Genomic DNA, 57,671 nt, shown 5'->3' on the forward strand with positions numbered 1-57,671 from the left:
TCACCCAGGTGATCTTCAATCGCTTCGAATAGTGCACAGTTACCCACTTTTTCAACTTGCGCGTAACCAAACTCTTTCTTATCAGAGCCATGTACCTTACCGCCCAGCTGCATGGCCATGGTTTGCATGCCGTAACATACGCCAAGAACCGGCACACCCGCTTCGAATACGTAATCAGGCGCACGTGGGCTGCCCTGCTCTACCGTTGACTCTGGGCCACCAGATAGAATGATACCTTGTGGGTTGAATTCACGGATTTGCTCCTCCGTTACATCCCAAGCCCACAGCTCACAATAAACACCAATTTCACGCACACGACGGGCGATTAATTGCGTGTACTGTGAACCAAAGTCAAGGATCAATATACGGGAGTCATGGATATCTTTGCTCATTGCGATCTCATCTAAATTAAATGAAATTGGATTAGCGCATTGTTAATTCGCTAATCAGAAATTAGTAAGGGCTAGCACTTGCTAGCCCTGTTTTCGTCTATCTTGGCGATTAGCCCAGACGATAGTTCGGCGCTTCTTTGGTGATTTGCACATCGTGTACGTGCGACTCACCCATACCGGCTGCGGTAACGCGCACAAACTGCGGCTTAGTATTAAGCTCGGCAATGGTTGCTGAACCCGTTAAGCCCATGGCGCTGCGCAAACCGCCCATTTGCTGGTGAATAATGGTGGCGATTGGGCCCTTGTAAGCAACACGGCCTTCGATACCTTCAGGAACCAGCTTCTCGGCTTCTTTTGATGTTTGGAAGTAACGATCAGAAGAACCTTCTTTCTGGTTCATCGCACCCAAGCTACCCATACCACGGTATGACTTATAGTAACGACCTTGATAAAGTTCAACTTCGCCCGGTGATTCTTCGGTACCGGCAAGCATTGAGCCCACCATGACACATGATGCACCAGCAACAAGTGCTTTAGCGATATCACCAGAGAAACGGATACCACCGTCGGCGATAACCGGAATGTCACGACCTTTTAGGCCTTCAACCGCATCAGAAATCGCGGTGATTTGTGGAACACCACAACCGGTTACGATACGAGTAGTACAGATAGAACCTGGGCCGATACCGACTTTAACCGCATCAACACCGGCGTCAGCTAGGGCAATCGCACCTTCGGCGGTCGCTACGTTACCGGCAACGATTTGTAGTTCAGGGAAGGCTTCACGAGTGGCTTTCACGCGATCGATAACGCCTTGAGAGTGACCGTGTGAAGTATCGATAAGTAGTACGTCCACGCCCGCTTCAACCAGCGCTGCAATACGCTCGTCGGTACCGGCACCAACACCTACGGCTGCACCTACACGCAGACGACCTTGCTCGTCTTTACATGCATTTGGCTTGTCCATCGCTTTTTGGTAGTCCTTCACCGTGATCATGCCTTTTAGTTTAAAGGCGTCATCAACGACTAAGATCTTTTCGATGCGATTTTCGTGCATTAGACCAAGAATTTCTTCGCGGCTGGCGTTTTCTTTAACGGTAACCAACTTGTCTTTTTTGGTCATTACGCTTGAAACAGGCTGTTCTAGCTTGGTTTCAAAACGCATGTCACGGCTGGTAACGATACCTTCAAGGTTATTCTCGGCGTCGGTTACAGGGAAACCTGAGAAGCCTTTTTCTTCAGCTAGAGCAACGGCTTCGGCGATGGTTAAATCGGCTGGCACAGTGACAGGCTGAGAAACAATGCCCGCTTCGTAAGTTTTTACCTTACGAACATTCGCTGCTTGCTCAGCGATGGTCATGTTTTTGTGGATAAAGCCCAAACCGCCTTCTTGTGCTAGGGCGATGGCTAAACGCGCTTCGGTTACTGTATCCATAGATGCAGAAACAAGCGGAAGGTTCAGCGATATGCCGCGCGTAAGGCGTGTGGTAAGGTCCGCTGTGTGCGGTAAAACAGTAGAATGACCAGGTACTAATAGTACGTCGTCAAAGGTAAGAGCTTCTTTAGCGATCCTAAGCATTGGCAACTTCTCACGAATTGGTGATTGGGTGGAGTTGCGGCGGCATTTTATCAGCGATGTGCAGGCGAGTAAAATAAAATTTGCGCTTTATTTATGATAAACTGCTCCAAGTTTTTACAAGGCGTGTTATCACTATGTATTCACAATCAAATTCCGCCGCTAAGCAGAGCGTTTATACGGTATCACGACTTAACCGTGAGATCCGTACTATTTTGGAGCGTGGCTTTGCCTCGATTGTGCTCACCGGTGAAATTTCTAACTTTGTCGCCCCCGCCTCCGGACATTGGTACTTTTCTTTAAAAGACGACAAGTCGCAGGTACGCGCCGCCATGTGGCGCGGTAATAACCGTTACGCCAAGTTCCGCCCCAAAGACGGCGACCAGGTTCAGGTGCAGGCCCGGGTCTCCTTGTATGAACCCCGTGGCGACTACCAGGTTATCGTTGAGCATATGGAAGCCGCCGGTGAAGGCGCCTTAAAACAAGAGTTTGAGGCCTTGAAAATGCGCTTGGCAGCACAAGGCCTGTTTAACTCCGCCCATAAGAAGCCCCTGCCCGGTACCATAAATAAAGTCGGGGTGATCACCTCCTCGACCGGCGCCGCCATCAAGGACATCTTAACCGTATTAAAACGCCGGGCACCGCAGTTAGAAGTGGTGATTTATCCCTGTCAGGTGCAAGGCGACACCGCCCATCAGGGGATCATCGACAAACTGCAACTGGCCAACGCCCGCAACGAGGTGGATGTACTGATCGTCGGTCGCGGCGGCGGTAGTTTGGAAGACCTCTGGTGTTTTAATAACGAACACCTGGCTCATGCCATTTTTAACAGCCAATTGCCGGTGATCAGCGCCGTTGGCCATGAAATCGACACCACCATCAGCGACTTTGTTGCCGATATTCGCGCTGCCACGCCTTCGGCGGCGGCGGAGCTGGTAAGCCCCGATAGCATACAGCTCAAGCAATCCATACATCACCAAAAACAGCGCCTTTACAGTGCCTGGCGTCACCTGCTGCATGACCGCGCACAGCAACTGCAACGGCTGCAAAGCCGTCTGTCGCAACAACACCCGGCCAATCAATTGATGCAGCAGCAACAACGTTTAGATGAGCTGCAAATGCGCCTGCACCACGCCATGGAAGGGCGTTTAAGCCACCAGCGGGGACATTTAAACCAGCTGAATATGCGGATGCAGCGCACCAACCCGGGTACTCAGGTGGCAGCAGCGAAATACCAGTTGCAACAGTTATCTACGCGCTTGGTGGCGGTACAAAAAGAGCAGCTCTATCAGGCACAATCTCAGCTTGCGCAACTGGCGGCCAGACTCGATAGCATCAGCCCGCTGGCGGTATTAGCCCGAGGTTACAGCATAACTAAAAGTGAACAAGGCATTGTCAAATCGGTGACTCAGGTGCAACCACAGCAGCAATTAACAACCGTGGTTGCCGATGGGGAAATTATGACTCAGGTGGTTTGCGTTCAACCCAAAAGCTAAGGGAGCCATCGGAGCTCACTGCGCTGGTGCGTTGGAATTGGCGCCACCAGGGCTGCTTGTCAAGACGTGATTGCAGCTGGCGCCAGTCGGTGCGCGGGTCGAGTGTTACGCCCTCCAAGGCGGAGAACTCAATACGACACACGGTACTTTTACATTGCACCTTATCTAGGGCTACCTTGTCGGCAAAGCCTTCACTGAAAACAAAATCACTGGTTTGGGTCTCCGTCAGGTAGGCCCAACTTTCATCGCGGGCTTCCTGTTCAAACAGCTGCTGCAGTTGGGATTCCATTTCCTCGGGCCCTTTTAGGGCGCGCTGTAGCACTTTTATCTCTTGCTTTGCCTGGGCCAGTTGCTGTGCTAATTGCGCCGTTTCTTCCAAGCTCTGCCCCCCATTTTCAGGTTCAGTAATCTCGGCAAGGGTAGTCGGTGACTCGTCGAGGAGTGGTTCGGCCAGAAGTGGTTCGGCCAGAAGCTCCTGGTTACTGTCGGGGGTGTCGCTTTCAACCACGAAAGCGGGAGCGGCGGTGGGAGATAGCACTGCGCTCTGGGAAGGAGCGATCTTAGATGCGGTCGATATCATTGCTTGTTCGGTGTCGGCAAACAGCACATAACCGCTTCCCAACCCCACAAAAAAGGCCGCTGAGACGGCCATAACCAATTGATTTTTTGCCATACTTTTCCCTGCTGTTCAGTTTTAGAGCATGGCACTAGTATGGGATTTATTTTCCGGTTCGTCATCCAAAAAGTTCTGATTCATAGACTCGGCCGGACAAGCACAATCCGGACGGCCCACCACTTTAGCAGGCACGCCAACCGCGGTGGTGTGTGCGGGCACAGGGCTGAGCACCACGGAGCCGGCACCAATACGGGCGCCCTCGCCGACCTCAATATTACCCAGCACTTTGGCACCGGCACCAATTAACACGCCGGCACGGATTTTCGGGTGACGGTCGCCAGACTCATTACCCGTACCACCTAAGGTCACTGACTGCAAAATAGAGACATTGTCTTCAATCACTGCCGTTTCACCGACGACAATACCTGTGGCATGGTCGAACATGATGCCGTGACCGACCTTACAAGCCGGGTGAATATCAACGCCAAACACTTCCGAGCTGCGGCTTTGGATGAAGCGTGCCAGCTCTTTACGGCCTTGAAGCCATAGGCAATGAGCTAAACGGTGCGCCTGAATGGCATGGAAACCCTTGAGGTTTAAAATCACCATCAAATAGGTGTCCACCGCCGGGTCGCGGTCACGCACCGCTTTAATATCGTGAGCCACATGGGTCAACAAGGCATCGCATTCCACAAAGGCCTGATCAAATAGCTCGCGAATGGTAAAGGCTGAGACCACGGCGTCTGCCAGCTTGTTGGCAACAATAAAGCTGAGCGCCGAGCCCAAACAATCATGATTAAGCACGCAAGAATAAACGTGGGATGCCAACAAGGGCTCTTTGGTAACGACTTGATTCGCTTCTTCTCTTAGCTGCTGCCAAATCTCATGACGCATGGCGGTTTCCTAGTATTAACTAACGGCTTATTGCTATAAGTGTAACGGATCTGGCGGTAAACGCGCTATCCCCGAAATCGGCGCGCTGGTTATTAGATATAACTAAATTATTCATCCGCCTGTTTACGCGTCATAAATTATTTCCTCTTGAGGGGCACAGAGAAAGGCTTTGTCATGACGATACTGACTCGGCGAGACGGCAAACCAACGTTTAAAGGCATGATGAAAGGCACTGAGCTCGCTGTAACCGCACAGGTAGGCAATTTCACTGAGGCTTAACGTCGACTCCCGTAATAGCGCACAGCTTTTTTCCTGCCGCAGAGTATCGAGCACGGTGCGATAGCTGGTGCCTTCTGCGCTCAGACGCCGCTGCAGAGTCTTCTCGCTCATGCTTAGCCTCTGCGCCATGCTTTTACAGCTCAGTTCACCGCTAGCCAGCTGTTGCTCTAGTAAGAGTGTCAACACCTGGCTGATGGCCTTGTGCTTTTGAGCCATAACCCCTTGTTGCAGCTCTAAGCTTGCACCCTGGACATCGGCCTGAAATTGTATTTCATGGCTGGGCGCACCATATTCGACGGCACAGTTAAAGTACCGCTCAAGTTGTTCGCAGGGCTCCCGACGCTGCACACTTACACGATTCGGCCGCCACTGCTTGCCAGCCACGGTGCGGGCAATTTTGACGCAAAATGCCATCGCCGCTTCATAGCTCTGCGTGCCGATAGCACAGGTATTGGAGGCAAAATGAAAGCGCAGCAGCGCCTGTCCCGGTTGCTGCTCGATAAGCTGGGCATTGGTGGTATCGCCTATCAGCTTTTGATAACGCAAGATCAATTTAAAGGCACTCAGGACACTGCCTTGTTTTAGTAAGGTTAAACCTATGACAGGAATGGCCCTCACAGTCATGCTGCCACCAACGGCAATACCCAGGTTAATGTGCTCGCCTTTTTGTTCCATGGCCCTTTGCGCTTCACCCCACAAAATGCTGACATTACTTTGTGGATAACGGCTGTCCTTCACCGTTAGGGAATCAAGGGCGATATTAGCGTCATTGAACAAGGTGGTAATAGGCAAACCATGCCACTTAAAGGTTTCGGCCATAGCACTGACCCACCATGATGAAATTGTCCGCATTGCTTGACCTAAAAAATCAATTATTAGGCCCACAATAGCAAGCGCAGTGCGAATTTCCAGCATATTGTTAATAAGTGTGCTGATAAGGTGCAACACCCTTTGGCGGCTGACTATAACAATTATGATCAACTGGCACGCAGGTTATTAACTCAACAGGAGAACACCCATGGGCCATGTCTCAGATAAAGACGGCTTTAGCAGCTTTAAGGAGTTTTATCCTTATTACCTGCAGGAGCATAAAAACAAAGTATGCCGACGCTTACATGTGCTTGGCAGTACCTTGGTACTCACCGTCCTGGTTGCGGCTCTTATCAGCGGCCATTATATATGGTTGTGGTCAATGCCGCTTATCGGCTATGGCTTTGCCTGGGTTGGTCATTTCTTTTTTGAAAAAAACAAACCGGCCACCTTCACCTACCCGTTTTACAGCTTTCTCGGCGACTGGGTCATGTTTAAAGACATCATCACCCGTAAGGTTCCTTGGTAAAAGGCCCTGTTAATAAGGAGTAATAATGAAAGATCAGGTTTCACCCCAAGAATGGCAAGCGCGGGTTGAACTCGCCGCGGCTTATCGATTGATCGCCCACTTCGGCTGGGATGATTTAATTTTCACTCATATATCCATGCGTGTCCCGGGTACCCAGGATCAATTCCTAATTAATCCCTATGGCATGATGTTTCATGAGATCACCGCCTCATCGCTGATCCGCGTCGACCAACAGTGCAATAAGTTGCATCACAGCGACTACCCGGTGAACCCCGCAGGCTTTACCATTCACAGTTGCATCCATGAAGCCCGCGACGACGCCCATTGCATTATTCACACTCATACCGCCAATGGCGTAGCGGTGTCGGCATGCAAGCACGGGCTATTGCCCATCTCGCAACAGGCGGTGGTGGTGCACAGCGGCTTGAGCTATCACGACTATGAAGGCATCGCCCTTAACCCGGAGGAAAAAGCGCGCCTGGTTGCAGACTTGCAGGACAACAACTTTCTGATCCTACGTAACCATGGCCTGTTGACGACGGGGGCGACGGTGGCAGACGCCTTCTTATTTATGTATGCCCTGGAATCGGCCTGCGCCATACAGGCACGTACCAACCAAGATCCAGAGCAACTGATTCATGTGCCACAACCAATTATCGATGGCATTGAAGGGCAAACTCAGGCGGTCACTAAAGGCCTGGGCGGTGCCTTGGCCTGGCCGGCGTTATTACGCCTGCTTGATGCCAACAATCCCGGCTATGATAGCTAACCATTCGCCAGGCCTTCAATAATCGTTAATAAAAAAGCCCCATCATTTGGGGCTTCCTTTATTATGAGCTAGAGTCGCCATTAAACGTCGTCTCTGAGTTCCCGACGCAGGATTTTGCCCACGGTGGATTTAGGCAGCTCCTTTAAGATATGAATATGCTTGGGTACCTTGTAGTTGGTGAGCTGCTCTCGGCAAAATGCCTGCAACTCCCGCTCATCGACGTCTTGCTTTACGGTGATAAACGCATGCACCGCTTCGCCGGTGCGCTCATCGGCCTTACCGACCACGGCCGCCTCAAACACCGCTGGGTGACTCACCAGCACGTCCTCGACCTCGTTCGGATAGACATTAAAACCAGAGACGATGATCATGTCCTTAAGGCGATCAACCACCTTTATGGCACCACTCGCCAAACGAATGCCGACGTCACCGGTTTTAAAGTAGCCGTCGGCGGTTAACGCCTTGGCGCTGTCTTCGGGGCGATTCCAGTAGCCCTTCATAACCTGTGGGCCACGCACCACAATTTGTCCGCTTTCGCCGTCGGCAACCGCCTTGTCATTCTCGTCCCAAAGCGCCACCTCGGTGTCGCGCAGCGGTAAACCGACCGTGCCGATTTGCTCCTGCCCCGGTTGGTTTAGGGTAACCACGGGAGAGGTTTCCGATAAACCGTAGCCCTCGGATATACTGCAGCCCGTCACCTCGGCCCAAGCATTAGCGGCGGTGGTGGTCAAAGCGGCGCCACCGGACAAGGTTAAGCGCAAACTGGAAAAATCCAGTTCTGTAAACTCCCTGGTCGCACACAGACCCACAAACAAGGTGTTGATCCCGGCAAAACAGGTAAAACGAAACGGCTTAATGGCACGGACAAAGGCATCCAAATCGCGCGGATTGGGGATCAACACGGAGTGATTACCCGAGGCGGTATTGATCAAAATGCTCAGGGTAAAGGCATAGATATGATAAAGCGGCAAGGGACAGATAAAGATCTCGCTGGCATCATCATAGCGATCACCAAAGGCTTCCTTGGTTTGCAAGGAGTTGGCAATCAGATTTTTATGCGTTAACTGCGCTCCTTTGGACACCCCGGTGGTGCCGCCGGTGTACTGCAGCACCGCCACATCATCCAGCTGCGCAGTGGAGCGTGGGTAGTCTTGACCCTGCCCTTGTGCCAGCGCCTGATGCCAGGTCACACAGTGTTCGGCGACGGGGTCGCTGCTCTCAAGCAGTAGATCCGCCGCGCCGGTGCTAAGCACCAGATCTATTTGCGTCTCGGCCAAAATGGCATCCAGTTTGGGATACAAATCGCCCAGGATAACCAGGGCCTTGGCTCCGGAGTCATTAAACTGGTGCAGCATTTCCCTTGGCGTGTATAAGGGGTTGGTGTTGACCACCACTAAACCCAATTTAAAGGCAGCATAAACGACAATGGGGTATTGGTTGACATTAGGCAATTGAATGGCAATGCGATCCCCGGCTCGCAGCCCTTGACCATAAAAATAGCCAGCGAATTGCTCTGCCAGTGTATCTACCTGAGCAAAAGTGAGGGTTTTCCCCACGCTGGTAAAGGCGTCTTTATCACCATAAGTGTGGCAGGCGGACGAAATAAATTGGTCTAGGCTTTGATACTCATGTAATCGTGCAAGCATAGGTTTCCTCGCTTTTTATTCTTTTTATTTGTCGGAAAAATCATAGCTTGCTTTTGGCTTGATGTATCTAGGTACTATGCCTTGCTCTTTGGCCGCCGCCAACATGGCCTGCTCTATCCAGCCCGCATCCATAATGTTGACATAGTTACCGTCGGCATCGAAATTGATATTCGCACCCTGCACCACCATAAAGGTGTCGGTTACACCTTCATTACTTGCCGGCGTATGGAAGGTATGAATGGAACCACCGGGTTCAAACAGGTAACTACCGGCCACTTGCTTGTCGTCCGGGTATTCCAGATAGTGCCAGCAACCACTCATGGTATAGAGATGAACGATGCCGGTGTGAAAGTGCTTGGGTAACGTCACATTGGGTTCAAACTGTACCCGCAATACCCAAAGCCCGTTTTCTACATCCAACACCAAAGGATAGAGATGCACCCCAGGGAGCGCATTCTTAATGATTTGCTGCTCTTCGGTGTGCACACATAACAGGTGCTCGAGATGATTAACCATATCAGGTAAGGCCATAGTGTGTTCCTCTTACTTGTTGCAGTGCCTTAAAGGCTTATTATTATTGTGAGTTAGGGGCACCGATATGCCCAATTTTTAATCGTGATGAAAAGGGGTCAATGCGCCCTGGCGGCCCGGTTCAAGGATCACTTTAATGTGGTCGTTAGGCTTTAACAGGGTGTTAAAAGCCTCGGCAATGCCGTCCATACCGACCGTGGCCGTGCACATTTTTTCCCAGGCGATATCGCCACTGGCGAGCATTTGCAACGCGGTGGCAAATTCTTCAACCGAGTAGTAATACGAGAATTTAATATCCATTTCTTTGACCGTGGCATAACCAAAGTTCACTTGCGTCATAGCGGTGTGTACGCCGGTAATGACCAGGGTAGAATTAGCGGGTGCCCGCTCGATAAAGCCATTGAGCAGTTGATGAATGCCGACGCACTCAAAGATCACCACGCGACGGCCCTGAGCCAGGTCACTGGTAAACTTCACCTCATCATCCTGGCTTGGGTCTAGGGTATACAGGGCACCAAATTGCTCAGCCACTTCGCGTTTGCTGGCTTGAAGATCCGAGGCAACGATCTCTTTTACACCCAGGTGTTTCAACGCCGCAATGGTGGCCAAACCTATAGTGCCGCAGCCTGCGACTAGGGCCACACAATCACGGTCGATTTCGGCGCGGTTAACCGCGTGTACGCCCACCGCTAAGGGCTCGGTAATGGTCACTGCCAAAGAGCTTAGGTGCGCAGGCACTTCCAGAAGCAGCTCGGCATCAAGGATAAAATATTCTGAATAGGCGCCATTGAGACCCGGTGTCACCCCGACGCCAGCACCGCCTTGCGTGAGCAATATTGGCGCACAGGTTACCCGGGTACCCGGCGCAAAACGCGGTAATGTCTGTGGGCCATAGCTCACTACTTCCGCACAAAACTCATGCCCTAGCATGATTGGCGCGGAGCTCGGTAGGTCCTCTGGCAAGACGCCCATCTTTTTGTAAATCTCGAACACTTCTTCGCCGTGGCGAGCAATATGCAAATCTGAGCCGCAAATACCACAGGCCAGGCTTTTGACCAATACTTGCCCCGCTGCTGGCACGGGCATGTCCACGTCAATGTTACTAATTTGGCCATTTTGTACTGCCACTGCCGCCATCTTACTCATAGAAGTATCCTCATTTGACGTTAGATTGATTCACCCTCTATTACTCCCACCGAGATAGACAAGAGGTGACTTTAGATAGTAGTTACAAATCCAGGAGGATATCTTGACAAAATGCGACATGGTGATGACATAATAAGACATATAAATCACTTCATTGCCACGGTGACCCCATGCCCTATTATGCCCGCATCGGCTCTCTCACCGGCTACTCCGAGCTGGTAGAGCGGCTTGGTGCCGACCCCTGGGACTTACTGTCACAGGTATGCATCTTGCCGAGGCAGTTTACCGATCCGGACCTAATGATCCCCCACAAGCAAATTGCCGAGCTCCTAGAAATGACCGCCGCGCAATTGCAGCTTCCCTATTTCGGTGCCCAGCTAGGGCAACAGCAGGGCTTAGCAACGCTGGGGTTAATCGGCGCCTACATAGTGCAAAAGCCGACCCTGCTGCAAGCGTTGGAATGCGGCGCTAAGTGCGCCCAACGCCATGCTCAGGGGGTCAACCTAACCTTGGGCGCGCCGAGCGCGGACCAGTGCGAGCTGGCCGTTAGTCTCCAAATCAACCACCACCAGCAATACACACAAATCTGCATGTTGACGCTAAGCCTGATACTCAGCGTGTTGAGAGACATGCTTGGCGATGACTGGCAGCCCCATCATATTGGCTTTAAACAACACCTGCCCCTGGCCGCCAAACTGGCACTGGAGCAACTGCTCGGTTGCCCGGTACAAGGCAGTTGTCGTAAAGACAGCATTGTTTTCAATGCCGACACGTTAAGCCAGCCACCACTGCAGCAGGCCAACCTGCTCGCCGAGATCGTTGAGAGTCAATTTCAGGGTTTTCAGCTACAACAGCATGTCGACTATGTAGTGCTAACCCGTCACGCCATTAACATGCTGCTGCCCACAGGCGATTGCAGCAAGGAGAGCATAGCCAAGAGCCTGGATCTGCACCCGAAAAAGTTAGAGCGCCTGTTAAGTGAACAACACACCTCCTACCGGGATCTGCTGGAACAAGTACGCAAGGATGTGGCCCAACAGGTTCTGATAAGCCAACGCCCAAACCTCACTAACTTAGCGCTAAACCTAGGTTATTCGGAGTTTTCGGCGTTTAGCCGCAGTTTTAAGAGCTGGTTTGGTATGTCGCCGACGCACTATTTGCAAACAGTCAACAATAGTAAAAAATAAGCATCAAACACCTGCGTAATGCTAAAAATCAAGATCACATCAAAAAAAATTTAACCTCCTGTTTTTAATTGAAAAAAAATATATAAAAAAACGGAAAAACAGACAATATGACACACAAAAGGTACAAAATCGTACATTAAATGAATTGCAACAAAACCCCTCCCACCGGTAACTTTTTGGCAACAAGACGAGGTTGTCGGCAACACTTTCACCTGAAACCAGCTGCTCGATTGACCATGTGTATTACCAAAATAGGAACTAGTCATGACTCGACTATTCAACAAATCCCGCCTGGCAACGTTAATGATGCTAGCCATGGGAGGCACAGCCCAAGCAGCCACCGAGCTTTCCCCAGCAGAATTGCAATTTACCCTGATCACCGGCGAAAAGGTCAGCGCAATTGTAAAACCGGATGGTCAGCTAGGCGGTATTCGCCTGCACGATGAAAATGGTCAAGAGCAGTTAACCAGCGTATTTCGTAGAGGCGACAGCCAATATGTGCTGACCGCCAAATCACAAAACTTAGTTGATAACCACGGCGTCGACTTAGAGTTGTTTAACATTACCAAATTACATCAGTCCGGCTACGACGATGCCTCAACCGATAAACTACCAGTCATTGTCGAATACACAGACGGCACCCTTGCGGGCAGCGTTACACCAACCACTTTTGAGGGTGTCTCACTGACCGGTGAGCTGGAAATCATCGACAGCGCCGCCTTTGCCATCAGCAAAGACAAGGCTGCACAAGTTTGGCAAAGCTTCAGCGGCGACAGCCGCATTAAAGGCGTCTGGCTTGACGCCATGGTACATGCACATAAAACCTCACAAGGCAGCGCCACACTAACGCCAACCGTGCCACTAACTGGCGCCTATGGCCCTCTGGCGGCACAATACAATGGTGCCGGCGTGAAAGTAGCCGTACTCGATACGGGTTATGACACCAGCCATGCCGATCTTGTTGGCAAGGTAATCGCCGAGCGTGATTTTATTTGGCCTTTTAACAAGGTTGACGACTTCAACGGCCATGGTACCCACACCGCCAGCACTATTGCCGGCACCGGTGCCGAGTCAAATGGTCTGTGGGCGGGTGTTTCTCCCGGTGCGGACCTCATTGTTGGGAAGGTATTAAGCGACGCCGGTGGCGGCTCAACGTTCGGTATCCTTAATGGTATGATCTGGGCCGTGGAAGAAGGCGCGCAGGTCGTAAATATGTCCCTGGGTGGCAGCGGCACAAGCTGTACTGGCCCGCTTGTGGATATGGTTGAAGCCTTGAGCGACCAAGCCCTATTCGTTATTTCCGCCGGTAACAGTTTCTCTCGTGAAACCGTGGGCGTACCAGGTTGTGCGCCAAGTGCATTGACCGTAGGTGCCCTGGATCGTGAAAATAACACAGCGTCATTCTCATCTCGTGGTCCATCGCCGGATGGCCACTCGTCAAAACCTGATATTGCCTCTCAGGGTGTAGATGTTGTTGCTGCCGCCTCGGGTGGTACCGGTGCCACCGCCTACAAGGCGTTGTCGGGCACCTCAATGTCGGCTCCACACGTTGCCGGGGGTGCGGCCATCGTCATGCAGGCTCGCCCTGACTTATCACCACAAGAGGTAAAACAAATACTGACTTCTTCTGCCGTTGAATCCGCTGCTCATGTACTTGAGCAAGGCGCAGGTCCTATGGATATCAACCGTGCCGTTGCCCAGGCGGTGATCTCTGCACCAAACCAAGAGTTGGGTCTATTCCGCCATGGCGATGGTTCAAGCTATACAGAGACGCAAGTCACACTTGAGAACCTGTCAGCAGAAGACATCACCCTGAAACTAAGCCTGGATTTAATCGGTGAAGACGGTATCACTAAGCTGCCAGCCACCTTTGCCGGCCTGGGTGAAAAAGAAATCACCATCGCCGCCAATAAAACGGCGCAATTACCAGTGTGGGTTAACCCCGAAATTGCCCTGCGCGACGGTGCCTACGGCGCTATTACGGGTAAGATCATTGGTAAAACGGTAGGAACAGACGATGAGCAGGTCATTGTGCCTATCTCATTCTGGATTGACCAACCACAAGTGACCCTAGATCTAAATGTGACCGACCGTCGTGGTATGCCGGCTTCATCACCTTCTAAGGTCTATTTAATCAACGAAGAAGACGACTGGGGTCGCTATGTACAGCTTAACAATGGCCATGCCAGTGTGAGCGTACCAAGCGGTGACTACACTGTGGTTGCCCATATCATGACCTATGATAACGACAGCACCACTGCGGGTTTAGTTGAGTCAGCCACCATGATGGCGGATCTTGATGCCAAGCTGACCACAGATCGCCAGCTTCAGTTTGATGCCCGCGATGCCCGAGAAGTAACCTTTAAGGCCAGTAAACCATTAGCGACTCAAGGCTTCTCATTTGGCTTCACCTATGCCCTGGACGACAGTAAAAACGCCAAGCTGGCCGCTTATGATCTAGCCCCGGATTACGTCAACAATATGTACGCCTGGTCACAAGGCCATGACAGCCGCTTCCGCTCATTTGTTACCACCCGAGCAGTGGCACCAGAGACCGAGGTACGCACCCAAGGTGGCGTGGTATTGGACTATGTAAACCAGGGTGAGGCCTTGTCATTCCACGGTGAAGGCAGCGCCGAAGTGGTTGCCGTAGGCGAAGGCGACTACAGCACCGATTGGAGTCAATTTGACCTCGAAGGCAAAATTGCCCTTATCTCTCACCCATACTATGTGACCTCTTACATGGTTCGTAACGCCATGAATGCCGGCGCCATTGGTGTTATTCACTATCGTGGCGGAAGCCATGGTCGTTACAAGGGTAATATCAGCGGTACCCCGCGCGTACCTGTGATTAATATCAGCGCCGAGCAAGGTGAGCTATTAGCCGCAGAAGTGGAAGCGGGTAACAACCGCATCAGCTGGTCGGGTATTGCCGCCGAACGCACACCCTATGCCTATTCGATTAACCACATTACCGATGGTGCGATCGAGTCTGGTCAAATCGTGTTGCAAGAACAAAAGATGAGAAAGGTCACCGCCCAATATCACTCACAGAATGACGAGCGTCCAGCCTGGACAGATGTTATGGCCATGACCAATAGCACCGGCGAATTCTACTCAACCGGTAGCCCGCAAATGATCATGTTGCCAATTGAGCGTGAAGAGTATTACAGCGCCACAACTAAGAATGCCTGGACCAATATCGTTATGCCAAGCAGCCGTTTAGGCTCAAATGGCGGTTACTTTGATGGCCCTCGTGTAATGACAGAAGGTGAAGAGCAGACTAGCTGGTTTAAAGGTCCGCGTACCGGTGCCCTACTAACCAACGGCTCGGCAATGGTGGCCCGTCAGACCAACCTGCTTTACTTCCGCTTCGCCACCTTTGGTGATGGCGCAGGTCACGATGGTACCTCAGGTTTCAATGGCAGCTCTGCGGTTGGCGTCAAACTAGACGGTCAATCGGTTTTCCCGAACAACGGTATGCTTGAAGTACCACACAGCAATGCCGAAGTTGAACTGACTACCCAGTACTATGCCCGTGGCGTAGGTGAGCGCTCACCTGTTAAGGATAACCTAGGCTCATTCTTCCGCGGTGTTTACAGCTTCAATACTCACAGTGAGACCCAGGGTCGCCAGGCGGTATTGATGCCGACCTATGATATCCCAGTGGATATTGAAAACAGCGTGCCTGCGGGTGAAGCGTTTAATATCGCCTTGGGCGCCAAACTTGACTCGGCAGAAACAGTCTCGCTGAGCGAAGTAAGCGTGCAATACGCTTTTGGCGAGCACTGTTTACCGGAAGGTGTATCGGCCTACAGCTACGCCCTGTATCAACGCGCCTACCAGAAAGCGCATGGCAACAGGCAACCGTATCGATGGTGGATGGTCAGTGGACTGCAACCCTGCCAAACAATGGTGCCGCAGGCGAATTTGTTCACCTACGTGTGCAAATGACCGATGCGTCGGGTAGCACGGCGTCTCAAACCATGATGCGTGTATACATGCTTGATTAACCCCTTTGTTGGTTCACAACCACAAACCACCTTGTTCTTGTAGCAAGGTGGTTTTTTTGCTTTAAGGCGGTGCCTTCAACCCCGCTTTGAGTAGTGACTTAACTCTGAAAATACTTTATTGTGCGGACAAGCATTTTTTGACTCTACAAGCAGTTATATGAGCCAAACAGCAGTTACCTCGACCTTTTTTGCGATCACCCTGTTATTCACTCTGCCCGCCTGCCAAGGCGAAACGGTCAAAATGTCGAAAAGTGGCATTTGCCATACTCCCGAATCGGCCCATTACCAGCGCACGACAAATTTTAAGGCCTATGCCGATTTACCCAGTTGCCTCGATGCAGGCGGCCGCTTACCCAAAGGCTATGGGCAAAACAATATCGACCCCCAGGCCAGTGGTAAGTATAACCGCGATGACTGGGCCCATTGGTTGGATGAAGATAATGACTGCCAGGACACCCGCGCCGAGGTGTTAATTGCCCAATCACAGGCTCAGGTACGCTTTAACGATCAGCAACAATGTCGGGTTACATTCGGTGCCTGGACGGATCCCTATTCGGGTAAGCAGTTTACCAGTGACGATGACTTAGACATCGACCACATAGTGCCGCTCAAATTTGCCAGCGAGCACGGCGGTGCTCATTGGAGTCGCAGCGAAAAGGCACGCTTTGCTAACGACCTGGACAACCTGCTCGCCGTAGACGACAGCCTCAATCGCTCCAAAGGTGCCAAGGGCCCAACCGAATGGCTGCCACCTAAGCACGACTACCGCTGCGAATACCTCGCACGCTTCAATGCAGTGATGACCAAGTATCGCTTAAACTACACCGCGCAGGAGCAACGCACGCTAACGAAAATGCGCAGTGCGTGTAGCTAGTAGCGATAACCACAGCCTAAATTTAGGGCTCTTTAACACCTGCAACCTCCATCATTACAGGCATAAAGCCGCCCCAGCGGATAAGCCACCGGCCATTGTTGAAAAAATAGAGATAATCAAAGTCCCAGTTTCAAACTTAACCTATACTGTGAAAGTTAAACATTGACCAACGAATGCCTAGTTAATGTTTAACTTTTTAATTTGTTCATAACGCTAGCAGTAATGCGTTGATTTTGCTTCCCCACCCTTTTTAATAAAGGAATAGGATTATGAAAAAGTTCACCACTAAGCTGCTAGTTACCGCCAGTGCAATACCAGCGTTAATGTTTGCTTCTAGTGCTTCAGCCTGCGCCGGCGACGGCACACAGCTCCTTGGCAGTATGTGTGCATTCGCAGGAAACTTTGCACCGCGTGGATACAGTTTGGCCCATGGCCAGCTTTTATCGATCAGTCAATTTACCGCGCTATTCTCAATTGTAGGAACAACCTATGGCGGAGACGGACGTTCAACCTTTGGCCTGCCCGACACTCGCGGTCGTGCCCTTATTGGCTGGGGAAATGGACCCGGTCTGAGCAATTATCAGATAGGCGCTCGCGGAGGGGCCGAGTCGGTAACCCTTTCTGAAGCGCAATTGCCTTCTCACTCTCATGCAGCGAATACTATGGTGTCTGGCGATATAGACATTGATGGGGTAATAAGCCTTCATGCGTTTAGTGGTAAAACAGAAGCGAAAGGCCCGGCTGGTAACACTCTTGGCGAAGGGAAATACGCAACCGACGCGCCGGATGTCATGATGAACACAGATTCCATTTCTTTTAGTTTGGTGGCACAAAACAACCTGACGGCTTCAACAACGGTCACAAATACCGGGGGCAGCCAAGCTCATGAAAATCGTATGCCCTATATTGCAGTAACCTGGGTCATTGCGGTTCAGGGCATTTATCCATCGAGAAATTAACTGAATGTATAACACCTTTAATGGGGGCCGGTTACGACTTGTTTTACTCGTCTGTAGCCTGGCTTACCCATCTCTCACTTTTGCAGAAAATACAAAGGAATTGCTGACCAGGGGGTACAAAGCCCTCGCGGAAGAGGACTATTCTCAGTCGTTTGAAATATTCTCTCGGTTGGTGAAGCAAAACTCCCCAGAAGGGCACTTCACGTCGGCATTATTTTATAAACATGGCTGGGGAAGTGTAGAGCAAGACCAGGGTAAAGCATGCGAGTTATTTTTGTTTGCCGCTGAAAATGGCATACCCGTAGCCCAGCAGGAATATGGGTATTGTGTGCAGCAAAACATCGCCCTGGGTTCAAATGAAAAGCCCGGCGATTGGTTTAAGCAAGCGTATAATAATGGTGTCTACGAAGCCGCCTGTGATATGGGTCGTTTGTACCTGGGTACTCCCTGGCAAGAACGAAGCCTGCCTTTAGCAATACACTGGTGCCAGCAAGCAGCCGAGCGAAACGCGGTTAAGGCTCAGGTCACCTTGGCAGACATCTACCTCTCCAACTCAGAAGTCTTCAATTTAGAGAACGCCGAGTTTTGGTATACGCAAGCCATCAATAACGACTCAGGAGAAGCGGCTTATAAACTTGCAACCCTGTACCTTGAGGTTGTAGGTCAGCAACAAGGTGACGAGTCCACCGCCAATAAGGCCCTTTATTTAATGGAAATTGCCTCATCTCGTTACATCGCAAAAGCCTATGCACCCACCGCTAAGCTGTATTGGAAGAAGTTGCAAACAAGCGGCAAAGATAGCTCAGAACTCTTAGCTAAAAGCTATCTATGGGCCAAAGCGGCACATCAGGTTAACCCAACCGAGGATTCAACAGGTTTTCTGAGTGAAGTCGAAAACGAGTTACCGGGAAAGTGGAAAGGAAAACTAGATTTGCAGGTTGAAGAATTTCTCACAAATGCCAAGCAGTAGAGAACACCAGCTCGAGAGTCTGCAATTTTGGTCGCCGCCCCTATCACCTCCTTATTTTCATCTAACTAATCAGGGTCTACTTATTCTAAAACATAGGGAATTACTTGACCTGTGCCTGAGGCTCGGGTCTAAGCTTTATGTAGGAGTGCAAAACTGAAAAGCCAATAGGAAAGTCGCCAAGCCGGCAAAAAGGCTTGCAACCATGACTAACAAGTTAAGGTATTACACGCTGTTGACATCACTGAGCCCAGTTAAGTCTGTTAACGGTCTTATGCAGAGTAGAGATATCAAGGCACTAGCTTATATTAAGTAAGCACTAATCCTGGCTTTAACCTGGCGCGCATCAATGAAGAACAACAGCAAGGTTCTCACTCATATTAGGAGATAAATTATGAGCGATTTAGATCATAGAGTTGGCGTCAAAGAGCATAACTTAGTTGTTCGAAACCTGAAATTAAGAAATGGTTACCGAAGAGAACAGTGACGCATTAGTTTCTGAAATAGATAAGGTTTTTGGGATAGATGAAGTAAGTTACAACATAAAAAACGGTGAAATCCACCTTGCCTATGATGCTACTCATATTGATCTGGACGGTATTGAAGAAGTGATCAGAAAACATGGAGCTGATTTGCATGATGACTGGTGGACCCATACTAAAGAGAGCTATTACAAATTTGTCGACCAAAATGTTAAGGACAATGCCAAACATAAGCCTTGGAGTTGTCATCAAGTGCCTACAAAAGCAAACCGGAAACAAAAGTAAACTCACTGGCTAAGAGCTTGCTAACTAAAAAGACGTAAAGCAGGGGGAAGCGATGAAAATTAAAAAGTATACCCTTAAAGCATATGCAATGGGGATTGATACCCACCAAGAGCCTATAGTGTACATGCGCCAGGATTGCCTTATTTGTCACTCGGAAGGCTTTAGCTCAAACGCTCGCGTGCTTTTAGAGACAAACAATAAGGAATTAATTGCCACATTGAATGTTGTTCGAAATGAAAAGTTAGCACCAGATCAGATAGGCCTCTCTGATATTGCAATGGCTCAATTAGATACGTTTGCAGGCCAACACCTAACCATTTCTCATGCCCCGGTAGTTAGCTCTTTAGGCTTTGTAAGGAAAAAAATTCTTGGTTTAGAGTTAGATAAAAAAGAAATAACTAAAATTATTGAAGACATAAGTAAGCACAGATATACCGACATTGAAATTGCGAGCTTTTTAAGTGTCTGTGCAGGAAAAAGACTCAGTATCGATGAAATTGTTTATTTAACTCAGGCAATGGTGAGTTGCGGCAAGATACTGCAATGGGAAGAGCATGAAAAAGTTTTTGATAAACATTGCATAGGAGGACTTCCCGGAAATAGAACAACCCCCATCCTAGTGTCTATCGTCAGCGCCGCAGGATTAATCATTCCCAAAACTTCCTCCAGAGCAATCACCTCCCCCGCAGGCACAGCAGATACCATGCAAACCTTAACCGATGTCAGTTTAAGCATGCAGGATATTAAACGCGTAGTAGACAAAACGGGAGCCTGTTTAGTCTGGGGAGGAGCGGTCAATCTTAGTCCCGCAGACGATGTACTGATCCGCATAGAGCGATCATTAGATCTGGATGGTGAAGGCCAGTTGATTGCCTCTGTTTTGTCAAAAAAGATTTCCGCCGGTTCGACCCATGTACTAATAGATATACCCGTCGGTGAGACGGCCAAAGTCCGTTCCCAAGAAAATGCCGCACGGCTAGCCAGGCTGTTTACTCAGGTGGGTCAGGCTTGTGGCATTAATGTGCGGTGTCTTATAACGGACGGTTCAAAACCTGTTGGCCAAGGCATAGGCCCGAGCCAGGAAGCGAGCGACATTTTAGCCGTGTTAGGCTGTAAAAAGGATGCGCCTATGGATTTAAAAGAGCGCTCATTGATTTTAGCGGCAAATTTATTTGATTTAGACAATGGACAAGGCATAGAGGCTGGGTTGGAAAAGGCAAAATCAATCCTAGAAAGCGGTCAAGCATTGACTCAGTTTAATAAAATTCGAGCGGCACAGGGCCAAATCAAGGAACTTACCTCGGCTCGGTATAACCATCAAGAAGTTGCTAACAAGAGCGGCTTTGTGAGCCATATCGATAACCGCAAACTTGCCCGGTTGGCTAAATTGGCAGGGGCACCATTTTCCTTGAATGCCGGTTTAAGACTGCATGTAAATGCAGGGAGCAAGGTGGTAAAAGGCGAGCCTTTGTTTACTATTTTTAGTAACAGCACCGGAGAGTTAAGTTATGCGCTTGATTTCTATCAGAACAACTCTGACATCTTTAATATTCAGGAATAAAAGATGAAAAGTGTAATGAGTCAATCAATGATCTTTTCTTTAAATTCTGAGCCCTTAGTTGCAAGCCTAAGCAAGCAATTAGATTGGTCGATTGGCTTATATAATTCACGTGATTTTCCCGATGGGGAGTCTTACCTTCGCATCCAAAGCAAGGTGAAGAATTGTCATTGTATTGTTGTTGCAGACTTATCCCACCCCAACGAGAAATATTTACCGCTTATTTTCTTGCTTGATACATTAAAAGACTTGGGTGCTAAATCCGTTGGCTTGGTAGCCCCCTATCTGAGTTATATGCGTCAGGACAAGCGCTTTATCGACGGTGAGGCCATTACTTCAAAAGTATTTGCTCAGTCGCTTTCTAATCACATAGATTATTTAGTGACTGTGGATCCGCATTTACATCGCTATCACTCCCTGGATGAAATATATTCCGTGCCAAATGTGGTGGTGCAAGGCGCACCTTTACTTGCGAACTGGTTAAAAGGCCAGCCAAACTTGTTTCTGGTTGGCCCCGATTCCGAGAGTGAGCAGTGGATAAGTAGCATTGCCAAAGTAAGTGGCCATGCCTACGTTATTGGACAAAAGAATAGACATGGCGATCGCGATGTTGAGGTAATGCTGCCAGATTTAGGTGCTCACGAGGGCCAAACCGCCGTGATCGTAGATGATGTCATTTCGAGCGGACACACTATTTTAAGCTGCATTGAGGCCTTAAAAAAATATAATGTTGAAGAGATTAAATGCGCCGCAGTGCATGGTATTTTCGCTGATGGCGTAGATGTGCGTTTGATTGCTGCGGGCTTGTCTGAGCTTATCACTACAAATTCCATCACCCATCCCTCAAATGCCGTCGACATTGCTCCCATACTGGCAGAACCCATACTAAGCTGTTTGGCAAAACTGGAAGGGAAACCGTAAAGAAAGCCACATTACCGAGACTGTACAGGCACACTATATAGCAGCAAGGATCTCTCCCAGGATTGCCATTACAACGAAGAAGATCAGCAGCACTTTTAAAGTTTTTTCTGATTTATGAAGAGGCTTGCCCAAACATAACCATGCTATCCCCAACACAATCGCTAACGGAGGGAAAGCAAGGATTAATAGTATGAAAATTATAAATTCCATCATAACTCCATGAGCTTTTAGTGGATAATCCTACATACCTCCATAGAACGTATTCACAAAGCCCTGTAGCTTTTCAGCAAGCCTGGGGATTACATACTTGTGTTGCAATACACTGGGTGGCTTTTCCATTTTAGCAACGATTTCTTCCCTTAGCGGTTTCTGTTAGCTGAAAATCATGCGCTCAACTAAGGCTTTTAAGCTGTCAGGAATGAAGTGCTCTTATTCTGCCATTTGCTGGGTCGCGTTCTCCATCAGCAGGCTTATAAAGCTCGTCCGTGGTCTAGCATGTTTTACTTGGGTATTCGTTAGCGGAGTGAGGATTTTAGCCATGGTAAGTAGTACAACTTGTATAAAAACCAAACTGCACTACTTAATGTACTACTAACCCTAGGTGTGGTTGATTTATTTTGGACATAAAAAAAGCCCAATTTCCTGATAAATATCAGAAAGTTTGGACTTATCTGGTTCATATCGAACCGAAAAGTGGTACCAGTGGGCGGACTTGAACCGCCACGCCCGAAGGCAACGGATTTTGAATCCGTCATGTCTACCAATTCCATCACACTGGCATCTTTTTTCTTTAACCTTCTCAGCGAGAAGATAAAGAAAAACCACTTCAGAGCAAAGGCTTTTTTTATTTGCCCTCATCTCTATGCCCAGCATTATACAAAGAATGATAAGCGCGGCAAGCGTTTTATGTTATTAATGTGTCAACTGCCGATTATTCAACCAAAGCGGGCTTTTAACCTATCTCACATCTATAACAATGGCCAACGCCCCAAAGTCAAAATGGAAAGCGTCGCCTTTGTAATCACCCTTTGTTACACTGTCGCCGATTTTGTTTGAGAGAAATAACATCATGTCTTTGAATTCTACGCCTGCGGGCATTGGTCGTCGTCTCGCTTCACTTATTTATGACGGCTTAGTGGTTATTGCCTTTGCCATGCTGACCACCGTGGTCTTTCTGCTATTAGTGCAAGGTGGTGTCTCCTTAGGCTGGATTGCTATGGGCGAGGCCGAAGATGTGGCCGCGCTGATCCAACAAAATACCATCCTCTATGTAATTCGCGATATTCTCTTAGTGCTGGTAAGCATTAGCTTTTTTGGCTATTTCTGGAGTAAAAGCGGACAGACTATAGGCATGCGCGCCTGGCGCTTGCAGGTACGCCGTTTAGACGGGTCATTGCCCACATTTTGGCAAGGTGCCTGGCGCAGTTTAGCCGCCCTACTCGGCCTCGGGAATCTTCTGGTTTTAGTGGATTTTAAAAATAAGCGTGCGCTACAGGACTACCTGTCAGGCTGTGAAGTCGTGATCCTATCGAAAGAAGAAAATAGAAAGGTCTATCGCGCCTTAGATTAAGACCTGACATTTCAGAGCGGCCATCTGCGCCGCTCTAATCGTAGGTCAGGCTTTGCCGCCCTAGATAGCAGTAGTTGAGCAATGCAGGTGCAATTGCCAAGAGTCCGACAAACAAGCTCTCAACTTCCTTGACGGCGCAACGCGCCGACCTGTAACCGCTCTTTCATTCAATCTAAACGCTTTCTGATCGCGGCGCTCGTTGTGTAGCATAGCAGCGCTATGTAAACAGCGAGCAACAAAGAGCAGGATGCGTTTAGGCAGTATCAGCCAAAATAATAGAGCATGACGAGCGCTGGAAGTACAAGGCAAAAATGGTCGAAATGCCGCAGTTTACATAGAGCAAATGAGGACTTTGAGACCATTTTTAACGCCGTAATTGTGAGCGCAGTTGCTTTAATTGCGGCGTTTGAGTAGGTAGCTGGCAAACACAATAAAGAGTAGGCTCGGCAGCACGGCACCAATAAAGGCCGGGATCTGATACACGGTCACTATCGGCCCGAAGATGCGGTCGGTTAGGTGGAACACGATACCCGTTATCACCCCCATAACAATACGCGCGCCCATGGTCACGGTACGCAGCGGCCCGAAGATAAAGGATAACGCCACCAATAGCATTACCGCCAACGCCACCGGCTGCATAATCTTGCGCCAAAGGGCGAGCTCATAGGTGCTGGTATCCTGATCATTTTGCTTTAAATACTGCAAATAAGACCAAAGACCACTGAAGGACAGGGTTTCCGGCTTCACCGAGACCACCCCTAGTTTTTCCGCGGTTAACTGCGAGGCATAAAAGTATTCGTCCTGAGTCTGCTCACTGATTTGCAGATCCGACATAAGTAAGGTTCTAACATCACGCAGCATCCAACCGCCATCACGGTTAAACCCTTTGGCCGCAAAGGTCACCCGCTGCAGTTGCAGTTCCTTATCAAAGTGATACATGCGAATGCCATTTAACTGGCCTTGTTGATCAACGTCTTCGATATTAATAAAGACATCGCCGTCTTTGGCCCATACCCCTTGCTGTGCGCTAAACACCTCGCCCCCGTAGATGGCCTGCGATCGCAGTTGCTTGGCGGTTTGCTCCGCCTTGGGCACTCCCCACTCGGCCATGGCCATCATCAACAGGGCCATAACAATGGCGGTTTTCATTACCGAGCCGATGACCTGCAGGCGTGACATACCGGCGGCTTGCATCACCACCAGTTCGCTGTTGGAGGCCAGCGCCCCTAAACCGGTCAAACCACCGATTAACGCCGCCATAGGGAAGAACACCACCACGTCGCCAGGAATACTATACAGGGTGTAGAGCATGGCATCTATGATGTCATAATTGCCGCGCCCGACCGATTTCAACTGTTCGATAAATTTTATCAGGGTGCTGATGCCGACCAAAACCAACAGGGCAAAGCCCGTGGTCTGCATTATGCTACGGCCTAAATACCAGTCTAATGTCTTCATGCTGTGGCACCTCTGCGCTTAAAGCTGGCGCGCAACCAGGCACCCAGGGGGCGTCCCTTAATAATCAAAAATGCACCTATAAATAAAGCACTTAAATGCACCCACCATAAGCCGGCAGAAACCGGGATTTTGCCATCTTCGAGGGCAAACTTGGCGGCATTGAGTAAGATAAAGTAACCCAGATACAAGGCAATGGCTGGCACCAGCTTGGCAAACTTACCCTGGCGCGGATTAACCACACTCAGCGGCACCGCAATCAAGGTCAACAGAGGAATGGATAAGGGAATGGCCAGACGCCACTGAAACTGCGACACAGCCTCGTTACTATCTTGTTTTAACAACTCTGAGGTGGGCACGGCTTCAAGCCTACGACGCTGATGCTCGATGGCCTGTTCGCGGATTTGCACCTGATAGCTGTCAAAGTCGGTGCGCTGCACATCAAGCCCCTTGTCTTTTAATTCCACGCGCTGACCCTGACTGAGGATCAGCTGTTGCTCGCCGTTTTCATGCTCTTCTACCTGACCCATGTCGGCATAAACAATCAGCGACTTTTGTACATCTTCGCCGCGCAGCAACTGGGCAACAAAAACGCGATTAAGGACCCGGCCACCGTTATCGATATTGTGAATAAAGACCACGGCTTTTTCGTTACCGGTTTCTTGGAAACGCCCGGCTCGCAGGGCCGACAGACCGGCTTCGGCCTCGGCGCGTTCTTTAAGCTGATATTCTTTTTCGCTGGCCCAGGGCGCCAGATAAAGCGTCATGGCACCGGCTAAAATAGCCAGCACGGTACTGGAGATCAAGGTTACCCGCACCACATACCATTCACTGACACCACAGGCCTTCAGTACGGTCATTTCGCTATCGGCATACACCCGACTATAAGCGAGGATAATACCCAAAAATATACTCAGAGGGAGAATCAAGGACGCCAGTTGCGGCAACTTTAAGGCAACCACAGAAAGCACCAATTTTGCTGGAATACTGCCCTCAGAGGCATCGCCTAAAATGACAACGAATTTTTGACTCACAAATATCGTCATGAGGGTAACAAAAACAGCCACCTGCGACTTCAAAACTTCTGCGGTTAAGTATCTAAAAATCAGCAATGTGCGCCCCTAAAAACGTCGTGTTTCACTGGCATAGTGGGAAAATTTGAGTAAACTAGTTATTTTAGTCACTTTATTATATGTCAAGCGGATCAAATATCCTACCTAAGGCATGTAATTGTCTACACTTTAGTTTAGTGGATTGAGCAAACCGTAAATAGTTCACTGGCATATTATAAGTACTTACTCGGTCTGTTGCCGTACAACACACTGGGAGTACCGATTATTACTCTAATTAGGAGTCACAATGGAATTTAGCGTAAAGAGTGGAAGTCCAGAAAAACAGCGCAGCGCCTGTATCGTGGTAGGTGTTTATGAACCACGTCGATTATCACCCATTGGTGAGCAGCTGGACCAGATCAGCGAAGGCTATATTTCGAATCTTTTGCGTCGCGGCGACCTTGAAGGCAAGCCGGGACAAACCCTGTTACTACACCATGTACCTAATGTGCTAAGCGAACGCGTTCTTCTGGTTGGCTGTGGTAAAGAACGCGAACTAGATGACAAACAATATAAACAAATCATCTCCAAAACCATCAATACCCTAAACGAAACCGGGGCGATGGAAGCCGTTTGTTTCTTAACCGAACAGCATGTTAAAGGCCGCGACACCTATTGGAAGGTTCGCCAGGCGGTAGAAACAACCCAGGATTGCCTGTACACCTTCAACGAATTGAAAAGCAAAAAGAGCGACCCACGTCGACCGCTGCGTAAAATCGTCTTTAACGTCCCAACCCGTCGCGAGTTGACCATAGGTGAAAGCGCCATCGAGCACGGTTTAGCCATAGCTTCAGGCGCCAAGCTGTGTAAAGACGTGGCCAACATGCCGCCAAATATCTGTAACCCGCGTTATCTGGGCGAGCAGGCAAAGTCTCTTGAAACGGAGTTCGACAAGGTCACTGTGAACCTGGTTGGCGAGAAAGAGATGGAAGAGCTGGGCATGCACTCATACCTGGCCGTTGGTCGCGGCAGCGCCAATGAGTCGGTGATGTCGGTGATTCACTACAATGGCGGCGTTGAAGATGCGGCGCCTATCGTGCTTGTGGGTAAAGGCCTGACCTTCGACTCGGGCGGTATTTCAATTAAACCAGGCGAAGGCATGGATGAAATGAAGTACGACATGGGCGGTGCTGCCGGTGTTATCGGTACCATGCGCTCAATTGCCGAGATGAATCTGCCCATTAACGTCATTGGCGTCTTAGCCGGCTGTGAAAACATGCCGGGCAGCAACGCCTATCGCCCGGGTGATATTCTTACCACCATGTCGGGACAAACCGTTGAGGTACTTAATACCGACGCCGAAGGCCGTTTAGTACTGTGTGATGCCCTGACCTATGTTGAAGCCTTTGAGCCAGACACAGTGATTGACGTGGCCACCCTGACCGGCGCCTGTATCATCGCCCTGGGTGCCCATGCTACCGGCATGCTGTCAAACCACAACCCGCTGGCCCATGACCTGCTTAAAGCTGGTGAGCAAAGTGGCGACCGCGCCTGGCAATTGCCATTGTGGGATGACTACCACGAACAGCTGGAAAGCCCGTTTGCCGACTTCACCAACCTGGGTGGTCGCGCAGCAGGTACCATCACCGCAGCCTGCTTCTTGTCTAAATTCACCAAGAAGTACAACTGGGCGCACCTGGACATTGCCGGTACGGCATGGCGCAGTGGCGGCAAGAACAAGGGCGCAACCGGTCGTCCGGTGCCTATGCTGACCCAGTATTTAATTAATCGCGCTGGTGTTTCGGAAAGCCCGCAAGATTAATCTTTCGAATTAATCAGCCTTAGCATGTTTAAGCCCCTTTTATAGGGGCTTATTCATTGATGCAAACAGCCGATTGTGTCAAAATTGGCGGATTAACGAGCCGCGTAGAGGACGCAATGTACGCGTTATTTTACCTGCTAGAGCATGCCGATGAGCCGGGCCATGAAGTGCCGGCTCATTTTGATCTTGGCGCCCGCCTTGCGGCGGAGCAATACCGCCAGGGCAAAAGGGTGTTTATTTTTGTTGATAATCGTGACGATGCGCACCTTATCGACCAGCATTTATGGGCGTTTGACGCCGATAGTTTTGTGCCCCACAACCTTCAAGGCGAAGGCTCTCGTGGCGGCGCCGCTGTAGAAATCGGACAAACACCGCCGGTTGCCAAGCGCACCGTGCTAATTAATTTAGCCTCCACGGTGCCCGATTTTATACGCCGCTTCGACACCATTTTGGATTTTGTGCCCGCCGATGAGCGACGCAAACAAATGGCACGAGCAAAATACAAGCAGCTTCGCGATATTGGCGCGCAGCTAAGCACACAAAAAGTTTAGATAGAATTTAGTTAAAGGTTCTGGGCAATGGATAAAACCTACAATCCGCAAGATATTGAACAATCCCTCTATCAAGAGTGGGAAGAAAACGGCTACTTCAAACCAAGTGGCGAAGGCGACGCGTACTCGATTATGATCCCGCCGCCAAACGTCACCGGTAGCCTGCACATGGGTCACGCGTTCCAGGACACCATTATGGATACCTTGATCCGCTTTAAGCGCATGCAAGGAAACAACACCCTATGGCAGGTGGGTACCGACCACGCCGGTATCGCCACGCAGATGGTTGTTGAGCGCAAGCTGGCCGCCGAAGAAGGTAAAAACCGCCACGATCTGGGCCGCGATGCCTTTATCGATAAGATTTGGGAATGGAAAGAACAATCCGGCGGCACCATCACCAAACAGCTTCGTCGCCTTGGCGCCTCGGTTGACTGGGACCGTGAACGCTTCACCATGGACGATGGTCTGTCTGAAGCGGTGAAAGAAGTTTTCGTACGCCTGCACAAGGAAGATTTAATCTATCGCGGTAAGCGCCTGGTAAACTGGGATCCAAAGCTGCACACGGCTATCTCTGACCTGGAAGTAGAGAACAAAGACAAGCAAGGCCACATGTGGAACCTGCGCTACCCACTTGCTGATGGCGTAACAACCAAAGACGGTAAAGACTACATAGTCGTAGCAACAACACGTCCAGAAACCATGCTGGGCGATACCGGTGTAGCGGTCAACCCGGATGACGAGCGTTACCAGGACCTTATCGGTAAAGAAATTCTGCTTCCTATCGTAAATCGTCGCATTCCTATCGTCGCCGACGAGCATGCCGATATGGAAAAAGGCACGGGTTGTGTGAAAATCACCCCGGCACACGACTTTAACGATAACGAAGTAGGTAAACGCCACCAGTTGCCAATGATCAACGTATTCAACAAGGATGCGGCGATTCTAAGCGAAGGTGAAACCTTTACCTTCGACGGTAAGCCTCTTGAGCTGGATGCACCAATTCCTGAGCGCTTCCACGGCCTAGACCGCTTTTGCGCCCGTAAGCTGGTTGTTGAAGAGTTTGAGCAAGCTGGTTTACTGGAGAAAATCGACGACCACAGCCTAACCGTTCCTTACGGCGACCGCTCTGGTGTTGTTATTGAGCCGCTGCTTACCGACCAATGGTACGTGCGTGTAGCGCCACTTGCAGAACCTGCAATCAAAGCGGTTGAAGATGGCGATATCCAGTTCGTACCTAAGCAGTACGAAAACATGTACTTCGCCTGGATGCGCGATATCCAGGACTGGTGTATCTCGCGTCAGCTTTGGTGGGGTCACCGTATCCCGGCATGGTACGACAACGACGGCAATGTCTACGTTGGCCGCGATGAAGCCGAAGTGCGCCGCGACAACAATTTGAGCGATGATGTAGCCCTAAGCCAGGACGAAGACGTACTGGATACCTGGTTCTCATCGGCCCTGTGGACCTTCTCTACCCTGGGCTGGCCAAACAAGGTTGAAGACTTAAAAGTATTCCACCCGTCGAACGTCTTGGTAACCGGTTTTGACATCATCTTCTTCTGGGTTGCCCGTATGATCATGATGACCTTGCACTTCATCAAAGATGAAGATGGCAAGCCACAGGTACCATTTAAAACCGTTTATGTAACTGGCCTTATCCGTGATGAAAACGGCGACAAGATGTCCAAGTCTAAGGGTAACGTACTTGACCCACTGGACATGATCGACGGTATCGACCTGGAAAGCCTGGTAACCAAGCGTACCGGCAACATGATGCAGCCGCAGCTGGCACAGAAGATCGAAAAGAACACCCGTAAGACATTCGCCGACGGCATTGAGCCGCACGGTACGGATGCACTGCGCTTTACCCTGGCAGCCATGGCCTCAACCGGCCGTGATATCAACTGGGACATGAACCGTCTTGAGGGTTACCGTAACTTCTGTAACAAGCTATGGAACGCAAGCCGTTACGTGCTGATGAACACCGAAGAGCAAGATTGTGGCTTCAACGATGCAGAGCGTGAATACTCGCTGGCGGATCGTTGGATCCAAGGTCAGTTCCAGCAAACAGTGAAGACCTTCACCGAGCACCTGGATAACTACCGTTTTGACCTTGCTGCCAACACCATTTATGAGTTCACCTGGAACCAGTTCTGTGACTGGTACCTGGAGCTAACCAAGCCGGTATTGTTCAAGGGCAACGAAGTACAACAACGTGGTACGCGTCATACGCTGATCACCGTACTTGAAGGCCTACTGCGCCTGATGCACCCATTGATGCCTTACATCACTGAAACCATCTGGAAGCGTGTCGCACCCATTGCCGGTATCGAAGCAAACACCATCATGCTGCAAGCCTTCCCGCAGTTCGATGAGAGCAAGGTAGATGCAACGGCCATGGCCGACCTGGAGTGGGTAAAGCAATTCATCGTCGCTATTCGTAACATCCGCGGTGAGATGGACATCAGCCCAAGCAAGCCGCTGAATGTTCTACTTGCTCATGCAGGTGATGAAGATATTCGTCGTCTTGAGCAAAACCGTAATTTCTTAAGCTCGCTGGCGAAGCTTGAAGAAGTAACCGTACTTGCAAACGCCGACGAAGCGCCGGCCTGTGCCACCGCCTACGTTGGCCAGTTGGAGATCATGATCCCCATGGCAGGTCTAATCGACGTTGAAGCCGAGCTGGCCCGTATCGCTAAGCAGCTTGAAAAGGCGCAAAAAGGCTTAGAACAGGTTGAGAAAAAGCTAGCTAATGAGAAATTCGTAAGCAACGCGCCGGAAGCGGTACTGGAAAAAGAAAAGTCTAAACTTGCTGAATTCAGTGATGCGAAAGCGAAACTACTTGAGCAAAAAGCAAAAATCGAAAGCCTGTAAATTAGTCTTTTGAACGAACTTAAAAACGCGAGCCCAGGCTCGCGTTTTTTGTGCCCGAAGAAAAGGTCACTACACTAAATGTTTAAAAAACAACCTTCTGCTTTTTCGTTTTGCCATTTTAGACCTAAGATTATATTTACGATCAAAGTGCCTTGGTTGATATAGCAGAGCAAGTATGGCGACAACAAAAGAAACTGCGAACACATTGAGCCTGACCTCAGAGTCTTTAACTACAGCATTGAACAATTATTTTGTTGTTGCCCAGGACGCTTTAACCAGCATGGGTTTTGTCGTCCAGCTGGCTATCATACTGACCATCTATCTCTGCTCATTTCTCATCGCAGCTAAGCTTCGTAGAAAGGTCACCCCCGTAAAAGAGCCCTCGGCGAGCGGTGCCCATGCCCTGGAATTTGTTGTCAACAAGCTGCTGGCCGTGGTCTACCCCATGCTGGCCATCTCATTTCTGACGCTCTCTTTGCTTCTGGGGGAGCAATATGAGATTGATACCTGGTTAATCAATGCGGTGTTAATTATCGCCGTGTTGCTGTTTTTAAACACGGTTGTTCGTGCCGTGGTAGACGGCGAACACATTGCCGCCTTTATGCGCTGGGTGGTGTTACCCTTGGTGTTCCTGCACCTCGTAGGGATACTCCCACACATTATCGCCGTGCTGGAAACCATCGCGGTCACCATTGGCAACGTTGAAGTTTCTTTTTATGGTATCGGCCGCGTCTTAGTGTTCGGCGTGATCCTGTTTTGGCTGGGCAAAGCCTTTAGAATGACGGGTAAGAAGCTAATACGTAATCAAAAAAAGCTGGATGTCACCACCAAGGAAGTCTTTACCAAGGTGTTTGAGGTCGCCCTCTTCTGTGTCGGCTTTCTTTTGCTCCTCAACATCATGGGTATCAACCTTACGGCACTTGCGGTATTTGGTGGCGCTCTAGGTGTGGGCCTGGGGTTGGGCCTGCAAACGATTGCCTCAAATTTCATTTCCGGCATTATTATCCTGGTGGATCGCTCATTAACCATAGGCGACTTTATAGAGCTAGAAGACGGCAGCAAGGGGTTTGTTCGGGAGTTTCGCATGCGTTATACGGTGTTGGAAACCTATGACGGCAAAGACATACTCGTCCCCAATGAAAAGTTTATCAATTCCCTGATGACCAACTGGACCCACAAGGATCCCAAGCAGCGCTACCGCATTGATTTTAGCGTCGCCTATAAAACCGATATCCGCGCCATGTGCGAGATCATAAAAGAAGCCGTTGCCGAGCACCCTCAGGTTATCAGCGGCGAGGATATTCCCTTTGAAGAGCGCCCCGATTGTGAAATCGACTCATTCGGCGATTTTGGTGTGAATATGTTCGTCGAGTTTTGGATGTTCGGCATTGATGATGGCAAAAACCGTGTCGGTGGTGACCTGTTGCTAATCGTATTTGAAACGCTGCGAGCGCATAATATTGAGATCCCATTCCCACAAAGAGAGGTGCGCATACTCGACGATGCACCACCTTCTATGACCAATACCACGCCCAAGTAGCCACATTGACTCAAAGCCCAAAACGCAAAAACGCGAGCCTGAGCTCGCGTTTTTTTATTCTCTCTAAAGCCTAGCGGCCTAAGATGGAGACAATTTCTCGGGTATTTTTAATTAAGCGGATAATGCGGTTATCCACTTCAATGGAAATAATACCATCGCGACCATGGGTGTCGATTACACGACCACGGCGGTAGATATCATAATCAAGGATGTCACCCTGGTGATATTTTTTGTGCCAACCCGGAGGCAATGAGCCACCGTTATCAACTTTCTTTTGCAGACCAGGTGGTAGACTGCCTTTGCCCTTACCCTTGTCTTTGTGATCTTTGGCCTGGGCCATTCCCGTCACTAGGCTAAGGCCGATTACGGCAACACATAAATAGCTTTTCATACCAATATCCCTTGTTAAGTCTTTCATTTAGCCTAACAATTTATAATGAACAGACCATGAAGCGTCAACACCTCTCTCGCAACACGCACAAAAAAGCCAAGCAGATGCTTGGCTTTTTCTTATCATAGTTTCTACAAGGCTTAGAAGCTGTAGTTGTACTGAGCACCGAATAGGTAGGCATTACCTTCGGATTCAAAGCCCCATTGCTGACCAAGCTCATCGCTCTCAACAAAGCTCTGTTTTTTACCACGGATAATGCTGGCGCCCAGGTCCACACTTGAGGCTTCATCCAGCTGCCACTCGGCGCCGAATGAGAACCAGAAGCGATCGGTGTCCGGGATAGAAATTGACAGGTGCTGTTGTGATACCGGCGACTCGTCAAAGGCTAAACCGGCGCGCAATTTAATATCGCTGTTAAGCTGATAATCACCACCGATGGCAACACGAATTGAGTCAGAGAAGTCTTCCTGCTTTTCAAATACCGGCTGCTCAACGCCTGGTACAAAGGCTTCCAGCTTGTCGAAGCTGCTCCAGCCGGTCCATACCACGCTGTAGTGCAGGCCGTATTCCTTGTTCAACTGGTGTGAGCCCGAGAACTCGGCGATCGCAGGCAGAGTTAGCTCTAGTGAACCTGGCAGCTCACGGCCCTCAAGACCACCAAAGGCGGCAGGAAGCGAGTTGCGGTATTCACCATCGAAGGTCAGGTCGGTTTCGCTGCGGTAGTGGAAACCTAAACGGTTATAGTCATCCAGGCTATAAGCCACACCCAGGTTCCAGCCAAAACCCGTGTCATCACCCTCAAGGTGCGCTGCTTCAAGGCTGGTAGGGGCACCAAGGGGGTTAGCACCCAAGGTACGCTTTACCTTGGCATCGGCATAAATATGGTTCACGCCCAGGGCCAGGGTCCAGGCCTCGTCAAGCTGATAAGCCACCGACACATTGGTGTTGATGGTCACAATTTCGGTTTCACCAGCGATCTGACCGGCGACATAGTCACCAGCAAACTCGGTAGACAGGCCAAAGTTTGAGAATACGCCAAAGCCCAGGCTTACCTGCTCATTCAGCGGCATAGTAAAGTAACCGGCCGGGATCACCGCGCTTGGCGCAATGCTGCTGTCATCAAGCAACTCGGCGTCAAGGCCATTGTTGGTGCTCTCACCCTCAAGGCTTACATCCGGTTTTACGTACATGGCGGCGATGCTTAGCTGCGCTTTGTCAAACTGCGACATAAGCGCTGGGTTGCGGGCAACCACAGAAGCGTCATCTGCAACCGCCGCTTCACCGGCGTAGGCACGGCCCAGGCCTGAGACATTCTGCTCTGCCAACTGGAAGGCAGCGGCAAAAGATTCGGTTGATAATAGCGCCAAGGATGCCGCTAAAAGGGTCTTTTTAAATTGCATACTTCATTCTCATTGTTATCTGTTTAACTGGCATACACTACATGATCCAATGATAAAAATCTGTTAATTTTGGTTAACAACGCGTGATTTAGAGGCAAAGTTTCGCATTTTTATATCAAAGTTAACACTGGTATGTCCACAACCACTCAATTGATAATAAATCTCATTTGCATTGACTAAATAAACTCAGTGGTTACACTATTGCCATTATCAATCTGCAGAGCCGGTTATGTTTTACATACTTGCACTTCTCATCGGGGCATTGAGCTTGTGTGCCTTTGGCGTCCTTGCCTTGATACGCGCTTGCTACTGCGCCTGCGCACGCCAGGGGCAATGTGATAACCCCGTTGGCAAATACTGGCTGCTGGGCATAGTCAGCCAGCTGGCAAGTTTAGGAGGCTGTGCCTTGGCGCTGCATAGTCACCTTGGCTCTCTGGCCTGGTTTTTAATGATTACCGGTTGCTTAGGAGGCACCTATCTAATGAATCCGCTGAAGCTTCGGCTGCAAGCACGACTGAGAGTGAGCTCAATTGCAAGGAAGCGCGTTAAAGAGACGGCAAGAGGCAACCGACCTAGTTATAGACCAGGGGTTAAGGCAGTAAATGCTCCTTAAGCAACCGAGCCGGGTTAAGATCAAAGTCGCTACCGCAGGTGGACGCAGTAATTTTAATATCATCCTTGGTGCGGCTCAGGTCGATATCTTTTGGAGTAATATGATGGCGATGTAGAGTGTTGTAAAACACCCGCACCTTAGGGCGAATGGGATTGTCGCTGTTGCCCTGCACCACGATGGCCAAACGCTCATTAGTCAACTGCACCAGGGTGCCGATTGGATGAATGCCCACGCATTTAATAAAGCGCTGCACCAGGGCCTGATCAAACAAATCTTGCTGTGCCATTAAATAGCGTAAGGCACCAAGGGGCTCCTGCGCCTGTTTGTAGGGCTTATCGGCAATCATTGCCGCATAGACATCGACAATGGCCAGAATACGCGCTTCGCGGGATAGTTTGTCGGCACCGAGACCGCGCGGGTAACCACTGCCATCAAGGCGCTCGTGATGATTGACTATCATCTCCAACATCATACCTGTGATATGCTTTTGCCCTTTGAGCATGCCTAATCCCAGAGCCACATGCTTGCGCACCGCCTTGAGCTCGAGCTCGCTTAAATGGCCCGCCTTTGAAAATATGCCCTGTGGCACCTTGGCCAAACCAATATCGTGCAATAAGGCAGCCAGCGCCATTTGCCTGACCTTATTCATCTCATAGCCGAGATACCGGGCAAAAATCGCGGTGAGAATGGCGCAATTGAGCATATGTCGCCAGGTATAGCTTTGCTGGTCGCGCAATAAAGTTAACGCCGCCATGGCATCGGGGTTACGAAACACCGAATCGACGATGGCATCGGCAATATCGCAAAGCAGCTCCAAATTTACCAGCATACCGGCGCTCAGGTCATGAAACATGGCACGCAGCTTACCCTGGCTTTGTTCATAGCAGGTGCTGGCGATTAAAAACTCCTGTTCCAACGAGGCCTGAGTAGACCCACATACGCTTACCTTGGCTGGCATGTGTTCGCTAGACTTGGTTGGTGTTTTCGGGAGTATCGGATGGTGCGGTGGTAGGCTGCAAATGACGGGGAATGGCCACCTCGCTTTGGGCAAAGTCGACGGTCAATTCCTCCACTCCTTCTTTGTGCAGGCGCGCAATAATAGCGGGGTCGCGGACCATGCCACGGGTTTTGATTTTAATTGCCGCCCCGGCGACCTGCCTATTGACGCGATCGACAAACATGCCGGGCTTTAACTCGCTAATAGGTAAGGAGATCAACATAAAACAGGGCTAGCAATTGAAGGACTGAAAGGACGTTACCACCAACTAATACTTAAAGTCTAGAATTGGTGGTAAAAACCATCTTTTAGTCTTGGAAGTAAGTACCCCAGCCATCGTATTCAACCTGGTTTTGCTCGGCAATGGCCACCAGCTTGTCTACGTCTTCCATAATGGCATCGGCGTTGAGTTCACACTCTACCACCACATCGAAACCCCAGATGGTACCGCCGTCTTCCAGTTCCAGCTCGGCCGGCTCTTCAACATCGTAACCCAGTTTAAAAGCTGCCAACGCGGCATTTTCCAGCGCGGTAAAGTCTTCGCATACAAAGTGGTGCTCTACTTCGTACAGGAGCTCGGGATTAGAGCCGTCTTCCAGTAAAGACTCAACAATTTCTTCGCTTATTTCGCGCCAGTTTTCCATTTAGCTTCTCTCATTTAATTGCGTCAGCGTTTCATTCATCACCTCATGGAAGTGATCGGCATATTGGCGAACACTCATGGATGAATCTAACAGCTGTGGGGCTAACATTTTGATGTAGATAGTACCATTATCCCAGCGGTTTAACTTAATACATTTATGCGTATCGCTCATCACCACGGGGATCACCGGAATATTGGCGTTTGCGGCGGTATGAAAGGCGCCGGTTTTGAAAGGCAGCAGGCCACGGCCATAGCTGCGCGTCCCTTCCGGGAACATCCACAGCGACAAACCGCCTTGTTTCAGCTTTTCCGTGGTCTTAGTAATGGTGGCCATGGCTTTTTTACGGTTGCCACGGTCAATAAGGATATTACCCGAAAGCCAGTACAGCTGACCAAAGAAAGGGATCCACTTTAGGCTCTTCTTACCCAAGCTCACGGTGTTGCGCTGCAGGGCTCCTGGCAAGAAAAAGATATCATAGTTATTTTGATGGTTGGCAATATACACCGCCGGCTCGCCACTGATGATGGACTCATCTTTTTCGATCACGAGTTTAACACCGAATACGCGCGACGTCGCCGCATACCAGCTACCGATCACCCGTACATTATCGCCATGAAACGGACGCACAAGGCACAACAAAAAACCTGCAATGAAACTACAAGGAATAAATACCGCAATCACCAACAAGCGTAACAATGCCAGCACAATTAACTCCAACTTTCGAGATTGGCCGGCATTATACATAGGCTGATTTATTTTAGCGAACACTTGTACGCCGCTTTTTATTATCTCTGCGCAGCCAAAATACCTAGGGCCATTATTAGGGTCTGTTTATCTTTGCGGTTTACTTTATGTTCAATCTAAACGCATTCTGATGAATATCATCACTGATTTATGTGGTTTAATTCATCCGTGAAGCTTGGTTACATCGCGCATCCATGCGCTCACCTCGCTAAGCTGCGAAGCATTGCTTCGGTCTTGCTCGCCTATGTTCATAGCGAGCAACACAGAGCAGGATGCGTTTAGATGAACCCGCAGGGCAGCGCTTGTAGCGCATTTCTACTGTGTTGTTACATGTTCATGTAGAATAACTACACCACACATGTGCCGCCTTGTATAAATCCGCTACAAACGGCTGCAGAAACAAACAACAAAGGTCAACAGACCCTACTTTAGCGCCTTTGTAAACATAGCACAGGCTTGTCCTGTGCGCTGCACCAAGGCTGCTTGTTAGGTTGCGGTTTTTATTGGTTAATATCCCACCTTTAGCACCTCCATTGGCTACACTTGAGTCATTAGCTAACGTCACTTCATCTATGTCGGCTGTTGGATGTAGTCCTGATTTTGATACTAAAAGGAACCCCCAATGACTAAGTGTCCCGTAATGCACGGCGGTCTGACCCATAACGCCGAGGCCAACACCGACTGGTGGCCAAATACCCTCAACCTCGACATCCTCCACCAGCATGATGGCAAGTCCACCCCCTATGACCGGGACTTCGACTATGGCGCGGAATTTTTAAAGCTCGATCTCGAGGCGGTGAAACAAGACCTTAAGGCCCTGATGACCCACAGCCAACCCTGGTGGCCGGCGGATTGGGGCCATTATGGTGGCTTGATGATCCGCATGGCCTGGCACGCCGCCGGATCCTACCGTATTGCCGATGGTCGCGGTGGCGCCGGCACCGGCAATCAGCGCTTTGCTCCCCTTAATTCCTGGCCCGATAACGCCAACCTCGACAAGGCTCGGCGCCTGCTGTGGCCGATCAAGAAAAAATACGGCAATCGTTTATCCTGGGCCGACTTGATCATCCTTGCCGGTAATATGGCCTATGAGTCCATGGGCTTAAAGACCTTTGGGTTTGCCGGCGGTCGCGAGGATATTTGGCACCCGGAAAAAGACGTCTATTGGGGCGCAGAAAAAGAATGGCTGGCGCCCAGCGATGAACGCTATGACGACGTCAACCAGCCGAGCACCATGGAAAATCCCTTAGCGGCGGTACAAATGGGGCTTATCTATGTCAATCCCGAAGGCGTCAACGGCCAGCCGGATCCGCTGAAAACCGCGGCACAAGTGCGCGAAACCTTCGCTCGCATGGCCATGAATGACGAAGAAACCGCGGCGCTTACCGTGGGTGGCCATACAGTGGGCAAGGCACACGGCAACGGCGATGAAACACTGCTGGGCCCAGAGCCCGAGGCCGCCGATATCAGCGAGCAAGGCCTGGGCTGGATTAACCATACCCAGCGCGGTATCGGCAGCGACACCCTTACTTCGGGCTTAGAAGGTGCCTGGACCAGTCACCCCACTCGTTGGGACAATGGTTACTGTTATTTACTATTGAACTATGAGTGGGAATCGAAAAAAAGCCCGGCCGGCGCCTGGCAGTGGGAGCCCATCAATATTAAGGAAGAAGACAAGCCCGTCGACGCCGAAGATCCCAGCATTCGCCATAACCCGATCATGACAGACGCCGATATGGCGATGAAGATGGACCCCAGCTACCGTGCCATTATCGAGCGCTTCGCCAAGGATTTTGACTACTTTAGCGATGTATTTGCCCGCGCCTGGTTCAAGCTGACACACAGGGATCTCGGTCCCAAGGCCCGCTACTTAGGCGCCGATGTGCCCAATGAGGATCTGATTTGGCAAGATCCTATCCCTGCGGTGAATTATATCCTTAGCAACCATGAAATAGACGAGCTTAAGGTCAAGCTGCTAGATTGCGGCGTCAGCCACAACGATTTGATCAGTACCGCCTGGGATAGCGCCCGCACCTATCGCGGCTCGGATCACCGCGGCGGCGCCAACGGCGCCCGTATTCGCTTGGCGCCACAAAAGAATTGGCCGGGCAACGAGCCGGCACGCCTTGCTCGCGTCCTTGATGCGCTGGAAAAATTACAGGCAGAGCTAAGTAAACCAGTTAGCCTGGCCGATTTAATCGTGCTTGGCGGCTGTGCCGCGGTTGAGCAAGCGGCCCATGCCGCCGGCGTCGCCACCAATGTGCCCTTCTCACCGGGACGCGGCGATGCCAGTATCGAAATGACGGATGCGGAGTCATTTGCGCCGTTGGAGCCCATCGCCGATGGCTTTCGCAATTGGCTAAAACAAGACTATGCGGTGCCCGCCGAAGAGCTGCTACTCGACCGCGCTCAACTTATGGGTCTCACGGCGCCAGAAATGACTGCGCTGGTCGGCGGTATGCGCGTGCTCGGCACCAATTATGGCGGCAGTGAACATGGCGTGTTTACCAGCAGCGTGGGCGTACTGAGCAATGACTTCTTCGTGCACCTCACCGATATGGCCTATCGTTGGCAACCGCGCAGCGACGGCCTTTACGATCTGGTTGACCGCGAAACCGACGTAGCCAAATGGACGGCAACCCGGGTCGATTTAATCTTCGGCTCCAACTCGGTACTGCGCGCCTACGCGGAGTTTTACGCCCAGGATGATAACAAGCATCGCTTTGTGCACGACTTTATCAGGGCCTGGTGCAAGGTAATGGATGCCGACCGCTTCGATTTGTAAGGTGTTTGCTTAGACATAAAAAAGAGGGCTGCTGCCCTCTTTTTTATTCTTCGGTTGTGTCTGCCAGTTCAGGCTCAGGTGTACTGCCTGCAAGTTCAATCTCGCAGCCATCCACTCTTTGCTGGCCGCGTCGGCCTCGCTCACTATCTGTGCCAACCGCAATTGCGATATTCGGTTCATTCGCTGACTCTTACTCTGATAAGGTACGATAAACGCGCGTAATTGAGATTATCACTTGGGAAAACAATGCCATTCTTTAAAACATCAATCCTTACTCTAACCTGCCCCCATTTATTTGTTTTAGAGCCAAAGAAAGTGCATCCTACTCTCGCTCTGTAAGCTTTGACGGTATTGAATTCCATACTAAATTTTTTGCTCTAGCAACTTTATAAAGATTTTTGAGGATTTAGTTAGTATTTGATTAACTTCTCCAGTGAATAGATCTTGCCCACCATTAACCCAGTCTTCTATTTCGTACGCATTAGTCTTTTGGGTAACATGAAAAGGTTTTGTTTTATGTGAAGAGCCACCAGAATAATCAACGCTCATCGCTGCCGTGAATGAAAATGCGACCTTATCACCGGTTTCATTAATAGCTTGTATAGCGATCACAGCTAAAACTATAGTCGTCTTTGCGTTGTCATTAACCTGCCACTTATAGCTCGATTTATCTATAAAGGTATCTGTAAGCCTTGAATTTATAGGCTGATTTTCAAAGTATTCATCAATAATTGCTTGCATAGAGTTTACAGTTGAATCGGGCAATTTTTCAGCGAGCCCTGCAACACCACTGACTATCGCCCCCATACTCGTTCCGATAACCCCAAATACTGGCACCAATGCCAAACAAACTATAAAAAACTCTCCACAATCACCGCCAGTCAGTTCAAGACCTGTTTCAAATCCAGCTTCAACGCCGGCCGCTCCTCCTATGGCTGCTCCTGTGAGGAGATATTGACCAATTGAAGTTGTGGAGAGCTCATTTGAGGCAACTCCTTTAAAAGCAATTACCTTAATAGGTTTATCTCTTGGCACCCCTACAAACGGGGAGTATTCAACTACTGGGGTTGATGTACAGCCTAAAAATGATATGACGAGGAGCAGAAATATGATTTTACTTACAGTCATGGCATACCTCATACAGCCCTTTCAATATCGCCAATGCTTGCTCCTTTTCTTCTACTCTCAACACTATGCCTTCTTCTGTGGAGGTACATATGTTTATTGATGTCTCTGTTTCTTGGCACTGAAAACTAATGTCTTTCTCTGCGTAGTCAATCGACACAAACGTGGTGGAATTCGGCTCGATATGTAACTCGATTGTGTCTTCAAATTTTTGTTTGAATGCATAGCCTCCCGAACCTAATAAAAATATAGTCGGTAGTTCCACCCCCTCATATCCATGCTGTGTAACTCTCAAGCTACTGCCCCCAGGATTAATTTGTATTAGCGCAAATGTATCCTGAGTGATTGTCGAAACGTGCTCACCATTAATTACAATATATTTATAAGTAGCCTCAGATATCCAGGACTCAGATTTTGAATAGACGATTAGCTGTGATTTATTGGCGTTTTGCTGCTCCAGAAGTGCCACAGAAAACAAGCCTTTTTGCGGCAATGATTTTGTAACAGAACAGCCACCTGCGAAGAATAGCAAGATAAATATGATACGCATAAGTCTGGCCTATTGTTCTGAGAGAGTATGCGTATTAGCTCTCTGAAAATTTCTGGTCCATTTTGTCCCCATAATCAAAAGCTATTGATAGTGATACGAGAACTTCTGAAAAGTTTATTTAGTGCATCCCCTAACGCAAAGTTCGGATGATATGTGAGCCTCGCAGTGCCCTTGCTTCCAGTATAGTCCATTACGGGTAAGAGAAAAAAACAGTAAGAATTCCTCAGGGGGTTAAAGTGCTCACTTAAATAATTACCGAGTAAAAAGATAATAACGACATAAATGAGGTCGTAAAATAATGCTACCCAATGCACATGATCGTGAGACTCATCAAAGTCAAGGTCGTGTTATTGCAACCGCCACCTAGGGTACTTTTCTAATGCCATAATTTAAGAGCTATATGTAATACCGCTGGTGATGCAAACGCATATAACACAGTTAAATTCGCAGCGTTTTGCTCATTGTGCCTCCTATTAACAACATCAAATAACGTGCCAAAATTAAAAACAAAAAAGATAAGTCACTGCTTTTCTAGGACGCAAAAAAAGAGGGCTGCTGCCCTCTTTTTTATTCTTCTGCTGTTTCTGTCACTTCAGGCTCTGGCGTACTGCCTGCAAGTTCAATCTCGCAGCCATCCACTCTTTGTAAGCCACGGGGCAGTTTATTACCTCGGCGACCTCGCTCACCATGATAGTGCTCTAAATCGCTTGGTTTGAGTGTCAGCTTGCGCTTACCGGCAAGCAAGGTCACGCTGGCACCTTGCGGCACCACCGCCAGCAATTTCACAAATTCCTCACGAGCTTGCACCTTGGCGCTCGGGATGGAAATGATCTTATTACCCTTACCCTTAGCCAGCTTGGGGAGATCGCGCAGCGGGAACAACAGCATGCGCCCCTCGCTGGAAATGGCCATGCAATAGTCGCTGGCGATATCACCCACGGCAATGGGCTGCAGCAGTAAGCCACCTTTTGGAATACTCACCAAGGCCTTACCGTTTTTGTTTTTACTGACCAGATCGTTAAATTCGGCCACGAAACCATAACCGGCATCGCTGGCCATCAGCAGCATCTGCTCATTGTCGGCCATTACCGCATGCTCCAAGGTCGCCCCTGCGGCAATATTAAAGCGTCCCGACATGGGCTCACCCTGGCTGCGCGCCGACGGTAAGCTATGGGCATCGGTGGCAAAGGCACGGCCACTGGAGTCGAGGAACACCGCGGGCTGATTGCTCTTACCCTTGGCACTGGCCTTAAACTTATCGCCCGAGCGATAGCTCAAGCCTTCGGCATCGACATCATGGCCCTTGGCCACACGGGCCCAGCCTTTTTCGGAAAGCACCACGGTCACCGACTCGGACGGGATCAAATCCTTCTCGCTCAGCGCCTTGGCTTCTTCACGCTCAACCACGGGCGAACGACGTTCATCGCCATAGGTTTCTGCCGCTTCCTGAATTTCCTTTTTCATCAGCGTCGACATGCGACGCTCTGAACCCAGCGTCAGCTCTAATTTGTCACGCTCTTTGGCCAGCTCATCCTGCTCACCGCGAATTTTCATTTCCTCTAACTTAGCAAGATGACGAAGTTTTAAGTCCAGAATCGCTTCGGCTTGTGTTTCCGTTAAGCCAAAACGCTCCATCAACACCGGCTTGGGCTCTTCCTCGTTGCGGATAATGGCAATCACTTCGTCAATATTGAGGAAGGCAACCATTAAACCTTCAAGGATATGCAGACGTGCTAAAACCTTATCGAGGCGGTATTGCAAACGACGACGCACCGTATCACGGCGAAACTCTAGCCACTCGGCCAAAATACTGCGCAGGTCTTTAACCTGAGGACGACCATCAAGGCCAATCATATTCAGGTTAACGCGGTAGTTTTTCTCAAGATCTGTGGTTGCAAACAGGTGCGCCATCAACGGCTCCACCTTGATGCGGTTCGAGCGCGGCACCACCACGATACGGGTCGGGTTTTCATGGTCCGACTCATCGCGTAAGTCCGCCACCATGGGCAGCTTCTTCGCGGTCATTTGGTTGGCAATTTGCTCCAACACCTTGGCACCCGAGCACTGATGCGGCAGCGCAGTGATCACTATTTCACCTTGCTCAACATGGTACTTGGCACGCATTTTTAGCGAACCACGACCCGTGGTGTACATCTTCTCGATGTCGGCTTTCGGGGTGATAATTTCCGCTTCGGTGGGGTAATCCGGTGCCTTTACCAATTGCAGCAGTTCGGCTAATTCGGTTTTTGGTTTATCGAGCAATAAACAACAGGCTTCGGCCAGCTCACGCACGTTGTGAGGCGGAATATCCGTGGCCATACCAACGGCGATACCGGTCACCCCGTTTAAGAGGATATGCGGTAAACGAGCCGGCAATACCAGAGGCTCTTTCATGGTACCGTCGAAGTTCGGCGTCCAGTCTACCGTGCCCTGACCAAGCTCTTTGAGTAGCACCTCGGAGAACTTAGACAAGCGCGCTTCGGTATAACGCATGGCGGCGAAAGACTTAGGATCATCCGCCGCGCCCCAGTTACCCTGGCCATCCACCAGCGGGTAACGGTAAGAAAACGGCTGTGCCATCAACACCATGGCTTCATAACAGGCGCTATCACCATGGGGGTGATACTTACCCAATACGTCACCCACGGTACGGGCGGATTTCTTGTATTTTGCCGCCGCCGATAAGCCCAGTTCGCTCATCGCGTAGACAATACGGCGCTGTACCGGCTTCAGGCCATCGCCAATATGCGGCAAGGCACGGTCCATGATCACGTACATGGAATAGTTAAGGTAGGCGTCTTCGGTAAAACGCCCCATAGTAAGCTGCTCTATGCCTTGTTGTGACAAGGTCGTTGTTTGTGTCATTGCTCGTTATCCAAACTTACTTTTTATTATATTGCACACGGTAGATGGCATTGGCGTAATCGTCGGAGACCAGCAGGCTGCCATCGGGCATTTGCACCATGGCCACCGGGCGACCATAGGTTTGCTCATTTTCCATAAAGCCGGTGATAAACGGCGTATAGCCCGTCACCTTGTCGCCCTCAACCTTGGCGACCATAACTCGGTAACCCGCTTTTTTACTGCGGTTCCACGAGCCGTGCTCGGCCACAAATAGCTGATTTTTATATGTGCCAGGGAACTGCTCGCCGGTGTAGAAATGAATCCCCAACGGCGCCACATGGGCACCCAAATTAAGGGCCGGCTGTACATAATCACTCATCTTCTTACCCTTACCAAATTCAGGATCGGCAATGGTGCCGCCATGAAAATACGGGAAGCCAAAATGTTGTCCGGGCTTTGTGATCACATTGATTTCACAGGGCGGGATATCATCGCCCATCATGTCGCGGCCATTGTCACTAAACCAGAGGTTGCCAGTTTGCGGGTGGTAATCAAACCCCACCGAATTACGTACGCCCTTTGCGATGGTGGTCACTTCTTTGCTTTTTAGATCCAGTGAATAAAGCAAACCAAATTCCGGATCCTCGGCACAGACATTACAAGGCACGCCTACCGGAATGATTAAATCACCCTGGGGGGAAAAGCGAATAAATTTCCAGCCATGGTGACGTTTATCGGGTAGCTGGTCGAATACCACCTCCCTTTCGGCCTTATCCAGCTTGGTGTCTATGTCTTTAAAGCGCACGATGCGCTCCACTTCGGCGACATATAAATCACCGTCTTTAAAGGCGATGCCGGACGGCAAATTCAGGCCCTCGGCTATCAATACCTGACGCTCCGCCTGGCCATCTTTATCCGCATCGATTAACGCGTGCACCTTGCCGGCCTTGCGCGAGCCCGCATAGACGATGCCACTGTCTGATAACGCCAGCTGACGGGCGTTCTCTACATTTAAGGCATATGGCTCGATACTAAAGCCTTCGGGAACCGATAGACGCTCGGTAATGTCCGTGGCCTGGGCACTGCCCACAAAGGCCAAACCCATTAACGTGCTTAAAATTTTCTTACCCATGGAAACCTCTCTCTGTTTATTGGCGCCTTAGCTCGGCACCCAGATTGCTGTTACTTACAGTTCAACTTCGGCTTTATCGCCGTGGTTTTCTAACCATTGGCGGCGATCGCCGGATCGCTTTTTCGCCAGCAGCATGTCCATCACTTCTTCGGTCTGCTCCGGCTCGTCCAAGGTTAACTGCACCAAGCGACGGGTGTTGGGATCCATGGTCGTTTCGCGCAGTTGCAGCGGGTTCATTTCACCCAAACCTTTAAAGCGCTGGACATTCACCTTGCCGCGCTTTTTCTCTGCTTCGATACGATCCAGGATCCCGGTTTTTTCATCTTCGTCTAGGGCATAGAAGACCTCTTTACCCACGTCGATACGATAGAGCGGCGGCATCGCCACATAGACATGGCCCTGAAGAACCAGGGAGGGGAAATGCTTTACAAACAGCGCACACAGCAAGGTGGCGATATGCAGTCCATCGGAGTCCGCATCGGCAAGAATACACACCTTGCCATAGCGCAACCCGCTTAAGTCTTCACTGTCTGGATCTATACCCAGGGCCACGGAAATATCGTGCACTTCTTGCGAGGCCAGGATCTGCCCCGACTCCACTTCCCAGGTATTGAGGATCTTACCGCGCAGCGGCATGATCGCTTGAAAGTCTCTATCGCGCGCCTGTTTAGCCGAGCCACCCGCCGAGTCACCTTCCACCAGAAAGAGTTCGGTGCGCTCGATTTCGCTGCTGCTACAGTCGGTCAGCTTACCCGGCAGCGCCGGCCCTTGAGTGACCTTTTTACGCACCACCTTTTTTGCCGCGCGCATACGACGCTGGGCATTGCTAATACACAGCTCGGCCAAGAGCTCGGCCACGTCTGTGTGTTCGTTCAACCACAGGCTAAAAGAATCTTTCACCACCCCGGAAACAAAGGCCGCACATTGACGCGACGACAGTTTTTCTTTGGTTTGTCCGGCAAATTGCGGGTCTTGCATCTTCACCGACAGCACATAGGAGCACTTATCCCAGATGTCTTCCGGAGTCAGGCGCACGCCCCGTGGTAAAAGATTACGGAATTCACAGAACTCGCGCATGGCCTCAAGCAGACCCTGGCGCAAGCCATTAACATGAGTACCGCCCTGGGCGGTGGGGATCAGGTTTACATAGCTTTCGGTTATCGACTCACCACCTTCCGGCAGCCATAGCAAGGCCCAGTCGACCCCTTCTGTACTGCCGCTAAACTCACCGGTAAAGGGTTGTTGCGGCAGGGTTTCATAGCCCTTGGTGGCGTCCTTGATATAGTCTTTGAGGCCGGCCTCATAGAACCACTCTTGCGTTTCCTTGGTTTGCTTATTAACAAAGCGAATGCGCAGGCCCGGGCATAGCACCGCCTTGGCCTTAAGCACGTGGTTTAATTTCGTCAGTGAGAAGTTGGCCGAATCAAAATACGAGGCATCGGGCCAAAAGCGCACCGAGGTTCCGGTATTACGCTTACCCACGGTACCCGTTACGTGCAAATCTTGCACCTTATCACCATTGGCGAAGGCAATTTCGTAGACCTGACCATCACGACGCACGGTCACCTCAACTCGAGTCGACAAGGCGTTCACCACGGAAATACCCACACCATGCAAACCACCGGAGAATTGGTAGTTTTTATTGGAGAACTTACCACCGGCATGGAGTTTGGTGAGGATCAGCTCAACCCCGGGGATCCCTTCTTCCGGATGAATATCAACCGGCATACCCCGGCCATCATCGATCACCTCAAGGGAGTTATCTTCATGGAGGATCACATCCACCTTGCTGGCATGACCGGCCAGGGCCTCATCGACACTGTTGTCGATCACTTCTTGGCCCAGGTGGTTAGGACGAGTGGTATCTGTATACATGCCCGGACGGCGTTTTACTGGGTCCAGACCATTTAATACTTCAATTGCTTCGGCGTTATAGTTCTGCTGGCTCATATTTTTATTCGTTAACAGCCTATGTGGTTAGGGTGATATTTAAGAATCGCGTAATGGCGCCAAAATAGCGCTCAAATCCTACAAAGCGGTGCTCGCCGCCGGGTTCAACAACCTGTTGGCAGAGTTGGTAGTAGTCTACGGCCTGCCTATAGGGTAACACTTCATCACCTTGTTGTTGTAACAAAAACAATAGCTCGGGGGAAGCTAATTGCTCCAAATAAAGTTGTTCCAGCGCCCGCACATGCGTTTGCTCTAACTGGTAATGATAATCCTGATAAGGATTGTATTGGGCCCCCAAATATTCGCTAAACCGACGCGCCGGATGCACTGCAGGGTTAACCACCACGGCGGGTAGCCCATGGGTTTGCGATAAGTAAGTGGCATAAAAGCCACCCAGGGAGCTGCCGATCAAGGCGGTGTGCTCATCCAGGTGCTCCTCTAACTGGGCGATGGCCACTTTTGGATCATGACTTAAGCGCGGCAAATATATTGCCCGGACCAATTGGCCAGATACTCGCCTAATTGCACCGCTTTTTGCGATAACTCCGAGCTATTAAAGCCATGAATATAGATTAATTTTCTAGCCATACTACCTGTGTCTTGAGTGACCCGTCCTGTTCCACGCGCAGGCGACGATAGGCCGGACCCATGCTCTGTTGCTGCCAATCCTGCGTGTGTTTAGTAAATTGAATCGAGGTCGCCGGCGTGCCGTATATGGTTACGCCTTCATAAACACGTTCATACTCGTTATGAGCATGACCATGCACCAGCGCCTGAACCTGGGGATACTCGCCCAGTAAATCCAACAATTGGGCGCCGTTTTCCAAAATGTGTTTGTCGATATAACCGCGCACCGGCAAGGGATGGTGGTGACCGATTAATATATGCGGCGCGTCACTCTCGGCCAGCGCCTCTTTAATGTCGTGCAGGTGCGACTTGCTCACCCAGCCCGACGGCGTGGTGCCCTTGGTATTGATCAGCAGCAATTGCGCGTAAGGGTGGCAAATACGTTTGCAGGACCGGATTTGCCCTTCACTCATGGCCTGCAAATGGGTGAGTTCATCATGATTGCCGGGCACCCAGAATACCGGACATGCCAGGGGGCTCTTTGCCACCAGCTCGGCAAATAATTGATAGGACTCGGCCGTGTGATCCTGAGTTAGGTCGCCACCGAAAACCACAAAATCGAACGCTTCCTCGGCCATAGCCGCCAGGGTTTTCGCCAAGTGCTCGGCACAATTAACATTAAAGTATTCGCCGTTTTTATCGGCAAACACATGACTATCGGTAAAGTGACCGAAGTGCAGCGGCTGGGCTGCATTAATATGATGTTCTTTAAACCAGGTCACTGCCACAATCCCAATCCAATACCGCCTCGCCGTGCGAAATACAAAACGTCAGCCAGTCGTGTAAAAACGCATTGACCTGATACTTCTCGTCTTTTTGATGCATGCCCGCATTCGGGTAGCTGTAGGTTGGTTTAATGCGGCTGTGATAGTCCGGGTGCACCACCTCGGCCACCCGGGCGTCGTGATAAATGCGTACGTTCATCGGCGGCGTAAACATACCGGCAATGGCGCCGCGCACCTGAGTAATACAAATATCCGTGGTGTACTTGGCCATCTGCTCTATATCAACTTGATAGCGCTCATGACGAATATCCAACAAACGCGACGCGCCCCGGCATTGCTGCTCGGGGAGGATGCGCAGGACATTGGCATAATTGCGCTCACATAGAGTGAGATACTTGGGTAATGATTGTATATACCCGGCTCTTCTTTGTACCGTCACGGTTTATTCCACTGCTGTAAAATACGCTGCTCGTTCAGTGCCAACCATTGTAGACTGATCACCGTGGCTGCGTTATCGATTTCACCGCTATTGAGGCGGGCCAGGGCTTCGTCTAGGTCCAGCACATGGACCTTAATATCTTCGCCCTCATGATCCAAGCCGAAAATCCCTCCGGCCTCACTGAGATCCGTTTGCGCCAAGTATAAATACAGGCGCTCGCTGGTGCCCCCGGGGCTGGATAAGTACGACAACATAAATTCCAGCTCACCGAGCTCCAGCCCGGCTTCTTCCTGCGCTTCTTTACGTACCACGGCTTGATAATCTTCGCTGCCGTCGGCCATGCCGGCGATGCACTCCAGTAACCAAGGACTGTCTTTACTGGCCATGGCGGCGATACGGATCTGCTCAACCAGGAGCACCTGGCGACTACGGGGATCATAGGGTAAGACCGCCACCGCATGACCCCGTTCAAATATTTCCCTTTCTATGGTGTCGCTGCGACCGCCGGCAAAGAGTGCATGGTTAAATCGGTACTTATCCACTTTAAAGAAGCCATCGAAGACTCTTTCGGTGCTTTCAACCTGCACATCTTCGTTTTTAAAACTACTGATTTTATTCATATAAAACAGACCGATTACGTTAAGTCACAAAAACAAGAATAAACGATACCGTTTACCCTTCCGCTAAATATAAATTCTGTTACACTTAAGCATATATTATTTACGCTTTTGCTTTTCAATATCGTGTCTAAACACGGTAACATGCAGATAATTCGCAATATATTCCTAAGGACTGTACTGAAAATGAAAAAGACATTGTTGACGACGTTGCTAGCGCTTAGCTTTAGCTCTTACAGTCATGCTGAAGACCTGCTCCAGGTTTATCAAATTGCCCTTGAAAATGATCCCGTGGTCCTTAAAGCCAAGGCCAATGCCGAAGCACAACAGCATAACACAGACCGAGCCTTAAGCGCCTTGTTACCACAAGTCGACTTTTCTATGGGCTACAGTAAAACCGACAGTGACGGTTACGATATCGACACCGATACCGGCCAGTTGATGTCCCTCGATACCGAGCGCGACACTTTTTCTCGTCAGATCAGTCTTAACCAAGCCATTTTCAACTTGAATGCATGGCGTTCATTGGATATCGCCGATAAGCAGGCGCTGCAACAGCAAACCGTTTACGACCTGGCACAACAAGCCCTGATCGTGCGCGTTTCGCAAGGCTATTTCAACGTCCTTAGTGCGATCGACACCCTGGAATTTGTGCAGGCGGAAAAGCGTGCCATCGAGCGTCAATTAGAGCAAACAAAACAGCGCTTTGCCGTGGGCCTAACGGCTATCACAGACGTACACGAAGCACAGGCTCAGTTCGATAACTCGGTTGCCCGTGAAATCGTTGCCAAAAACGATGTGGAAACGGCTCGAGAGCAACTACGTGAAATCACAGGTAAATACCACGCCAAGCTGGACACTTTGGACACCGAGACCTTCTCTACCGTACAGCCAACCAAGCAAAACACCGACTTTGTTGAGCTTGCCAAGCAAAACAACTTAGAGTTACAAGTGTCTAAAGCCACCGTTGACATTGCCAAGCAGCAAATCGACCTGGCGCAAGCGGGTCACTACCCGACGCTCTTTTTGAACGCCTCTTACGGCGATTCATTGACAGATACAGAAATCAGCACCATGGGCACCACCTTTAACCGTGATCACGTGCCCCGTGAAGATCAAACCACCGTTGGCCTAAGCTTCAACCTGCCACTGTACTCAGGTGGTGCCACCGTCGCCTCAACCAAGCAAGCGCGCTCTCTGTATGTGGCCGCCAGCGAAGACCTAGAAGCGACACTACGTGCCGTAACCCGCTCGACTATTACCTCATATAATCAGGTAGTCTCGGATATCGCCACCTACAAGGCCCTTGAGCAGGCGGTGATCTCGGCGGAAAGTGCGTTGCAAGCAACCGAAGCCGGTTTCGAAGTGGGTACACGTACCATAGTCGACGTACTGGTAAGCACCCAGAACCTATACAACGCTAAGCGTAACCTGGCTAACGTGCGTTATCGCTATGTGGTGTCAACTCTGGCGCTTAAGCAAGCGGCGGGCACTCTGACGGCGCAAGACTTGGAAGCTATCAACCAAGGCTTAAAAGCACAAAACTAAGACAACAGACAAAGCCAGCCTCAGCGCTGGCTTTGTTTTGCCAATATAACGTATACTGAGCGCCATTCGTCATGATAAATATCAACGCTTGTGGTTAACAAAACATCCTTCCAACTGGCTTTTTTTGCCCCGAAATACTGGCCTAGCTGGCTATCCGTTTTCTTACTCTATACCCTTAGTTGGTTACCCCAATCCTGGCAACTGGCTTTAGGACGTGCACTCGGCCGCCTTGTTTATCGCTTGATGAAAAAGCGCCGCAAAATCGCCGAAGTGAATATCGCCCTGTGCTACCCGGAGCTAAACGCCGAGCAACGAGCCGAGCTGGTGCTTAAAAACATGGAAAACACCGGCATGGCCATTTTTGAAAGCGCCATGGCCTGGTGGTGGCCCGATTGGCGAATCAATCGCATTGTTGGCTCAATCACAGGTTTGGAACACATTGATAAGGCGAATGCCGAAGGCTGTGGTGTACTCCTAATGGCACCACATTATTTGCACCTTGAAATGTCATCTCGGATCATGGGCACACAGCGCCACGCTGTTGGCTTTTACAGACCACATAACAACGCCTTGATGGATTATTTCACCACCAAGGGCCGATTGCGTTCAAACAAATACCTAGTTGGTAAGCGCGATATCAAAGGCCTTTTGAAAGCGCTAAAAGACAAAAATTTCTGTTATTACCTGCCAGACCAAGACTATGGCAGAAAACGCAGCGTTTTTGCCCCATTCTTCGCAGTTGAACAGGCCGCGAGTACAACAGGGACGCTTATCTTTGCATCTGCGAAATACTGTAAAACACTCAGTATCCACAGCCGTCGTGATGAAAAGGGTAAATACCATTTGGCTGTGCAACCTGCGCTTGAGAATTTCCCGAGCGGCGATGAAGTGGCCGATGTCACAGCGGTCAACCAACGCATGGAAGAGGCTATCAATAAAGCCCCAGAGCAATATATGTGGTTGCATCGACGCTTTAAAACCCGACCGGATCAAAACGCGCCCTCTTACTACCGCTAGAAACCCTGGACCCTGGAAAATAAAAATAATAAGGAAGGTAAGCAATGTGGTTTTGGATTAAACATTTGTCTTTGGCGGCAATCCTGCTGTTTGCCGCCGGCTACTTTTTGCTCGGTGACGGGCCCATGTTTAAAGACCAACAAGACAACGCCGCCGCCTCCGGGTTATCACAATTTTATGCCAGCATTAAAAGCTCGGTGCGAAGCGCCACAGAGCGCGACAAGTATGTGATTAATCTTGGCACCCCAAGCAATGATCTTGATGCACAGCTGAGCCAACGCTTAGGCACGGTTCAGGGCACGGATCTGCGCTGGCAAGGCAGCGTGAAAACCCGTCGCTTTAGCGCCGGAGCTACCCTAAAAAAAGCCCTTGCGGATTTTGCCAAAGAAGAAGGCGTGGCCTTTTACTGGCACCTGGATAAGGACTATGTCATAAAACATCCATTTCGCGTCGACGACACCTTTGTCGCCACCCTGCACCAGGTAGGTAAAGCCATCGACAGCGACTTTGAAAGCGATGTACAAACCTTCTTTTGCCATCAACAAAGGGCGGCGCTTATAACCGAGCGCCCCTCCGCCTATGTGCGGGACAACTGCATTAAAACCGTTGCCCGCTAGGGAAGCGTTAATCTGTTTGAGGCGGTGATAACAAGGCCGCCCAAACACTGCAGACACTGGCAATTTCCTGCTGCACCTCCAACTTAGCCACCAGCTTATCCTGATTACGCAAACTCAACACATGATACAGGCCACGGTAATGGCAATAGGCATGAATAAGTTGCTGAGCCTCGCGCTCACTAATGCAATCATGGGCCGCGGCAATTTCTAGAATGCGGATATTATCCGAGTAAGTCACCAGTTGCGGATGCTTTTCGGCATAAGCCAAAACCAGATACTGGGTAATAAATTCAATGTCGGTCATGCCGCCATGGCCTTGTTTCAGGTCGAACAGCAGGTCGTTATCCCGGCTTAGGTGCTGGCGCATTTTCTCGCGCATCTGTAACACATCCTGTTGCAATGCCGCCCGTTGGCGGTGTTGCGTCAGTATACAGTGGCGTATCTCGTCAAAGCGCACCGCCAACTCCTGACTGCCGTAAATCACTCGTGCTCTAACAAGGGCCTGATGCTCCCAGGTCCAGGCCTGAGTTTGCTGATAATGTAAAAAACTTTCGATATTAATCGCCAGCAGACCGGATGAGCCCTCGGGGCGCAAACGTGTATCGAGCTCATACAAGATGCCTGAGCTGGTGCGGGTATTGAATAGATGCATCAGTCGCTGCGCCAGCTTTAAGTAAAACTGGCGGGAGGAGATCACCTTGTCACCGTCGGTATGGGAGTCGCCATCATGATTATGGACAAACACCAGATCGAGATCCGAGTCGTAGCCCAGCTCCAGCCCGCCGGCCTTACCATAGGCTATCACCGCAAAGCCCTTATGCTCATCATCCGTGCCCTCGGGACGCCCGAAACGGGCCACCATTTGTTGCCACGCCAGATTCACCGCCTGCTCCACAATCGCCTGCGCTAAGGCGGTCAAGTGATCGCTCACCTTCATTAACGGCAGCACCCCGGTGGCATCGGCGGCGGCAATGCGCAGCTGCTGAGTTTGTTTAAACTGGCGCAGGGCTTCCATTTGCAGCTCAAGGTCCTGCTCGTCGATACGCAGGAAGTACTGACGGATCTCATTGGCGTAGGCATCAAGCGGCAAGGGCTTGTAGAGCTCGGCCGGGTCGATCAGCTCATCGAGTAAAATGGGATAATGTGCAATTTGCTCACCGATCCAACGGCTGTGAGCGCACAGACGTACCAATTGCTGCAAGGCCCCGGGGTTTTCCAATAACAGTTCCAAATAGGTGGTGCGCGACATGATTTTATCGAGCACATTGGCCACCAGGGCGAATACCTCGCCGCTGGCGCTGATTTTTTGTAGCCGTGCCAACACCTGAGGCATTAGCTTGTCAAGGGTATCGCGGCCGCGCTTGCCAATAGGCTGCTTGCTGACCCGCTCACGAAAATGCTGCAAAGGCGCTTGCCAACTGGCTCGTTGCTCCGGTTCAGCAATGACATCACTGAGCGCCTCGATATCACCATGCTCCCAGGCCAGCACATAACTGCTGTCGACGGTGGCGCTGGGCTCCTGTTCAAACCCTATCACCTGCTCAAATTCGGTGCGAATTCGCGCCATGGCGGCATCAATAAGCGCCCTCGCTCCCTGCTCATCGGGTTGCGCCAGTAAGTAGCTCAGACGCAGCCAGTCTTGCTCATTGTCCGGTAATTGCTGGGTTTGTTGATCGGCAAAAGCTTGCAAATACTGCTCAACCCGGCGCAACAAGGCATAGTCATGCCACAGCTGCTGATATTGCTCGTCTGTAAATACCGCCAACTCCGTAAGCGCCTTCAGCGCCTGGTGCAAGCCTGCGGTCTGTAACTGCCGCTCGCGGCCACCCCGAATAAGCTGCAGCGCCTGCACCACAAACTCCACCTCGCGAATACCGCCAGCTCCGAGTTTGATATTATCCACTAAGCCTTTACGCCTTACTTCCTGGGCAATTAACGACTTCATCTTGCGCAACGACTCGATCACCGAAAAATCGATATAGCGACGATAAACAAAGGGCCGCAGCAGGGTGTAAAACTCCTGGTGATAGACGTTAGCGCTGCCAATCAAGCGGCCCTTAAGCATGGCATAACGCTCCCACTCTCGGCCCTGCTCCTGGTAATAGTCTTCCATGGCGGCAAAGCTCATCACCAGAGGACCACTGTCACCAAAGGGGCGCAAACGCATATCGACACGGAACACCCGGCCATCGGCGGTGTGTTGGTCTAACGCGGCAATCACTTTTTGCGCCACCTTGGTATAAAACACCTGAGCCTCAATGCTGCGGCGCCCGCCCTGGGTCGATACCGAGCGCGGATAGGTGAAGATTAAGTCGATGTCCGACGAATAATTAAGCTCAAAGCCTCCCAGCTTGCCCATGCCTAAAATCAGCATAGGCAGACTTTCTCCCTGCTCATCAAGCGGCTCGCCGTTGAGCCTGGTCACCTGCGTATAGGCCCAACGATTGGCGGCATCGATCAACTTATCACTCAACTCGGAGACATAACGCATGGAGTCGCCAATGTCGTTGGCACACACCAAATCCAGGTAGGCTACATGTAACCAATACTGCTGCCGATACAAACGCAAGCGACGCATCGCTTGGGTATCATCCACTTCTTCTAAAGGCTCACTGAAGACCTCTGGCGCCGGATAGGACGCTTGCTGCTCGGGAGCCAATAACCACTCACCCCAATGGGGGTGGGCGCTGAGCACCTTAAAGGCAAAGTCACTGAGCGCCAGTAATTGCACCAATGGCGACCGCAGGGGCGCCTGCAAGGGCGACAGCCGAGACTCCCCCATTTCCTGTTGGTTATATATCTGCTGATAACGACTTTCACCAAGTTGTTGTAATAACGTGGGAATAGTTATGGCTGCTGGCATGAAATAGCTCTCTTTTAAGTTACGGCCAAGCGTACTAGAATGAAGTCAAAGTTACTCTAATGTAGTCAGTATGACGTATTTTACTTTGTCAAACGAGTCCCTCTACACTTTTGCAATTTGCTTTGCGGCCATTGCCTTAGTGTTGTTTTTGCTGCGTATCTATACTCAGATCAAGGCAAGACAAACTCTCAGTGAAGAGCTGGCCCAGCGCGATAACTTCGCCCTCGGCATCAGCTACGCCAGTTATTTGCTCTCCCTGGTGCTGGTAATAGGCTACCTTGTCGACGACTTCTCGCTCACCGTGATGTGGCAAACGCCCTGGAAAGTGCCCTTTTTATTGCTGCTTATGTTGCTGTTTATAAAGGTGGGTCAGGCAATCCATCGTAAGTGGATCTTAAATCGTTTTAACGAAGAAAAAGCTATCTTAAAACAAAACGTCTGCGCCGCTATGGTCGACTCCGGCATGTTACTGGGCAATAGCATAGTAGTAATCGGATTGGTCAACTGGTCGCAAACCAATAGCCTATACTCATTGTTAGTGGTGTTTGTCAGCTTTTTGATGCTGCAGGGCATGTTTGCTCTGGATAGTAAAATACGCGAGGTACGCTTTGCTAAATTTAACCAGGGTGCTTCACTGCAGAATAACTTTAACCTGGAAAATACCTCTATCGGCATCCGCTACGCGGGCAAGTCTGTGGGTATGGCGCTGGCTATCTATGCCGGGCTGGCCAGCGCCAGCTACCACAGTGGCAAAATGGTGGAAAATGTCTTTACTTTGGCGGTGCACTGCGGTCTGATGTGGATACTGGTTTCGGCGATGTCACGCTTAGTGTTGTTGATAGTGCTCTATCGCGTCAATACCGGTGTTGAAGTGGATCATCAGGATAATGTCGGCATCGCCGCGGTTGAGTTTTCGGTGCATTGCGCCATGGGCTATTTACTGATTCAATTTTTTGCCTAAGGCATAAGGGCCTTCATGAACTTAAGCAATTATCTCTTGCTCGACAGTGACCCCCTGTTAAGTCGTGCCTTTTGCGCCAGGGTTGACAGCTCAGGGGTGATTGTCGCCGGCGCCAATACCCGCCACATGGTCAAGCTCATGTTTGACCAGCAGGCCAAGGATTATTGCTACTGTGATTTTGAAAACGAAATCAGTGTTGCCGAGCTTTCCAGCTATTTATCACGCCATCACAAGATTGCCGGCGTGCTTATTTTTACTGAGGTCTACGAGAGCGCCAGCGATACCTTC

Annotated in this window: 48 protein-coding genes, 1 tRNA gene and 2 pseudogenes (2 of these 51 cut by a window edge); 23 read left to right on the forward strand and 28 right to left on the reverse strand. The window is 50.3% G+C overall.

Translation table 11 applies throughout. The annotated features are described in order from the left end of the window. Both guaA and guaB read right to left on the reverse strand, forming a co-directional pair. Positions 1 to 392 carry the 5' end (the start) of a glutamine-hydrolyzing GMP synthase gene (guaA, locus tag C2M29_RS02305; RefSeq protein ID WP_105188200.1) on the reverse strand. Its footprint begins 1,186 nt before the window's first position, so only the first 392 of its 1,578 coding nucleotides appear in the window; it begins with the start codon at positions 390 to 392; its stop codon lies off the left edge, out of view. Positions 393 to 501: 109 nt separating this feature from the next. After that, positions 502 to 1,971 (reverse strand): IMP dehydrogenase, encoded by a 1,470-nt coding sequence (gene guaB / locus C2M29_RS02310; RefSeq protein WP_105188201.1) that lies wholly within the window; start codon positions 1,969 to 1,971, stop codon positions 502 to 504. 134 nt (positions 1,972 to 2,105) lie between these two features. On the opposite strand from guaB, the gene xseA reads away from it, so the two are divergent. After that, complete coding sequence (xseA, locus tag C2M29_RS02315; RefSeq protein WP_105188202.1) at positions 2,106 to 3,464, forward strand: exodeoxyribonuclease VII large subunit; 1,359 nt, start codon at positions 2,106 to 2,108, stop codon at positions 3,462 to 3,464. Here xseA and C2M29_RS02320 read toward each other — a convergent pair. The 3 genes from C2M29_RS02320 to C2M29_RS02330 form a co-directional block, all read right to left on the reverse strand. Next, positions 3,427 to 4,137: a hypothetical protein gene (locus C2M29_RS02320; protein WP_105188203.1), complete on the reverse strand. Its 711-nt coding sequence runs from the start codon at positions 4,135 to 4,137 to the stop codon at positions 3,427 to 3,429. The genes xseA and C2M29_RS02320 overlap by 38 nt on opposite strands. A 21-nt stretch (positions 4,138 to 4,158) precedes the next feature. After that, positions 4,159 to 4,974 carry a serine O-acetyltransferase gene (gene cysE / locus C2M29_RS02325; protein ID WP_105188204.1) on the reverse strand — a complete coding sequence of 272 codons (816 nt, stop codon included), beginning with the start codon at positions 4,972 to 4,974 and terminating at the stop codon, positions 4,159 to 4,161. 123 nt (positions 4,975 to 5,097) lie between these two features. After that, positions 5,098 to 6,072, reverse strand: a complete 975-nt coding sequence (locus tag C2M29_RS02330) for an AraC family transcriptional regulator (protein WP_158684628.1) — start codon at positions 6,070 to 6,072, stop codon at positions 5,098 to 5,100. Positions 6,073 to 6,271: 199 nt separating this feature from the next. Here C2M29_RS02330 and C2M29_RS02335 point away from each other — a divergent pair, with 199 nt between their 5' ends. Further along, complete coding sequence (locus C2M29_RS02335; protein ID WP_105188206.1) at positions 6,272 to 6,592, forward strand: DUF962 domain-containing protein; 321 nt, start codon at positions 6,272 to 6,274, stop codon at positions 6,590 to 6,592. Between the two features lie 25 nt (positions 6,593 to 6,617). Next, positions 6,618 to 7,361 carry a class II aldolase/adducin family protein gene (locus C2M29_RS02340; protein WP_105188207.1) on the forward strand — a complete coding sequence of 248 codons (744 nt, stop codon included), beginning with the start codon at positions 6,618 to 6,620 and terminating at the stop codon, positions 7,359 to 7,361. Between the two features lie 80 nt (positions 7,362 to 7,441). Here C2M29_RS02340 and C2M29_RS02345 read toward each other — a convergent pair whose 3' ends face one another. The 3 genes from C2M29_RS02345 to C2M29_RS02355 form a co-directional block, all read right to left on the reverse strand. After that, entirely contained in the window at positions 7,442 to 9,007 is a 1,566-nt protein-coding gene (locus C2M29_RS02345) for an AMP-binding protein (RefSeq protein WP_105188208.1), read from the reverse strand. Positions 9,008 to 9,031: 24 nt separating this feature from the next. Further along, the gene (locus tag C2M29_RS02350) at positions 9,032 to 9,538 is read right to left on the reverse strand and encodes a 2,4'-dihydroxyacetophenone dioxygenase family protein (protein ID WP_105188209.1); all 507 of its coding nucleotides are present in this window, start codon (positions 9,536 to 9,538) and stop codon (positions 9,032 to 9,034) included. A gap of 78 nt (positions 9,539 to 9,616) precedes the next feature. Next, positions 9,617 to 10,684, reverse strand: coding sequence for a zinc-binding dehydrogenase (locus tag C2M29_RS02355; protein ID WP_105188210.1), 1,068 nt, complete (start codon positions 10,682 to 10,684; stop codon positions 9,617 to 9,619). A 170-nt stretch (positions 10,685 to 10,854) separates the two neighbouring features. On the opposite strand from C2M29_RS02355, the gene C2M29_RS02360 reads away from it, so the two are divergent. The 8 genes and pseudogenes from C2M29_RS02360 to C2M29_RS02395 all read left to right on the forward strand — a co-directional run bounded on the left by C2M29_RS02360 (position 10,855) and on the right by C2M29_RS02395 (position 21,930). Further along, entirely contained in the window at positions 10,855 to 11,871 is a 1,017-nt protein-coding gene (locus C2M29_RS02360; RefSeq protein WP_105188211.1) for an AraC family transcriptional regulator, read from the forward strand. Between the two features lie 264 nt (positions 11,872 to 12,135). Then, a complete protein-coding gene (locus C2M29_RS02365) occupies positions 12,136 to 15,825 on the forward strand; it encodes a S8 family serine peptidase (protein WP_233998334.1) in 3,690 nt (1,229 codons plus the stop codon). Positions 15,826 to 16,041: 216 nt separating this feature from the next. After that, positions 16,042 to 16,758, forward strand: a complete 717-nt coding sequence (locus C2M29_RS02370; RefSeq protein WP_105188212.1) for an HNH endonuclease family protein — start codon at positions 16,042 to 16,044, stop codon at positions 16,756 to 16,758. 269 nt (positions 16,759 to 17,027) lie between these two features. Then, a complete protein-coding gene (locus C2M29_RS02375; RefSeq protein ID WP_105188213.1) occupies positions 17,028 to 17,717 on the forward strand; it encodes a phage tail protein in 690 nt (229 codons plus the stop codon). Between the two features lie 4 nt (positions 17,718 to 17,721). Continuing rightward, the gene (locus C2M29_RS02380) at positions 17,722 to 18,687 is read left to right on the forward strand and encodes a tetratricopeptide repeat protein (RefSeq protein ID WP_105188214.1); all 966 of its coding nucleotides are present in this window, start codon (positions 17,722 to 17,724) and stop codon (positions 18,685 to 18,687) included. Between the two features lie 391 nt (positions 18,688 to 19,078). Further along, positions 19,079 to 19,451 (forward strand): annotated as a pseudogene (locus tag C2M29_RS02385) (cation transporter). Between the two features lie 52 nt (positions 19,452 to 19,503). Next, positions 19,504 to 21,012 (forward strand): thymidine phosphorylase family protein, encoded by a 1,509-nt coding sequence (locus C2M29_RS02390; RefSeq protein ID WP_105188215.1) that lies wholly within the window; start codon positions 19,504 to 19,506, stop codon positions 21,010 to 21,012. A 3-nt stretch (positions 21,013 to 21,015) separates the two neighbouring features. Beyond that, entirely contained in the window at positions 21,016 to 21,930 is a 915-nt protein-coding gene (locus tag C2M29_RS02395) for a ribose-phosphate diphosphokinase (protein WP_105188216.1), read from the forward strand. Between the two features lie 694 nt (positions 21,931 to 22,624). Here C2M29_RS02395 and C2M29_RS02405 read toward each other — a convergent pair. Beyond that, a tRNA-Leu gene (locus C2M29_RS02405) sits at positions 22,625 to 22,709 on the reverse strand. Here C2M29_RS02405 and C2M29_RS02410 point away from each other — a divergent pair. After that, positions 22,684 to 22,986 (forward strand): hypothetical protein, encoded by a 303-nt coding sequence (locus tag C2M29_RS02410; RefSeq protein WP_105188217.1) that lies wholly within the window; start codon positions 22,684 to 22,686, stop codon positions 22,984 to 22,986. The genes C2M29_RS02405 and C2M29_RS02410 overlap by 26 nt on opposite strands. A 13-nt stretch (positions 22,987 to 22,999) precedes the next feature. Continuing rightward, positions 23,000 to 23,500 (forward strand): RDD family protein, encoded by a 501-nt coding sequence (locus tag C2M29_RS02415; protein WP_105188218.1) that lies wholly within the window; start codon positions 23,000 to 23,002, stop codon positions 23,498 to 23,500. Between the two features lie 393 nt (positions 23,501 to 23,893). Here C2M29_RS02415 and lptG read toward each other — a convergent pair whose 3' ends face one another. Further along, positions 23,894 to 24,958: an LPS export ABC transporter permease LptG gene (gene lptG, locus C2M29_RS02420; protein ID WP_105188219.1), complete on the reverse strand. Its 1,065-nt coding sequence runs from the start codon at positions 24,956 to 24,958 to the stop codon at positions 23,894 to 23,896. Beyond that, on the reverse strand, positions 24,955 to 26,067 hold the full coding sequence (gene lptF, locus C2M29_RS02425) for an LPS export ABC transporter permease LptF (RefSeq protein WP_105188220.1): 1,113 nt from the start codon (positions 26,065 to 26,067) through the stop codon (positions 24,955 to 24,957). The genes lptG and lptF overlap by 4 nt, the downstream gene beginning before the upstream one ends. Before the next feature lie 247 nt (positions 26,068 to 26,314). On the opposite strand from lptF, the gene pepA reads away from it, so the two are divergent. From pepA to C2M29_RS02445, 4 genes are all read left to right on the forward strand, one after another. Further along, positions 26,315 to 27,829, forward strand: a complete 1,515-nt coding sequence (pepA, locus tag C2M29_RS02430) for a leucyl aminopeptidase (protein WP_105188221.1) — start codon at positions 26,315 to 26,317, stop codon at positions 27,827 to 27,829. A 116-nt stretch (positions 27,830 to 27,945) separates the two neighbouring features. Next, complete coding sequence (locus C2M29_RS02435; protein WP_105188614.1) at positions 27,946 to 28,380, forward strand: DNA polymerase III subunit chi; 435 nt, start codon at positions 27,946 to 27,948, stop codon at positions 28,378 to 28,380. Between the two features lie 27 nt (positions 28,381 to 28,407). Next, positions 28,408 to 31,254 (forward strand): valine--tRNA ligase, encoded by a 2,847-nt coding sequence (locus C2M29_RS02440; RefSeq protein WP_105188222.1) that lies wholly within the window; start codon positions 28,408 to 28,410, stop codon positions 31,252 to 31,254. A 211-nt stretch (positions 31,255 to 31,465) separates the two neighbouring features. Next, positions 31,466 to 32,794 (forward strand): mechanosensitive ion channel family protein, encoded by a 1,329-nt coding sequence (locus C2M29_RS02445; RefSeq protein WP_442792533.1) that lies wholly within the window; start codon positions 31,466 to 31,468, stop codon positions 32,792 to 32,794. A gap of 70 nt (positions 32,795 to 32,864) precedes the next feature. Here C2M29_RS02445 and C2M29_RS02450 read toward each other — a convergent pair whose 3' ends face one another. The 6 genes from C2M29_RS02450 to C2M29_RS02470 all read right to left on the reverse strand — a co-directional run bounded on the left by C2M29_RS02450 (position 32,865) and on the right by C2M29_RS02470 (position 37,544). Further along, positions 32,865 to 33,185 carry a hypothetical protein gene (locus C2M29_RS02450; RefSeq protein WP_105188223.1) on the reverse strand — a complete coding sequence of 107 codons (321 nt, stop codon included), beginning with the start codon at positions 33,183 to 33,185 and terminating at the stop codon, positions 32,865 to 32,867. Positions 33,186 to 33,325: 140 nt separating this feature from the next. Then, positions 33,326 to 34,585, reverse strand: coding sequence for an outer membrane protein transport protein (locus tag C2M29_RS02455; RefSeq protein ID WP_105188224.1), 1,260 nt, complete (start codon positions 34,583 to 34,585; stop codon positions 33,326 to 33,328). A 590-nt stretch (positions 34,586 to 35,175) separates the two neighbouring features. Then, positions 35,176 to 36,156, reverse strand: a complete 981-nt coding sequence (locus C2M29_RS02460) for an HD-GYP domain-containing protein (RefSeq protein WP_233998335.1) — start codon at positions 36,154 to 36,156, stop codon at positions 35,176 to 35,178. Between the two features lie 7 nt (positions 36,157 to 36,163). Further along, the gene (locus C2M29_RS16670) at positions 36,164 to 36,418 is read right to left on the reverse strand and encodes a DUF3391 domain-containing protein (protein ID WP_233998336.1); all 255 of its coding nucleotides are present in this window, start codon (positions 36,416 to 36,418) and stop codon (positions 36,164 to 36,166) included. An 85-nt stretch (positions 36,419 to 36,503) separates the two neighbouring features. Beyond that, complete coding sequence (gene rraB, locus C2M29_RS02465) at positions 36,504 to 36,839, reverse strand: ribonuclease E inhibitor RraB (RefSeq protein WP_105188225.1); 336 nt, start codon at positions 36,837 to 36,839, stop codon at positions 36,504 to 36,506. Next, positions 36,840 to 37,544, reverse strand: a complete 705-nt coding sequence (locus C2M29_RS02470) for a 1-acylglycerol-3-phosphate O-acyltransferase (protein ID WP_105188616.1) — start codon at positions 37,542 to 37,544, stop codon at positions 36,840 to 36,842. Between the two features lie 661 nt (positions 37,545 to 38,205). On the opposite strand from C2M29_RS02470, the gene katG reads away from it, so the two are divergent. Further along, positions 38,206 to 40,368, forward strand: coding sequence for a catalase/peroxidase HPI (katG, locus tag C2M29_RS02475; RefSeq protein ID WP_105188226.1), 2,163 nt, complete (start codon positions 38,206 to 38,208; stop codon positions 40,366 to 40,368). A 9-nt stretch (positions 40,369 to 40,377) separates the two neighbouring features. Here the strand turns inward: katG and C2M29_RS16545 are convergent, their stop codons facing one another. The 10 genes and pseudogenes from C2M29_RS16545 to C2M29_RS02530 form a co-directional block, all read right to left on the reverse strand. Next, complete coding sequence (locus C2M29_RS16545; RefSeq protein WP_158684629.1) at positions 40,378 to 40,548, reverse strand: hypothetical protein; 171 nt, start codon at positions 40,546 to 40,548, stop codon at positions 40,378 to 40,380. A gap of 183 nt (positions 40,549 to 40,731) precedes the next feature. Further along, a complete protein-coding gene (locus C2M29_RS02485) occupies positions 40,732 to 41,496 on the reverse strand; it encodes a hypothetical protein (RefSeq protein WP_158684630.1) in 765 nt (254 codons plus the stop codon). Beyond that, complete coding sequence (locus tag C2M29_RS02490; RefSeq protein WP_105188229.1) at positions 41,483 to 42,043, reverse strand: hypothetical protein; 561 nt, start codon at positions 42,041 to 42,043, stop codon at positions 41,483 to 41,485. Before C2M29_RS02490 ends, C2M29_RS02485 begins: the two co-directional genes overlap by 14 nt. Before the next feature lie 567 nt (positions 42,044 to 42,610). Next, complete coding sequence (gene parC, locus C2M29_RS02500; protein ID WP_105188231.1) at positions 42,611 to 44,908, reverse strand: DNA topoisomerase IV subunit A; 2,298 nt, start codon at positions 44,906 to 44,908, stop codon at positions 42,611 to 42,613. A 16-nt stretch (positions 44,909 to 44,924) separates the two neighbouring features. Further along, entirely contained in the window at positions 44,925 to 46,019 is a 1,095-nt protein-coding gene (locus C2M29_RS02505; protein ID WP_105188232.1) for a PQQ-dependent sugar dehydrogenase, read from the reverse strand. 54 nt (positions 46,020 to 46,073) lie between these two features. Further along, positions 46,074 to 47,969: a DNA topoisomerase IV subunit B gene (gene parE, locus C2M29_RS02510; RefSeq protein WP_105188233.1), complete on the reverse strand. Its 1,896-nt coding sequence runs from the start codon at positions 47,967 to 47,969 to the stop codon at positions 46,074 to 46,076. 19 nt (positions 47,970 to 47,988) lie between these two features. Beyond that, positions 47,989 to 48,557 (reverse strand): annotated as a pseudogene (locus C2M29_RS02515) (YqiA/YcfP family alpha/beta fold hydrolase). After that, on the reverse strand, positions 48,542 to 49,318 hold the full coding sequence (locus C2M29_RS02520; RefSeq protein ID WP_105188234.1) for a metallophosphoesterase: 777 nt from the start codon (positions 49,316 to 49,318) through the stop codon (positions 48,542 to 48,544). Before C2M29_RS02520 ends, C2M29_RS02515 begins: the two are co-directional and overlap by 16 nt. Beyond that, positions 49,305 to 49,760 carry a DUF1249 domain-containing protein gene (locus C2M29_RS02525; protein WP_105188235.1) on the reverse strand — a complete coding sequence of 152 codons (456 nt, stop codon included), beginning with the start codon at positions 49,758 to 49,760 and terminating at the stop codon, positions 49,305 to 49,307. The genes C2M29_RS02520 and C2M29_RS02525 overlap by 14 nt, the downstream gene beginning before the upstream one ends. Beyond that, the gene (locus C2M29_RS02530) at positions 49,757 to 50,380 is read right to left on the reverse strand and encodes an NUDIX domain-containing protein (protein WP_105188236.1); all 624 of its coding nucleotides are present in this window, start codon (positions 50,378 to 50,380) and stop codon (positions 49,757 to 49,759) included. Before C2M29_RS02530 ends, C2M29_RS02525 begins: the two co-directional genes overlap by 4 nt. A 183-nt stretch (positions 50,381 to 50,563) precedes the next feature. Between C2M29_RS02530 and tolC the strand changes: the two genes are divergently transcribed. The 3 genes from tolC (at position 50,564) to C2M29_RS02545 (ending at position 53,559) form a co-directional block, all read left to right on the forward strand. Further along, complete coding sequence (gene tolC, locus C2M29_RS02535; protein ID WP_105188237.1) at positions 50,564 to 51,925, forward strand: outer membrane channel protein TolC; 1,362 nt, start codon at positions 50,564 to 50,566, stop codon at positions 51,923 to 51,925. A gap of 90 nt (positions 51,926 to 52,015) precedes the next feature. Further along, positions 52,016 to 52,942, forward strand: coding sequence for an LpxL/LpxP family Kdo(2)-lipid IV(A) lauroyl/palmitoleoyl acyltransferase (lpxL, locus tag C2M29_RS02540; protein ID WP_105188238.1), 927 nt, complete (start codon positions 52,016 to 52,018; stop codon positions 52,940 to 52,942). A 44-nt stretch (positions 52,943 to 52,986) separates the two neighbouring features. Beyond that, positions 52,987 to 53,559 (forward strand): TcpQ domain-containing protein, encoded by a 573-nt coding sequence (locus C2M29_RS02545; protein WP_105188239.1) that lies wholly within the window; start codon positions 52,987 to 52,989, stop codon positions 53,557 to 53,559. A gap of 7 nt (positions 53,560 to 53,566) precedes the next feature. On the opposite strand, the gene glnE is transcribed toward C2M29_RS02545, so the two are convergent. Next, positions 53,567 to 56,422, reverse strand: coding sequence for a bifunctional [glutamate--ammonia ligase]-adenylyl-L-tyrosine phosphorylase/[glutamate--ammonia-ligase] adenylyltransferase (glnE, locus tag C2M29_RS02550; protein WP_105188240.1), 2,856 nt, complete (start codon positions 56,420 to 56,422; stop codon positions 53,567 to 53,569). A gap of 70 nt (positions 56,423 to 56,492) precedes the next feature. Here glnE and C2M29_RS02555 point away from each other — a divergent pair, with 70 nt between their 5' ends. Both C2M29_RS02555 and C2M29_RS02560 read left to right on the forward strand, forming a co-directional pair. Next, complete coding sequence (locus tag C2M29_RS02555; RefSeq protein ID WP_105188241.1) at positions 56,493 to 57,383, forward strand: DUF350 domain-containing protein; 891 nt, start codon at positions 56,493 to 56,495, stop codon at positions 57,381 to 57,383. Between the two features lie 15 nt (positions 57,384 to 57,398). Continuing rightward, positions 57,399 to 57,671: the 5' portion of a hypothetical protein gene (locus C2M29_RS02560; protein WP_105188242.1), read on the forward strand. Its footprint extends 150 nt past the window's final position; only the first 273 of its 423 coding nucleotides appear in the window; its start codon is at positions 57,399 to 57,401; its stop codon lies off the right edge, out of view.

Source organism: Pseudoalteromonas sp. T1lg48 (assembly GCF_002964785.1).
GTDB lineage: Bacteria > Pseudomonadota > Gammaproteobacteria > Enterobacterales > Alteromonadaceae > Pseudoalteromonas.

What these genes read in the sequence shown, in the direction of transcription:
- C2M29_RS02365 (WP_233998334.1), top strand. Translation starts at nt 12,136, where the DNA reads ATGACTCGACTATTCAACAAATCCCGCCTGGCAACGTTAATGATGCTA.
- C2M29_RS02415 (WP_105188218.1), top strand. Translation starts at nt 23,000, where the DNA reads ATGTCTTTGAATTCTACGCCTGCGGGCATTGGTCGTCGTCTCGCTTCA.
- C2M29_RS16670 (WP_233998336.1), bottom strand. Translation starts at nt 36,418, where the DNA reads ATGTTGATCTCCTTACCTATTAGCGAGTTAAAGCCCGGCATGTTTGTC.
- C2M29_RS02335 (WP_105188206.1), top strand. Translation starts at nt 6,272, where the DNA reads ATGGGCCATGTCTCAGATAAAGACGGCTTTAGCAGCTTTAAGGAGTTT.
- C2M29_RS02410 (WP_105188217.1), top strand. Translation starts at nt 22,684, where the DNA reads ATGTCTACCAATTCCATCACACTGGCATCTTTTTTCTTTAACCTTCTC.
- C2M29_RS02485 (WP_158684630.1), bottom strand. Translation starts at nt 41,496, where the DNA reads ATGACTGTAAGTAAAATCATATTTCTGCTCCTCGTCATATCATTTTTA.
- C2M29_RS02340 (WP_105188207.1), top strand. Translation starts at nt 6,618, where the DNA reads ATGAAAGATCAGGTTTCACCCCAAGAATGGCAAGCGCGGGTTGAACTC.
- C2M29_RS02355 (WP_105188210.1), bottom strand. Translation starts at nt 10,684, where the DNA reads ATGAGTAAGATGGCGGCAGTGGCAGTACAAAATGGCCAAATTAGTAAC.
- C2M29_RS02490 (WP_105188229.1), bottom strand. Translation starts at nt 42,043, where the DNA reads ATGCGTATCATATTTATCTTGCTATTCTTCGCAGGTGGCTGTTCTGTT.
- glnE (WP_105188240.1), bottom strand. Translation starts at nt 56,422, where the DNA reads ATGCCAGCAGCCATAACTATTCCCACGTTATTACAACAACTTGGTGAA.
- C2M29_RS02330 (WP_158684628.1), bottom strand. Translation starts at nt 6,072, where the DNA reads ATGGCCGAAACCTTTAAGTGGCATGGTTTGCCTATTACCACCTTGTTC.
- C2M29_RS02440 (WP_105188222.1), top strand. Translation starts at nt 28,408, where the DNA reads ATGGATAAAACCTACAATCCGCAAGATATTGAACAATCCCTCTATCAA.
- tolC (WP_105188237.1), top strand. Translation starts at nt 50,564, where the DNA reads ATGAAAAAGACATTGTTGACGACGTTGCTAGCGCTTAGCTTTAGCTCT.
- C2M29_RS02360 (WP_105188211.1), top strand. Translation starts at nt 10,855, where the DNA reads ATGCCCTATTATGCCCGCATCGGCTCTCTCACCGGCTACTCCGAGCTG.
- C2M29_RS02390 (WP_105188215.1), top strand. Translation starts at nt 19,504, where the DNA reads ATGAAAATTAAAAAGTATACCCTTAAAGCATATGCAATGGGGATTGAT.
- C2M29_RS02455 (WP_105188224.1), bottom strand. Translation starts at nt 34,585, where the DNA reads ATGCAATTTAAAAAGACCCTTTTAGCGGCATCCTTGGCGCTATTATCA.
- C2M29_RS02530 (WP_105188236.1), bottom strand. Translation starts at nt 50,380, where the DNA reads ATGAATAAAATCAGTAGTTTTAAAAACGAAGATGTGCAGGTTGAAAGC.
- C2M29_RS02505 (WP_105188232.1), bottom strand. Translation starts at nt 46,019, where the DNA reads ATGGGTAAGAAAATTTTAAGCACGTTAATGGGTTTGGCCTTTGTGGGC.
- C2M29_RS02345 (WP_105188208.1), bottom strand. Translation starts at nt 9,007, where the DNA reads ATGCTTGCACGATTACATGAGTATCAAAGCCTAGACCAATTTATTTCG.
- parC (WP_105188231.1), bottom strand. Translation starts at nt 44,908, where the DNA reads ATGACACAAACAACGACCTTGTCACAACAAGGCATAGAGCAGCTTACT.
- C2M29_RS02460 (WP_233998335.1), bottom strand. Translation starts at nt 36,156, where the DNA reads ATGCCAGCCAAGGTAAGCGTATGTGGGTCTACTCAGGCCTCGTTGGAA.
- lptG (WP_105188219.1), bottom strand. Translation starts at nt 24,958, where the DNA reads ATGAAGACATTAGACTGGTATTTAGGCCGTAGCATAATGCAGACCACG.
- parE (WP_105188233.1), bottom strand. Translation starts at nt 47,969, where the DNA reads ATGAGCCAGCAGAACTATAACGCCGAAGCAATTGAAGTATTAAATGGT.
- C2M29_RS02320 (WP_105188203.1), bottom strand. Translation starts at nt 4,137, where the DNA reads ATGGCAAAAAATCAATTGGTTATGGCCGTCTCAGCGGCCTTTTTTGTG.
- C2M29_RS02435 (WP_105188614.1), top strand. Translation starts at nt 27,946, where the DNA reads ATGTACGCGTTATTTTACCTGCTAGAGCATGCCGATGAGCCGGGCCAT.
- C2M29_RS02375 (WP_105188213.1), top strand. Translation starts at nt 17,028, where the DNA reads ATGAAAAAGTTCACCACTAAGCTGCTAGTTACCGCCAGTGCAATACCA.
- rraB (WP_105188225.1), bottom strand. Translation starts at nt 36,839, where the DNA reads ATGGAAAACTGGCGCGAAATAAGCGAAGAAATTGTTGAGTCTTTACTG.
- C2M29_RS16545 (WP_158684629.1), bottom strand. Translation starts at nt 40,548, where the DNA reads ATGAACCGAATATCGCAATTGCGGTTGGCACAGATAGTGAGCGAGGCC.
- guaB (WP_105188201.1), bottom strand. Translation starts at nt 1,971, where the DNA reads ATGCTTAGGATCGCTAAAGAAGCTCTTACCTTTGACGACGTACTATTA.
- C2M29_RS02370 (WP_105188212.1), top strand. Translation starts at nt 16,042, where the DNA reads ATGAGCCAAACAGCAGTTACCTCGACCTTTTTTGCGATCACCCTGTTA.
- C2M29_RS02450 (WP_105188223.1), bottom strand. Translation starts at nt 33,185, where the DNA reads ATGAAAAGCTATTTATGTGTTGCCGTAATCGGCCTTAGCCTAGTGACG.
- C2M29_RS02350 (WP_105188209.1), bottom strand. Translation starts at nt 9,538, where the DNA reads ATGGCCTTACCTGATATGGTTAATCATCTCGAGCACCTGTTATGTGTG.
- C2M29_RS02395 (WP_105188216.1), top strand. Translation starts at nt 21,016, where the DNA reads ATGAAAAGTGTAATGAGTCAATCAATGATCTTTTCTTTAAATTCTGAG.
- C2M29_RS02380 (WP_105188214.1), top strand. Translation starts at nt 17,722, where the DNA reads ATGTATAACACCTTTAATGGGGGCCGGTTACGACTTGTTTTACTCGTC.
- C2M29_RS02545 (WP_105188239.1), top strand. Translation starts at nt 52,987, where the DNA reads ATGTGGTTTTGGATTAAACATTTGTCTTTGGCGGCAATCCTGCTGTTT.
- C2M29_RS02555 (WP_105188241.1), top strand. Translation starts at nt 56,493, where the DNA reads ATGACGTATTTTACTTTGTCAAACGAGTCCCTCTACACTTTTGCAATT.
- pepA (WP_105188221.1), top strand. Translation starts at nt 26,315, where the DNA reads ATGGAATTTAGCGTAAAGAGTGGAAGTCCAGAAAAACAGCGCAGCGCC.
- xseA (WP_105188202.1), top strand. Translation starts at nt 2,106, where the DNA reads ATGTATTCACAATCAAATTCCGCCGCTAAGCAGAGCGTTTATACGGTA.
- katG (WP_105188226.1), top strand. Translation starts at nt 38,206, where the DNA reads ATGACTAAGTGTCCCGTAATGCACGGCGGTCTGACCCATAACGCCGAG.
- cysE (WP_105188204.1), bottom strand. Translation starts at nt 4,974, where the DNA reads ATGCGTCATGAGATTTGGCAGCAGCTAAGAGAAGAAGCGAATCAAGTC.